The organism is Wolbachia endosymbiont of Cylisticus convexus (assembly GCF_003344345.1).
Map to the genome: position 1 here is coordinate 1 of NZ_QPIP01000003.1, position 48,395 is coordinate 48,395.

A 48,395-nucleotide genomic window follows, 5' to 3' on the forward strand; every position below is an offset into this window, starting at 1 on the left:
CTTTCTTGTCATTCAAGTAGCTGACCACTGGTTCCTTTATGGTGGTGTCATGCCAATGCTCAGACACTGGCATCCAGTTAAATTTACGTAGTATAAAAGTAATCAATGTTTCTGATGAAAGCTGGATTCCAGTGTCAGCTACTTTCATGACAAGATAAAGGCTACTCGGATGACATTATGGAAGCTAGAATGACAAGAAAGGAAGCACTGGCTTTCACATTAGCCACTCCCCTGAACAGATACATGTAATTTTATACGTAATAAAGATGAAATGTGACCTTAGCCAAAAAAAGCGGCAGAAAAGTTAACGCGTTCTAGACGTAACTTTACTAAGTACCACTTCTTTTAATTCTTTAGTAAGTTTGCCACTATCCAAAGTGTCATTATGAGAACCCCACAGATCATCATGAATCTTAATCAGATTACCATTTAATAATGGATCACCTCTTATCGCATTTGCCAACTGTGCAGGCAATGGTATTAAGCGGTCTCCTGCGTGGTTAATAACCACTATTGGCATTTTCTCATTTTGTGACTTTCGCAAATTATCTACTATGTCAAATTCTAAATTGAGGGCCTTTAGAATTCCTTTTAATAGGAATGAAGGCAGTATACTCAAAATTTTCGTCTGAGGCATTGGAAAATGCTTTACTGCTGTATGAAAAGAACTAAAGGCGCTAGTAAAAACAATGCCTCCAAGTTTAACATCTCTATTCGCAAAATGCCTTAACACTTCCGATGCAATTGCTCCTCCAAAAGAATGACCGAAAAGTACAATATTTTCGGATTTTACACCTTTATCTATTAATTGACTAATTTGCTCTATTGAAGACTTAGATAAGCTTTGATTCTTATTTAGAAAAGGAATCATGAGTAGCAACATAGATAAAAAAACACAAGCTAAAGCTGCTAAGACTGCCAACAGGGCTGTTCTAGCTGTTATTCGATTGGTAAGTAGTATTACAGCAGGTAGCAATATGGACGTTCCTAAACATACGAGACTGGCTAAGGCATAAGGTATATAATTTTGAAATGCAGCAGGGTATTTGTGTGCATGAGTGTGAAAATTAGGTTTACCGTGGGGGTGCATGAGCTCAGATTGCATCTCTTCACAGAATGCAGTTGCATTTTCATAATCGTCTCCTAATCCATGAAAGAATATAAGATGTATTTCGTTTCCTTTAGTATTGGGCATCATCCTTTTTATAGAACACTATCAATTATATACTATTATTAAAATTTCGCTAAGCTTTTTTTACATTAACTAGCGAAATGACAATCTTAAAATGCTTGCAAGATCTACTTACATCAAGTTGCATGAAGTTTTCTTCGTACATCCTTTTTGTTTTTCTTGTTCACTACAACTAGGGTCTTTTAAACTCGAAGAAGGCAACTTACTCCAAAACTTATTGTCTTTACGTGCTCCCCATTCTCCAAGAATTTCAACCATTTCACAATATTTAAATTTCTCAGCTACCTCTAATGGTGTTCTTCCAGAATGGCCTTTATAATTCAGATCTGCTCCATTGTCTTTACAAAATTCAGCAATTTTGATATCACGTCTGGCGACAGAACACAAGAGAAGTTCTCCGTATGTTTCCTTAATCCTATATCCTTTGTTTCGCACAAAATCTTCTACTGTCCTTGCTAAATTTTCTTTGCTTAAACCTTTCTTAAAGCACTCAGAGAGTATATTATGACAAAAACCTTCTATTTTACGATAATCTGGCTTTGTTAAATCAGAGGAAGATTTACCACAATACTCATCAGTATCTCCACGTGCGCCCCATTTTTCAAGAGCTTCAACCATTTGATTTTTTCCATTTACTCTAGCAAGCCACAACGATGTTTTCCCACCATAACTTACATAATCAAGATCTGCTCCGTGATTTTTACAGAATTCAGCAACTTGGATCTCACCTTGAGTGGCAGCAATAACCAATAAGCAGCCATATATTTCCTCTTTTTTAGACTCCCATTTATTTCTATTTATAAGATTTTCTATCATTCTCTCTGCACTTTCTCTATCACCCTGTTTAATGTATGAAAATATATCCTGCCAATATAATCCCATCTTATCCCTAATCTCTCCCTTTTGACAGGTGCTTTTTGCCAAAACAGAGAAAGGAGGAGGAATATAATGACTTCTAGAAGGGGAACCAAAAATATCATGAGTGTCCTTTCGTGCTCCCCACTCTTTTAGAGCTTTAACCATTTGATTGTGTTGATATTGCATAGCAAGCCAGAGTGGTGTCCTTCCATGACAGACTTCACAATCAAGGTTTGCACCTTGATCTTTAAAAAATTCGGCAATGTCAACTTCTCCTTGCTCAGCAGCTACAGCTAGCAAGTAACCATAAACTTCTTTAGATTCCCATTTATTTTCCTTTATACAACGCTCTGCAAGTCTTTTTGCACTTTCCTTGTCGCCTTGCTTAATATATGTAAATATTGTCTTCCAATAAAATCTCATTCCTGAAGCTATGGCTTTTTTTTTGCTGATCTCTATTCATAACGTCTCCTTGCAACAAACTAGCTGCAGCTCTTCCTCACGCAAAGAGCTAGCTACTTTTATACTCGCCAAATTCTATTGTCAAGCACACAGCTGTACGAACATTTTGATTCAAGAAGATGTCATTCCAGCGCGTGACGCTGGAATCCAGGAATTTTTTGAGTACGAAAGTTATGCTAAGTTTTTGTTGGTAAGAAAGGCTGGATTCCAGTGTCAAGCACTGGAATGACAGCAGAAGGAAACACTTGGATGACATTTCCTTACGGATAATTTTCGTACAGCTGTGTGTCAGCTACTCGGATGACATCTTCAATTTCTGTACAGCTGTGTGTCAAGTACTGGAGAAGTCTCTTTTATTTTCTCTTGATGAATAAATCTAAGTGGAGTATAGTGAAAGTGCATTTATGTGGCGTTTAATGAGCAATTTAGTTTTAGTCTATATAACTTTTTCAAGCTTGAAAGAGGCTAACTGAAGAATTGTTAAACGAGAAGTTAATTGTATGTGTAAATATATTTCCTGAAGTAAATTCTCTGTATCTATGGGAAAGTAAAATTAATAGTAGTTGTGAAGTAGCGGCAATTATGAAAAGCAGGAATGATCAAACTGATGAGATTGTAGAAAAAATCGAAGCAATGCATTCTTATGATCAACCAGCTATTGCGGTAATACCCGTAGGAAAAGCGAGTAAATCTTTTACTAATTGGGTTAATAATGTTATTGATATAAACAATATTGGGGTGTAGCCAAGTGGTAAGGCAGCGGTTTTTGATACCGCCACGCGAAGGTTCGAATCCTTCCACCCCAGCCATATTGAAGTGTGTGTGAAATGATATCACTTTTTTATAAATTAAGGTTGTTAAATTACATACTGGGCAGCTTGAAAGATATAGTTGTAAAGCTATTTCTTTTCACGATGTATCTTTATACATCCAGCATTATGCTCATGTTTCTCACCAATGGCTTTTGGTATGCTGTAGAATTTAGCTCTTTCAAAAATGCATTTTACCATTTGTATCAATATTTAAAATGGTATTATGAAAATAGAGGTGATTTGGGTTATGGAGTTTCTATTAGAATATTAGTAGCGTTCCTTATTCCGCATTTTCTCTACAAATTATTTCCTAGCACAGGCTGGAAGTCTTTTTTAAAGGAAAAGATATTTCAGATACTTAGCGCAAGAAGAAAAAAGAGTAGTAAACCAAATGGTAGTAGTTATGGTTATAGTAATAAGAACAATTATGGTAACAATAATTTTCAAGAGGCGGAACAGAAAGTGAACATGATAAAGCAGATATTAATCAAAGATATAGAGGAAGCTATAGACAAAAGATTACATGATATTTTTTTTGGTGAAAGGGGTAAACCTCATTAAAAAGGTTTTATCTAGTAAGGCCTTTTAAAATTGGCTGTATTTTGTTTTTTACGTATAACGGATCACAGTCAGCCAGTATACATGTTTCAACAAAATCTTGACTAAAGTCTGATAGCCAGGAAATTGCTTTACGTTTCTCTACCAAGCTTTCTGTTTTTTTACAGTTACTTGCTGCATCAGCCATTGCCTGTGCTATCACTGATTGCCACAGTATACAGTACCGTTGTATATCATCTAAAGTACTATTTGCTTCGTAATGGTGAAAAAATTCTTTAAAATTGAAGTTATTTGACATTATGTACCTCTTTAAGTTGAAAATTAAGATTTGAAATAGGGAATTTGTGCGAACGTTGTCTGCTGAAACGAGTGTCATGCAAGCCTTTATGACAGTCAGTGTCAAATCTGGACGACGCCATTTATTGTTTCATGTAAGCTATAAATATTTAATAAATTGTATCTGTTCAGCAGAGTGGCAAAACAAGGTAGACGAGAAAAGACAACTATAGGAACAAATGGGTGTCATGCCAGTGCGTGACACTGGCATCCAGTCCTTTTGCACAAAAAACGTTGTAAAGTGTTTACCAACTTAGTTGGATCCCAGTGTCAAGCACTGGCATGACAAGAAAGGGAGCACTGGTTTCAGTATTTTTACATTAGCCATGTATCTGAACAGATACAATAAATTTACTAATTAAAAAAAGGCAAAGAATCCCCGGAGTAGCTCACTCTTTATTTTAAAATTTGACGTTAGGTGATGTCTTAAACAGCGTTTTTCAGCTTGTGTAGGGAAAAACCCAAAATTTTTATAAAGACATAGGATGCACATAGTGCAAAAATAGTACGCCAAATACAAATCTTCTTGTCATTTTAATCTGCACAGATTGGGAAGTTAAATAATATAGCTTCACTTTCATGGTAAGAAAAATAGCGAGGTTTGTCAAGTAGCTTCAGCCAACTGCCTATTTAGATGTCCCACACTGCTAAGCAGATACCAAATTTTTTGCAACATCAAGTGCAGCGTAAGTGAATATTGCACTTGCACCCGCACGTTTAAAACCAATCAAAGATTCATAAATCACCTTGTCATAATCTAGCCAGCCATTATTTGCAGCAGCTTTTATCATTGCGTACTCACCGCTTACTTGGTAAGCAAAAATCGGAAAATTAAACTTATCACTTGCTGTTTTGATAATATCCAAATATGGCATGCCTGGTTTAATCATAATAAAATCTGCACCTTCATTTATATCCATTTCAATTTCGCACATTGCTTCGTGCGCATTTTTATAATCCATTTGATAACCACTTTTGTCTATAGAATGTGATAGCCCACATGAACCAACGACTTGCCTGAATGGAGCATAGAAACTAGAGCAATATTTCACCGCATAAGATAATATTAATACGTCTTGAAAGTTATTATCATCTAATGATTTTCTGATTCTTCCTATTCTACCATCCATCATATCAGAAGGAGCAACTATATCACATCCTGCTTTCGCTAGAGCAAGCGCTTGCTTACACAATACTGATACAGTTTCATCATTTTCTACATCCACCTGATTGCCTTTTAAAATGCCGTCATGGCCATGAATAGTGTATGGATCCAATGCAACATCTGCAATAATACCAATTTCAGGTACCTTTAATTTTACAGCACAAATTGCTTTGCAGATTAAGTTGTCAGAATTATATGCTCCCTCAGCGTTTTCAGATTTTAGTTTACTATCAACTACAGGAAAAATTGCAACAGCATTAATTCCTAAATCTTTAGCTTCCTTAACTATAGACACTAATTCATCTATTGAATAACACTTTATGCCTGGTAAGCCAGAAATTGGTTCAGTTATTTCTTCTCTGTCGTGAACAAACAGAGGAAGAACCAGATCGTTTACTGATAAACTATTTTCACTTGTTAAATTGCGAACCCATTTGCTCAAGCGCCTGCGTCTTAATCTTGTATTTGGAAAATTAAACATTGGATCCAGGCAAATTCCCAGTAAAGAGCAACACCCCTGAAATGAGTATCACCCAAAACACTGATATTGGTAGAAATACTTTCCAACCAAGGCGCATTAGCTGATCATATCGATAACGAGGTATTGTTGCTCTAATCCAAATAAATACGAATAAAAGTATAACTATCTTCAAAACGAACCAAATTAAACCTGGAATTTTGTAAAGTAAACTGAACTCCAGCGGCGGATACCATCCTCCTAGAAAGAATATCGTCATCATAGCACTTGCTAGAATCATATTTGCATATTCTCCAAGAAAAAAGAGGGCAAAAGGCATGGATGAATATTCAACGTTATATCCAGAGACAAGCTCTGCTTCAGCTTCTGGTAAATCAAATGGGTGACGATTAGTTTCTGCAAGCAAAGAAATAAAAAATATTGTTCCTATAGGCATTAGTAGTAAATCAACCCAAAATGGCATATTGTGTTTCGCTACCACCATCTCTCCAAGGTTCAACGTACCAGTTGTAACAACAACTGTAGCAACTATTAAGCCTATTGAAACTTCATATGAAATCATCTGAGCAGCTGACCGTATAGCGCCAAGGAATGCATAATTGGAGTTGCTTGACCAGCCTGCAATAATTACGCCGTATACTCCCAGCGACGATATAGCTAGCACATAAAGCACTCCAACATTAATATTTGCTATAACCTGAGGAATCACTACTTGCTGGCCATTTTCTACAATTACTTCAGCACCAAACGGTATAACTGCCCAGGCAATTAATGCCAAGATAAAGGTAAGCATTGGAGCCATAATGAACAGTATGGTGCTCGCTCTAAATGGTATTATCGGCTCTTTAATCAGTAGCTTAATAGCATCTGCAAATGGCTGCAATAGCCCAAAAGGTCCAACTACACTTGGGCCGTGTCTCAGTTGAATTGCACCAATAACCTTACGCTCAAAGTATACCAAGTACGCAACTGAAAGTAGTAGCGGTACTAAAATAAATAAAATATTAACTAGCGTGTTCATAAAAAGCTTTAGTACAATCTGCCATTATTTTTGAAGCGCGACTTATTGAATCCGTCATATAAAAATTACAATTTTTTAGAGTGAAAGGGATATTACTTAATTTGATCTCATCACAGGCAATTGATACCCATTTATTTTTTACTACTTGGTCAGCATTTCTAAATTGTGGGCCAATAGCGTCTAATTTCTTCCTCACAAAAAATAAACTATCGTATAATAAGGAAAGGCCCAAATATTGGGATAAATTTTTAATAATCAACCAATCTTCCTTTGCTTCACCAGGAGGAAAGACAGCTAAATTTGTTCTTTGCGCTCGACCTTCAGTGTTTACATAAGTTGCACATTTTTCTGTATATGCAGCACCAGGCAAGATAACATCTGCTACATGTGCACCCTTATCACCATGATGACCTTGATAAATTACGAATGTATTTTCTAATTTTGATGTATCAATTTCATCTGCACCAAGAAGATAAACAACTTCTATTTCACCACTTTCTGCATATTGCAATATTTGATTAATATCCCTTTCGCCTTTTTTAGGAACAAACCCAATATCTAGCCCACCAACTCTTGCTGCAGCTTTATGCAGCACATTAAAGCCATTCCAGTCATCCCTGACCATGTTAAATTTTTCTGCAATTTTGCCAGCTAGAACTAGAACTGATTCAGAATCGTCTCTTATCAACGCATCTTGACCGATAATTAGCATAGGATTCTGAGCCGCACTCAGTAACTCACAGAATTTATGATTTCCCTCTGCTATCTCGTTTAGAATGTTTGGGTCATCACCTAATCTTTCAACATTATATAGATATTCAATATTAGGACCAACACTTGCAATAGTGAAGCCACTTTGTAAATATCTCTTTCTCAATCTTACATTAATGATCGGTGCTTCTATCCTTGGATTTGTATTTATAAGCAGGCACAAATCTGCATTTTCTATACCTTCAATAGTGGTATTGAACACATATGACCCACGATTACTTGGTATAAGCTTTGCACCATCTTGCCTACAGTCTATATTCCCCGAGCCGAGCTTCTGCATCACTTCTTTGAGTAGAAGCATAGACTCACAATCTGCTAAATCACCTGCAATTGCAGCTATTTTATTTGATTTTGTATTCTTTAATTTCTTTGCAGCAATAGTTAATGCTTCATTCCAATCAACTGGGGCTAATTTACCATCTTTTTTTACATAAGGTCGATCAAGACGCTGAACTTTTAGTCCATCGTAGGCAAAGCGGGTTTTATCTGATATCCATTCTTCGTTTACCTCTTCGCTCAGCCTTGGTAATATTCGCATAACTTCCAGGCCACGATAATCAACTCTAATGCTACTTCCCACAGCATCTAGCACATCTATAGTTTCGCAGTGTGATAGCTCCCATGAACGTGCCGTAAAGGAGTAAGGCTTTGAAGTTAAAGCTCCTACCGGGCAGAGATCTATGATATTTCCGGATAATTCAGAACTAATATGCCTTTTTATGTAAGTGCTAATCTCTACATTTTCTCCCCTTCCGATTCCTCCAAGTTCATTTGTACCTGCAACATCGGACAAAAACCTAACACACCGAGTGCAATGAATGCACCTATTCATCGCAGTTTCAATCAGTGGTCCGAAGTGTTTTTTTTGCACAGCCCTCTTATGCTCATCAAGTCTGCTGTTTCCTTTCCCATAAGTCATCGTGATATCTTGCAAATCGCATTCACCACCTTGATCGCAAATTGGGCAATCAAGCGGGTGGTTAATTAGCAAAAACTCAAGCACACCTTCACGTGCTTTTTTAACCTTAGGGGTATCAGTGTGGATAACCATCCCTTCTGTAACTGGCATTGCACAAGAGGCTACTGGTTTTGGAGGTCCACCCTCGACTTCAACCAAACACATTCTGCAGTTACCAGCAATTGCTAAACGCTCATGATAACAAAAACGTGGAATTTCAACGCCCACGACTTCACAAGCTTGAATTATAGTGAGCCCATACTCTACTTCACATTCCTTAGAATTAATAGTAACTTTAACCACAACTATTATACAGCTTCCCACTTTATAGGATTGCCGCTTATCTCATCTTCAACCAGATTGCCGTTGTCATATTGAGCAGACATATAATTCATGCGCGAGTCACGATCTATATATCTAACAGGTTTTACCGGTTTATCTTTATACATTTTTTGCTCGGCTTTCTTACGCTGAGTAGGGTTATTTTTACTAGCTGTCTTTGCTTTCCCACCTGCTGCCATATAAACTCCTAAAAACTTCTCATTTTATTTTAACACTTAAGTATATAGCGTCAATATTTAATAACTTTAAAATTTCAATAAATCTCTTATTTGTAATTATTGTTTAAATAAAAAGTTACCCCTTGATATCATTCCAGTGCTTGACCAGAAAAAAAGAAATATGTATCAGCTACTTTCATTTGCTGCGCCTCGAAAATAAACGTTCATGTAGCCAAGCCATAAATCCAGTATAAAGACCTTTAATCATTGGCTTCGTAGTACTTTTTAACCAACTTATTAAGTAGCCTTACACCAAAACCTACTGCTCCTCTTGGACAAATGTCAGTACCTTTTTCGTGCCAAGCAGTGCCTGCGATATCTAAATGTGCCCAGCAAGTTTCATTCACAAAACGCTGTAAAAACTGTGCAGCCATTATGCTATCTCCACCAGAGCCTGCAGGAGCAATGTTTTGAACATCAGCAATCGGTGAATCAATAATTTTGTCATAAGTTTCATTCATAGGAAAACGCCATAACTTCTCACTTACTTCATTTCCTGCATCAATCAGACGGTTTGCTAATTCATCATTATTTGAAAAAAGACCAGCATATTCGTTATTTCCAAGTGCAACCACTATAGCACCAGTTAAAGTTGCAAGATCAATCATAAATTTTGGTGAGAATCTGTCTTGCGTATACCATAAAGCATCTGCAAGTATGAGCCTTCCTTCTGCATCGGTGTTCAACACTTCTATCGTCTGTCCAGACATTGAAGTTACTACATCACTTGGTCTTTGAGCATTACCACCCACTGCATTTTCTGCAAGTGCGACCACGCCAATTGCATTTACTTTTGCTTTTCGTCCTGCTAAAGCATGCATCACCCCGACCACAGTAGCAGAGCCTGCCATATCATATTTCATCGACTCCATACCACGTGAAGGTTTGAGCGATACTCCACCAGTGTCAAACGTTATACCTTTACCAACAAAAGCAATTGGCTTTTGTTCTTTAGCAGCTCCATTCCATTTTATCACTACTAATTTTGGTTCTTTACTACTTCCTTGTGCAACTCCAAGCAAGGCTCCCATTTTTTTCTCTTCCATCTGCTTTTTATCAAGCACCTCGATTTTAAGGCCAAGCTTAGTAAGTTCTTTTTTTATATGATCAGCATAGGATTCTGGATATAGAATGTTAGGAGGCTCTGTTATAAAAGAGCGCGCGAGGAATATACTCTCACCTTCTTGTCTTAAGTGCTCAAATGATCTTTCAACATTACTTAATTGCTCATCTTTTACTAATACGGTAATCTCCTCCACCTCTGTAGTTTTCTCATCCTTTTTAGTTTTATACTTATCAAACTTAAAACTACGCAGAAATGCACCATATGCAACATTTGCTACACTACCTTCGATTAAAACCGCTGCTTTCTTAATTTTTAATCTGCTTAGCTCACAATATATTTTACCACCAATATTTAATTCTTTATTTTCATTCCATTCATCCTTCTTCCCAAGTCCAATAACTATGACATTTTTTTCTTCTGGCAAAGTAATAGAGAAAAATTCACCAAAACTTCCATTGAAATCGCTAAATTGCTTTATATTATCTATGATTTGTTTTCCTTGCAAAACCCCGCCATCATTTACGGTTTCGTTGTCCTCAAATAAACCCATTACTATTGTTTTAAAATTGGGCGAAATTTTAGAAATTGTTATTTTCATTGCTGGCATCTCCGTTGCAAATAATTGTAAACTGTACATAAAACATAGCAAAAACATCAGTAAGATATTTTTCATATACATCCTAAGTACAATAACACTCAAGTTTACTATGGACTCCCTTACATGCAAGGGTTTTTATCTTTTATTAGAGAACTTATTATATCCGCCCAAGGTAATGTTAAACGTATAGGTTTTTATGACCTGATCACTGTAAGTAAATGGTGTTATGAGAAGGCTTGCAAGCCCGTTACTAACAAAATCTTCAAGAACAGGATCAGCACAATTATCGCAATTATGGTCAGCAAAAAACATTTGCGTTGTGAATTCTGGAAAATCTGGATGTTGAACTAGAAAGTTAATATGTGGAGCTCTATCACCAATTTTACCAGGTGCTATCGTAATAAAATTATAATAGCCAAGATTATTCACTACAAACCTTCCTGATCCAGCAAAATTCGGATCATCCTCTATATTCTTATCGTAATGGTTCACGCCGCGTGAATTCGCGTGCCATATAGAAACTACAGCATTTTGTATTGGTAAACAGTTTATATCAGTAATTCTACCCACTATGTGTATTAATTCTCCTGTTGCACTATTTGGAGAACCAGGTTTCCTTCTTAAATTGTTTGAAGAGCTAAAATTTTTTGGCCTTGCATCAAGGTCATATATTTCTGGAGTTTCAATGCAGTTGAGCAAAACAGGATCAGCTGCAAATAGCGGCAAACTGAATACCGTTTGTACTAAAAGCGCTAATAAGACATTTTTCACATTCATTTCATTTATAATGCTTTTATTCAGATTGTAGCAGCTTTTTTCTTTTGTTTAAAGATAAGACTTCCTTTGGAACCGCTTTATTTCAGTGCATGAGCTGGTCTTTTTCGGATCTTAGCGCTGTCTGCACGAACGTCTAGCTTAGGGGTAAGAAAAATTAGGGCCCGCAAATTAATCCAAACACATAAGTGTAGTGTTACCACCGAATGCTGTAGTGTTAACACTTACAACTTTTTCTGTAGAAAAACGCTGTAAATAATGAGGACCACCAGCTTTTGGCCCAGTGCCAGATAGTCCCCTACCACCAAATGGTTGTATCCCAACTGCTGCACCTATCTGGTTACGGTTGATGTAGACATTTCCAACTGATATTTTTTTACTTATAGTGTCAATTTGACTTTGTATACGACTCTGCAAAGAAAACGTGAGCCCATATCCTGTATTGTTTATATCACTTATAACTTCATTTAATTGTGACTTGTTAAAACGTATGATATGTAAAATAGGACCAAATACTTCTTGCTTTAATTGCGAAATTTTTTGTATCTCATAAACATATGGAGGAAAGAAATAACCATTATGAGAATTTGTATCCATGGGTACTTTAAATAACAGATTTGAATCTTCGTCCTCTGACATTTTTTGCGTATGTTGAATGAGCATATCGATAGATGCTTTGTCAATTATTGGACCAATATCAGTGCTAAGTTGTATTGGATCACCAATCTTTAGTTCTTGCGCCGCACCGCATATCATTCTTATCTGTTTTTCTGCTATATCTTCTTGAATAAATAGCACTCTAAGTGCAGAACAGCGTTGGCCGGCGCTGCGAAACGCAGAAAGCACAACATCTGTAGTCACTTGCTCTAAGAGAGCAGAACTATCAACAATCATAGTATTTAATCCGCCAGTTTCAGCGATAAGTGGCACAATAGGACCGTCCCTGCCAGCAAGGATTCTATTAATTATTTGAGCGATTTGTGTTGAACCAGTAAAAGCTACACCAGAGATTCTGTTATTTGGCACTAATGTTTTGCCTAAATACCAACCATCCCCTGGAATAAGGTGCAGTACATTTTTTGGTATCCCAGCTTCGTGTAGTATCTTAACAGCTTCATAGGCAATAATCGGCGTTTGTTCTGCTGGCTTTGCCAGCACTGCATTACCTGCTGCAAGTGCAGCTGAAACCTGCCCAATGAAGATAGCGAGCGGAAAATTCCACGGTGATATGCATAAGAAAACTCCTCTGCCTTCAAAAAAGATGAAGTTATCTTCACAAGTTGGACCTGGCAATTTTTTCCAGTCATTCAGTTCATTTTTTGCTATCGTTGCATAATAGCGCAAAAAGTCGATTGCCTCTCTTACTTCTGCTATTGCATCGGATAAAATTTTTCCTGCTTCTACGATTAGAATGTAAACCAACTCTTTCATCCTTTCTTCAAGCAAATCTGCAGCTTTTTCAAGGCATTTAGCGCGCTCTTCTGCTGAAACATTCTGCCACTTAGTAAAAGCACTATGTGCTATTTCAAGAGCGTTTAAAGCCTGATCGCTTGTTGCACTTGACACTTCCCCAATTACATTTTCTAAATGTGCAGGATTTACTACTTCAGTAAATTTGGCATCATCAAAAAGTGACTGTCCGTCAATTATTGGTCCAACTTGCCATTTTTTTTTCATTAAAGCTCTTTATATCATCTGCAAATTGTGAAACTATCACCGAGTCACTAATATCCATTCCCAAGGAATTTTTTCTTTCCTCTCCAAAAATATCTTGTGGCAATGGAATGTTTTGATGAGGTTCATACTCCAACCTTTTAGCTTTTTCTGATGGATCTGAAACTAACTCTTCAGTTTCAACATTAGGATCATTTATTTGATTAACAAATGAACTATTAGCTCCATTTTCAAGAAGACGTCTAATAAGGTATGGTAGTAGGTCACTGTGTTTACCAACTGGTGCATATATACGACAACTGATGCTTGTTGCAAGTTCTGACGTTGCATAATCATATAAATCCTTACCCATTCCGTGTAAGCGCTGAAACTCAAATCCAGGATGATCTTTGTCAGCAAGCTCTATTATAGTAGCAAAAGTATAGGCATTATGAGTTCCAAAGCATGGGTAAAAGTGATTTACTTTGCTTAAAAGCTTCTGTGCACACGCAAGGTAGCATACATCAGTATAGCTTTTTCTTGTAAATATTGAATAACCACTTAACCCTAGCTCTTGTGCACGCTTAATTTCTGAGTCCCAATATATACCCTTCACAAGCCTCACCATAATTTTGTGCTTTGATCGGATAGCAACATCCTCAACAAAATCAAGCACAGATAAAGCACGTTTTTGATACGCTTGCACAGCCAAGCCAAGCCCTTCCCACTGGGAAAGTGACTCATCAAGACGCAATTGCTCGAATAAAACTAGTGACATCTCAAGTCTTTCTGATTCTTCTGCATCTATGCATAATGAAATGTTGTATTTTTTTGCTTCATGACAAAGTTCCAGCAATTTAGCTCTCAACTCTTCAGCTATATTATCGAATTGGCTGAATTCATAACGTGGATGTAACGCAGATAATTTGATTGAAATTCCATGCGATTTAAAACAATCACCTATATCAGTGGATTCACCTATAGCTTTTATTGAATGCATATATGAATTAAAATACTCTTCCGCATCCTCAGCTGTGTGAGCAGCTTCGCCAAGCATATCAAAAGAGCATAAGAATTTGCTATTATCATTTGATTTTACATTTTCCAGTGCTTTCTCTATAGTCTCTCCAATAACAAAATGCTTACCAAGCATTAACATTGCTTGTTTCACTGCTTTGCGAATGATTGGCTCTCCTAAATTTTTCAGCAATCTAGAAATTGCGTAATAGAATTTTGGATCTCTTTCATTACTCCTTAATATACTACTTCCTATCATTAAACTCCACGTGGAAGCATTGACGAACAATGAAGAAGAATGTCCTAAATATCTACTCCATTCTTGATTGGCAATTTTATCTTTGATTAGCTCGTCTATTGTATAATCATCTGGTATTCTAAGTAGTGACTCAGCAAGACACATAAGTGCTATTCCTTCGTCGTTGGAAAGCGAGTATTGCTGCATGAAAGAATCTATGACATCTAATTTGTTGCCTTTAATCTTTTCAATAACTTGTTTTGCTATATTATAAATTCTATTTTTTGAATCAGCCGAAAGCTCTGTGTTTTCTACAAGGCGACGTACATAACTTTTCTCATCAGTACGATAAAATCCTTGTAAACGTTTTCTCAATTCGTTAGGTTCTTGTATAGAGGTAATCATATATAATTATCTGCAAAACACTCTGTTACCGTATGTAAGGTAAAATTATATCATAACTTTGCATAGAGCAAATCATTATTTATGAAGGGACCAGGGCTGGCTAAAAGAAGTCCATGTAATAACTTCACTAAATCAAAAGGATTGTGCAAGTATGTAACTCAACACTCCACCACACATCAAGTATTTAATCTCAGTTGCGGTTTGTACACAGCATTTGAGTTGAATTGATTGCTTTGAATTATCCTTTCTCTTGATGATGCATTCTAGATTTCCACCTGGCACTATTTCACCTTTTATGCTTATTACCTCGCTACCATCAAATATCTTTCTAGTTATTCCATTTTGGAATGTAAGTGGAAGAACACCCATGCCAACTAAGTTGGACCTATGTATACGCTCAAAGCTTTCTGCAATTACAACCTTAATCCCCAACAATAAAGTACCCTTTGCTGCCCAATCCCTACTTGAACCTGTGCCATATTCCTTTCCTGCCACAATGATGAGAGCTTCCTTGTAGCACATCGCTGCATCAAAAATCGACATAATTTCTTGAGAAGGAATATATTTTGTATAGCCGCCTTCGATGCTTACCATTTCATTTTTTATTCTAATGTTAGCAAAAGTGCCACGCATCATTACATTGTGGTTACCACGGCGAGATCCATATGAATTAAAGTCCTGTGGTTCAATTCCAAGCCCCTTTAAATATAGGCCAGCAGGACTATTTGAGGCAATATTTCCTGCAGGGGAAATGTGATCAGTAGTTACGCTATCGCCAAACATCGCCAATACTTGTGCACCCTTTATATCGATTTTATTATTTTTAGGTGATAAATTATCAAAATAAGGCGGATTTTGTATGTAAGTGCTGTTTGCATCCCAATTATAGATTTCACTTTTTTCACACTTTATCTTTTGCCAATGTTCATCACCAGAAAAAACATCCTTATACTTTTGTATGAACATCTCACGTGTTACCACATTTTTAACACAATCTTCGATTTCATTGTTTGTTGGCCATATATCTTTGAGATAGACATTATTTCCATTCTTATCTGTGCATATTGAATCTTTTGTCAGATCAATTTGCACAGTACCAGCAAGCGCATATACAATAACAAGTGGCGGAGATGCCAAGTAATTAGCTTTGACTAATGGATGAATTCTTCCTTCAAAGTTACGATTGCCAGATAAAACTGCAGCAACAGTTAGGTTTTTATTTTTAATATCATCTTCTATATCACTATTAAGTGGACCAGAATTCCCAATGCAAGTTGTGCAGCCATATCCAACTAAATTAAAGCCCAAAGCATTTAGATCTACCTGCAATCCAGACTTTTCTAAATATTCTGTTACAACTTGTGACCCTGGAGCAAGAGAAGTTTTAACCCAAGGCTTTGATTTTAATCCAAGTTTAATTGCATTATGAGCTACAAGGCCAGCAGCAATCATCACGCTTGGGTTTGAAGTATTGGTGCAGCTTGTTATCGCTGCAATAACTACGCTTCCATCTTGGAATTCATCGCTTTCCTTTGACTCATTAACTGGAAACGATTTAGAAAAAGATTCTGCCACTTGTGAAAGAAAAACTTTATCTTGCGGTCTTTTTGGACCAGCCATTACTGGCTTCACACTCAATAAATTAAGTTCCAATGTATCAAAGAATGCTAATTCGTTGTTGCTACGCCACAGCCCTTGCTCTTTTGCATAAATTTCAACCAATTTAACCAACTCTTTTGGCCTTCCGGTTAAGTTTAAATAATCTAGTGTCTTCTGATCAATTGGGAAAAATCCACAAGTTGCACCATATTCTGGGGCCATGTTAGCTATAGTTGCCCTATCTGCCAAAGATAAACAATCTAACCCATCACCATAAAACTCCACAAATCTGCCAACAACGCCTTTTGTTCTTAGGATATTGGTAACCGTCAGCACTAAATCAGTCGCAGTTACTCCTTCCGGCAATCTGCCAATTAATTTAAATCCAACTACTTCTGGAATCACCATACTAATTGGTTGACCAAGCATCACAGACTCAGCTTCTATGCCTCCAACACCCCAACCAAGGACTGATAACCCGTTAATCATTGTAGTGTGACTGTCAGTACCAACTAAAGTATCAGGATATATGACCCCTTCATTATTACACACAACTTGCGCTAAATACTCAAGGTTTACTTGATGGCAAATTCCAGTACCTGGCGGTACTACTCTAAAATTTGTGAAGGATGATTCTCCCCACTTTAAGAATTGATATCTCTCCAAATTTCTTTTTACTTCTAGCTCAACATTCTTACTGAATGCGGAAGTGCTTCCATAACTATCTACTTGAACAGAATGGTCAATCACAAGATCAACCGGTACAGATGGGTTTATGTTACTCGGGCTTCCTCCATTTTGCTTTACATAGCTCCGCATAGAAGCTAAATCGACGACAGCAGGAACCCCTGTAAAATCTTGCATCAACACCCTTGCTGGTTTATAGCTAATTTCGTGATTAGTGTGTTTATTGACGCAGTCTGCTAGTACTCTTATGTCATCCAGCTTTACGTTTACTCCATCTTCATTGCGCAATAAATTTTCAAGCAATACCTTGAGTGAGCAAGGCAATTTGGTTAAATCTATTCCTAAGAATTTACCAGCGCTACTTAGGCTAAAGTAGCTATATGACTTTCTATCAACATTTAAAGTCGTTTTTGCATTTAAAGAATTGTTCATCCTGTACTAGTTAAAATTGGAATTGCTAGCATTACTTTTTTGTTGTTGACTTTGTTGCCGATACATAGTTTCAAAATCTATAGGATCTAGCATAAGTGGAGGAAATCCACCACTACTTGTAGCTCTTGCGATTATTTCTCTTGCAAAAGGGAAAAGAAAAGTAGGTCCGCCAATAAACAAAGCTTGTCTAACCTCTTCCTTACCCAGCTCTTTCAAATTTTCTATTGAAAAAATACCGCAATACTTTACCTCACAAATGAAAGCTATACCATCTTTCACATCTTCATCTTTTATCGTTGCTTTGGCTTCTATATGCAAAGTAATTTCATGAAAAGGCTTTTCTTCATTTATTTCTTTTTTGTTTTCTGTGCCTTCTAATTTTGCTGAATTAATATTAACCATTACATTAATATCGGGAGCTTTACTAGAAGGAAGGAATGGCGAATTTGGATTCTCAAACGAAAAATCTTTGACATACTGACCATGAATTTTCATTTTATGTTGTAACATTTCTTACGTCTCCTTTAATTAAGTTGAGATGTTTAATACTTTCTTATATAATATATTGATTTATAAACGAATAGCAAACTTGACTATAGGTGAATATGAAAAACATATTTTTATCAATAATTAATAATATTCAGATATTTTATATACCAAGGGGTTAAGCTATTATGATAGAGCTTGCAATATATGCTTTACTAGCGGCGTTTATTTTTTCACGTTTGTATAATTCTTTAGGAAGGTCAGCTAACCTCAATCTAAAAAAGCTAACTAGTGTATTGGATGTAAGTCAAAGTGGAGAAAACGTAGTAGAAAATATTGAGAATTACATTTACAGCAACAACAAAAGTTCAATAAAAGCTACTTATGAACAAATATTACAAAAAAATAAGGATTTCTCCATTTCCCATTTCATAGAAGGTTCAAGCATAGCTTTTGAATTAATAATCAAATGTTTTAACCAAGGAAATTTGTCCCAGTTAAAATCTCTTCTGGACAAAGATTTATATAACAACTTTGTGGACAAGATTAAACATCGTCAAGAGATACATGAGTCTATAATTGTTTCTATCGCTTCACAAAAGATCTTAGAAATAAAACTAGTAAAAAACGTAATATTTATTGCAGTATATTTCCTTTCAGAGCAAATTAACTTCGTTAAGAATAATGAAGGAGATGTCATATCAGGCAGTATGTCCACTATTAACAAAGTTGAGGATGTATGGCAATTCAAAAAAAATATTAATTCATCAGATCCAGCTTGGGTGCTTGTTTCTATTAACTACAAGAAGGCAAGTATTGATAAAAATTTAACAACAAACGATAAGTAAGGTTGTTGCATTGATGGGAAGTAAGTTACGCGAAATAGTACTTGATACTGAAACTACAGGTCTTGACACTGGATCTGGCCATCGAATTATTGAGATAGGATGTGTAGAACTAATTAATCGTATTCCAACAGGTAAAACATTTCATCGATATCTTAATCCAGAAAGAGATATACCCTACCATTCATTTAAGATTCACGGTATTAGTGAGGAGTTTTTAGAAGATAAGCCACTATTTTCAGATGTTGCACTTGAATTTCTTGACTTCATATCTAATAACATTTTGGTAATTCATAATGCTGAGTTCGATGTTAAGTTCCTTAATATGGAGTTAGGCAAGTTGAATGCTGGGTTAATTTCTTCAGACAGAGTGCTAGATACATTACCACTTGCAAGAAAAAAATTCATAGGGTCGCCAGCTTCTTTAAATGCATTATGTAAGCGTTTTGATATATCGCTAGAAGGTAGAGAGTTGCACGGAGCATTAGTTGATGCTCAATTGCTTGCAAAGGTCTATGTTGAGCTTACAGGAGGATTGCAAACCTTTTTGTTTAATAGCGAATGTGACCAGGACAATAACTACACGTTTATCCAGCATAAAGTGCGCAATTTAGCTCGCAGAGAACACTCACCAAATAGTGAAGAAATTGATGAGCATAAGAAACTGTTAGACAAAATTAACAATTCACTTTGGAAGGAATATATTGAATAAATCAGCTAATCAAGATATGATTTAATTTTACTGGAGACGCTTTAATGATAAAGTTTATAAGGTTATTATCTAGTTTATTGATAGCATTAGCGGTTGTTTTTTTAGGTTATTGTTATTTCACTAAAAAAGGCATATTTGCCGCAACAGCGATTCACAACGCAGAAGTTGAGATAGGTGGGGATTTTTCCTTGATTAACCAAGATGGACAGATCGTACGCAGTAGTGATTTTAAAGATAAATATATGATGATTTTCTTCGGATTTTCCTCATGTAAAAGAATTTGCCCTATGAACCTTGGAATAATTTCAGAAACACTTGCAAGATTAGATGAAAGAACCAACGGCAAGCTACAAACATTTTTTATCACAGTTGATCCTGAACGCGATAGCACGGAAAAACTTAAAGAATTTCAGCAGCAATTTGACCACAGAATACAAATGTTAACTGGCGAAAGAGAAAAAATAGACGAAGTAATTGCAAAGTATAAAGTATACGCTAGCAAAGTTGGTGGAGAAGAGGAAATTAACCATTCTTCAATAATATACCTTATTGGCCCTGAAGGAAAATATGTCACACATTTCGTAGCTGATTTAAATTCAGATGAAAGTCAATCTGATAAGATTTTGGCTGAGATAAGAAAATATGTAAGCTGAACTAAGAACTATTAGCTTACTTAAAATTTATGTTAATGACTATTTTACTTAAATTAAGTCGTTTTTTCTAATTTTTTCTAGCATCAACTCAGCAGCTTTTTGTTCAGCAATTTTCTTACTATAAGCAGATGCAGAAACTTTGCCATAATTCTCTATGCAAATTGATATAGTAAACTCAGGATTGTGTGCTGGTCCAGTTTGTTTTACAAGCTCATACTCTGGTAAAGGTAGTTTATTTTTTTGAGTCCATTCCTGCAGCGAAGTTTTAGGATCTTGAGGAGGATCGAGGATATCCTTAGCTAGCTTTTCCCAATGTCGGATAATAAATTTTTCAACACTCTCAAATCCACCGTCAATATAAATTGCACCTATTAGTGCTTCAAGCGAATTTTCTAAATTTTTTAAGGTACATCTTCCCCCATTGTATCGTTCACTATTATTCATGATGATGAAGTTACCTAACTCTACTTCTTTAGCAACATTAGCAATGGTACTGCCACAAACTAAATCCGTTTTTCTTTTTGCCAATGCTCCTTCTTTTTCTTTAGGAAACATTTTAAACAACATAGCAGATACAACCATATTCAAAACACTATCGCCCAAAAACTCTAGCCTTTCGTAGCTTACGATCTGGTTTTCGCTATTCCTTTTATTTACGCTTGGGTGAGTTAATGCCTCTTCTAATATTGCATGATCTGTAAATTTATAATTAATAACTTTAGATATTGTATCGTTCAAAATTTTTATATTCATCGTTCAAAAGAAAAGCACTCCCTATCATACCTTTACACTAAAAAATTAGCTCTACTTTATTAAAACAATATCAATAACTTCCAAAATGTACAGCCTAATGTATACAGCCCACTGCTTCAGTAACGTTACTAAATCCATCTCTTCTTACCAATTCCGCAAGCTCCAGGTTGATTTTGTTCACAACTTGATGCCCCTGGTATACGAGAGCAGTGTACAGTTGTACTAAAGAGGCTCCTACCTTTATTTTTTCATATGCGTCAACACCACTTGAAACTCCCCCGCATCCTATCAATAGAATTCTGCTCTTAGTAAGCTTGTACATGTCACTCAATAACTCGGTTGAAAGTTGAAATAGTGGCCTGCCGCTCAACCCACCACTCTCATTATAGTAAGAATCTCTACTTATCGTAGTGTTGCTTACTATTAAGCCGTCAATTTTATATTCTAGTGTAAGCTCAGCGATATTTTCTTTTGTTTGTTGATCTATATCTGGAGATATTTTTAATATTATCGGTATGGATTCAGAGCTATCGATTGATTTCCGGGTTAGAGTGATAGATTTCAACAATTTGGATAATTCTTGTTTATTGTGCAAATTGCGCAAGTTAGGTGTGTTGGGGGATGAGATGTTCAGTACTATATAATTGCTCTTTCCATATACTATCTTTATTAAGTCAACATAATCGCTGATTTGGTCCTTTGATGTACTGTTTTTTCCTATATTGATGCCAAAAATGCAATCACCAAGCTTAGTTTCACTTATCTGTTTAAGAAAATAGTCTACTCCTTTATTATTGAACCCCAATCTATTAATTATTCCTTCATCTTTAATTAACCGAAAAATTCTCGGTTTTTTGTTTCCATATTGAGGATGTTTAGTTACAGTACCAGCCTCAATAAACCCAAAACCAAACGAGAACATGGGTCTTACAACTTCCGCATTTTTATCAAAACCTGCGGCAAGACCTACAGGACTCCTAATTTTATTACCAAAAAAGTTTACATTTAAAGACTTCGGTAGTTCTATAGGTTTCCTACAGGGCATCTTTTTTAACGCTGTGATTACCAAGGAGTGAGCAATTTCAGGCGGCAGTAAAAACAATAAATTACGTAATATCATTTTGTAAAACACTTTGCTTATTTTTAGTTTATTTTTTACCATGCAACAAGAATAACTTAGAAAGCTTGAGGTTTATCGAAATAGTAAGTATATAGTTTCTATGAGTAGTAAAAACTAATTTTTCTGAAGGAAAACCACAACTTGATCAGTATTTTTATCTACTAATTCAAGGTAGCCAAGTTTGTTAATTTGAGATTTTATTAGTATAGGGATCTTATTTCGATTTAAATAAAATCCCTGTTTTGATTGTTTATTAATCCGCAACCTTACATCCTCATTTTTCCAAGCAAGCATCTTATTTATTCCAGATTTTTCTTTACAATTATCTTCATTTACAAATCCTAAATATTCATCTTCTGAAGAATATATTGCAATCTTGCATATTCTATACCCTACCCAATTCCCTAGATATGGATCAGTATCGTTTTTTTCGTGAAGCTCGAACTCCCCTTTAACATATTCCCATGGAGCTTTTGCATTACCTATTTTTTTTAGAAAGAGTACATCCTGATCAAAGTTTATAATGGTTCTTGTATGAAATGTTGTTAAGCTTGTGTCCCATAATAGTTGTTCTGTGATGCCAAAATGCTCTTTATCCTTTTGCATATTTTGAAATGATACAATTATTACATCTGCTCCAACTTCTCTTCCATAGTTAATATATTGACTAGCACGCCCATGTTTGGCTGTGAATGATGACTTACCTATTAACAGAAAGTCATTAAATAATGCATTATACATAGTCTGTGCACTGTAAGCTGTACCGACGTAAATCGGCTGTTTGTTGGATGAAGGGTACTTTTTTGGTACAAGATGAGTATAAGAGCTCTTTAATAAATAGTGGAAAGTGCAACTGGTAAGCAAGAAGGGCAAACCAATCAATAATAAAACCTTCGTTAGTCTCTTTGGCATTTACTGCTTATATTTTGAATATAGTATCTTATTTTTTTAAATATTTCATTAAAAGCCACACCTCTTGCTAAAATTTCAGAAGAAAAAACGATCTAATTGAAATAAGAGGCCGGGACCGGAATTGAACCGGTATAAAAGGATTTGCAGTCCTCCGCATAAGCCATTCTGCCACCCAGCCGTTTTTTATGCGTAGATATCCATTATATCTTTTAGCATAGATAAAGCCTCTTCTCTTTTGCGTTGAAAAGTGTTACGCCCAATGATTGAACCATTACCACCGCCTTGCTTAATCTCTTTCGCTTCATTGCATATGTCATTCACTGATTTCGACTCGCCACCAGAAAAAACTACTATTCTTTTCCCTGCAAAACAAGATCTTTTAACATATTCAATTCTTTTAGATAATGATTCAATACTTTCTGTTTCTACTTTCTCCCTTTCCAAATATTTAGTTGGAAGTTTTACTTTTATTATATTAGCGCCAAGCAAAGCTGCCATATGTGCAGCATAAGAAATAACATCAACTGCTGTTTCACCTTCTTTGGAAATTCCTTCACCGCGTGGATAAGACCATAGCACTACTGCAAGCCCATAAGATCTGGCTTCAGCTACGATTTCACGGGCTTCTTCCATCATATCAAAACACTTAGCAGAACCAGGATATATAGTAAACCCAACAGCTACGCAGCCCAAACGCAGCGCGTCTTTTACAGAAGCAGTTATTGCTTGATCAGGAGTTAAGCTTTTTGAGTGCAAAGAGTTAGCGCTATTAAGCTTCAAAATAAGCGGAAGCATTCCAGCATAAGTTGAAGCACCAGCTTCGATCATACCAAGTGGAGCAGCGTATGCGCTTACTCCTGAATCAACTGCAAGCTGAAAATGATAATGTGGATCGTAAGCATCAGGGTTAACTTCAAAGCTTTTTATTGGTCCATGTTCAAATCCTTGGTCTACAGGAAGAATTACTAACTTGCCAGTGCCACCAAGTTTTCCGTGCATAAGAACGCGAGTAAGATTTGCTTTTACCCCAGGATTTTCACTTTCGTAATAACTTAAGATTTGTTTTACTTCTTCACTCATTAATATCTTCAAATTTACTTAAAGTGTAGCAAAAACTATAGTTGAAGCAAAGACCTTTTTACGCTCTTGTTCCTACACCTATATTTAAAGGTGTAACTTTAGGATCGGTGGTGTGCTGTTGTGGTCTTTCTTGAATTAAATCTTCAAAACATATTTTAACAACAGGAAGAACGAGCGGCATAAGCACTAATTTGTAGTCATACCATGCAAATTTTTCCTTGTAGCTAAATTCTACGTCTTCTTCACATAAACGTTGAATGCAGTGTTCACTATATAATTTAGAAGCTTTCGTAAAAGTTCTAAGTGAAGCAATAAGTAATAGATCCAATACCAAATTAACTATCAGCATCGTTCCATATTGAACAGGCCAGCCATTTTGTGCAATTTCCGATACTAAACTACATACAGCAAACACTGCTGCAATACATATAACACAATTATTAACAGTAATAAGCAGATTGCATCTTCGATTGAACCTGTCCAGATTTTCTTCTTGTAGACCCCTTTGTTTACTTGCTGCATAAAAAATGCCACACAAGGATATAATGAACAACCATGGCCAAATCCCTATGCTGAATGCATAAAATTGAGAAGCGATGTTTTGCACTTTGCCAGTGTTAGCAAGTTGCGATAAGCAATATTTGACTTGAAGCGACGGACCAAGTACCACATTTGCTAATATAAAAAATAAAAGTGCTCTATTTATAGCTTCGCTTCTACGTGATAATATTCCATGAATTTTTGTTTGCCTCCTCCGTTCTTCTTCACTTGATAGCCTTTCATATTGACTAGGAGTTTTCCCTTCTTTTAAAGCGTTGAGATGCTTCTCTAGCTCTTTTTTATCTGCACTAAGTTTTTGAAACTTTTCTGTAGCTATCTTTTTCTTCTCCTCATCTTTTTCTTTGTCAGGGTGGCACTTTAATGAAAGCTTTCTAAAGCGCCGGTCAACTAACCTGAGTATATCGTCAAACTCCTGACTTATTACTTCTTCCGCCTTTATTCCCAATCTTGAAAATAAATTCTGTAAATCTTGATTATTGTAATACTGATTTCTAGTTAAACTTGCCACTGTAGCCTTATTAAAAGAGGTAAGTGTATTATATTTAGAATGCTAAAACAAGAATTTTAAGTTATATCAAAAGCAATTTCTTGCTTATTCATATAAATCCTTAATTTCTTTCCTTTGATTAATCGACGATTCAGTATTTCTTCAGCTAAATGACTTTTTATCTCTTTTTCAATCAGCCTCTCTATTGGGCGCGCTCCCATTTCTTTGCTATAACCTGTTTGTGCAAGGTAAGTCTTTACTTCTTCTTCCACTGAGCAGTTTATGCCCTTTTGCATAAGTTGTTTTTTCAATTCTTGAATAAATTTATCCACAATGTGCAAAATGACATCCGCATTCAAGTCAGAAAAAGAAATAACTGCATCCAGGCGATTACGAAATTCAGGGCTAAAAATCCGTTCTACTGCTTTTTCGCCATCACCAATATTAAAGTCCTTATGCCCAAAGCCAACAGAACTTTTACTACGTTCAAATGCTCCTGCATTAGTTGTCATAATTAAAATTGTATTGGAAAAATTAACTTTACGTCCGTAAGTGTCTGTAACGCATCCATAATCCATGATTTGTAGTAATATATTATAAATATCACTATGAGCTTTCTCAATTTCATCAAGAAGTACGACACTATATTGATTGTTAGATACAACTTCTGTAAGCAATCCACCTTGGTCGTAACCCACATATCCAGGAGGAGAACCGATCATTCTAGATATTGTGTGAGACTCCATATATTCAGACATATCAAATCGTATAAGGTTCATACCCATACTTTGTGCTAGCTGTTTCGCAAGTTCAGTCTTACCTACACCAGTTGGTCCTGCAAAGAGATAATTTGCCAAGGGTTTATTGTAATCTCTCAGACCAGATTTTGCAATTTTAATAGAATTAACAAGAGACTCTATCGCTTGCTCTTGACCAAAAATAACCTTCTCGAGATTTTTTTTCAGAGATTTTACTCTTTGCATATCATCAAGCCCGCAAGGTACGTTTGTAATCCTAGTGATAGTATTCTTAATGTCTCTACTGTTTATAATTTTTCGCCTGTTTTTTTGTAACTTACAATATGCGCCTGCTTCATCTATAACATCAACTGCTTTATCAGGTAATATTCGCCCAGTAATATACTTATGTGAAAGTTCAGCTGCAGATTTAATGGCATGTTTCGTGTAATATACTCCATGGTACCCTTCATAATAATGCTTTATACCATCTAGTATCTTTACTGTATCATTAACGGAAGACTCTTTTACATTAATTTTTTGAAACCTCCTTGCTAATGCTTTATCCTTTTCAAAGCTATTGCTATATTCTCTGTATGTAGTTGCACCTATACAACGCAATGTACCTCTTGCAAGTGCAGGTTTGAGCAGATTGCCGGCATCAAGAAAGCTGCCACTTGTTGAGCCTGCTCCAATAATAGTGTGTATTTCGTCAATAAAAAGAATAGCACCAGGTTTTGTCTCAATTACTTTTATTATAGATTTTATTCTTTCTTCAAAGTCACCTCTATAACGTGTTCCCGCAAGGAGTGATCCTAAATCCAAAGCATAAATTGTGCTGGATCTCAGTGCACTCGGAACACTACCTTCGATAATTTTCAACACCAGACCTTCAACTATTGTTGTTTTACCAACACCTGGTTCTCCGACATATAAAGGGTTATTTTTTCTGCGTCTTAGTAAGATTTCTATAGTGCGATTTAATTCATAATCACGACCAATGATATAATCTATTTTTTTGCTTTTTGCATAATCATTTAAATTTTTACAATAATTTTGTAGAACTTCTTCATCTTTTAATAATTCACTTTTATTTGCTACAGTAGAAATATCGTTATTCTTATCAAGTTTTATCTTGCGATTAGTGATGCATTCTTCTATATCACCTGAATATTTTATATTAGATATATTATAAATCAAATTAGAATCCTTCGCATTCTGTTTGCGCAATAGCTCTTCAATGTATAAATCTTGTTCAGACAGAATCTCTAACAGAACACTTGCTCCATTTATTTCTTCTCTTCCCAAGCGATGAGCCCGCATCATGGCTTTATGTATTATGCATTGAAATAGCGCATCAGGCTTAACTTTATTGACAGTCAATTCGGAGTTGTCTTGTAAAAAAACTTTTATATTATTACCATGATCATTCCTTAATATAATATTATCTATATTTATGATTTCATCAGCTCTGATGTTACATCTTGACAAAACATAATTTACATCCACATCTTTAGTTAATGCTAGCAACAAATGTTCCACTTTTGCATATTTAAGCTTACAATTAGAAGCAATCAGTAACGCTCTATTTAAACTTGCCTCTAAATTTTTAGAAATCATCTATTCTCTTTAAAAGTGTAAATTTATATATAATTAGTAGCACACAATTATTAAAAAAACTGAAATCTAGTAGCTCGTTGTAGCCAAATTAAACCCAATTACAGCCTCACGTTATACTGTTATAATATATCTCAAAATGGATCTTATTTGTAAGCAGTGGAATTACGATTATCAAGTTGTAGCTAACCCTAATTTGGGTTAGCTATATATTCTTTAGCCACTTCACTTTGCAGCAAGCTTATTGGAGTTTTTAAAGAATAGAAGAATAGTTAAGTACATTAATATGCTTTTTCTAGTACTCTACTTGTCTTCTTAAATGCATTGATCTTTTTTCTACCGTATTTAGTCTTTAACGCACTTGGTCTTTTAAAGACCTTTTTGCTGTTACGTTTTTTAAATTGCACACTACAATCAAAATTTGGCTCTCCTTCTTTATCTGCTAATGCAGGCCGTCTTCCCTTATCTTGAGGTGTAACAAAAGATAGCGCATACCCTTCAGCTCCAGCACGTGCAGTTCTACCTATACGATGAATATAGTCAGCTTGCGATTGTGGTGCATCATAATTGATAACATGTTGAATATGGGGAATATCAAGGCCACGAGAAGCAACATCTGTTGCAACCATAATTTGATTACGGCCACGACGAAAAGAATTAATGACCCTTTCGCGCTTGTGCTGCCTTAAATCGCCATGAATTGCTAAAGCGCTATAGTCATCTTTGTACAACTTGTTAGCTAGCTGATCTGCCCCTTGCTTTGTTTTGACAAAGATAATGATTGACCCTTCGCGCTGACATAGTTGTGTAACAAGCTTTTCATATTTTTCTGATTCTGATGCATAAACAATTTCTTGCTTAATTTTTACAGAAGTTTTAGCCTCACAATCAACAGAAATACGTTCTGGTCGATTGAGGTACTTCTCAGTAAGTTTAACTATATCACTAGGAAGAGTTGCAGAAAACATAAGGGTCTGCCGTATTTTTGGCAGATATTTCATGATTCCTTCAATTTGAACTCCAAAGCCCATATCAAACATGCGATCCGTTTCATCAAGCACAAGAATGCTAACATTGCTAGTAATCAAAGTTTTACGCTCAATATGGTCCATAATGCGACCAGGAGTACCTATTACAATTTGTGTTTTTTTCTGAAGCTGATTTAGCTGCCTAAAAATAGGCTCACCTCCAATCAACAAAGCGACCTTTAGTGCGGAATTTTGAAATAAGAGTTTTCTTATCTCATTTGTTACCTGATGAGCAAGCTCTCTGGTCGGCACGATGACTAAAGCTGAACCAATGCTTGGCTCATTCAGCAATTTAGCGACCAATGGAATAGCAAATGCTAAAGTTTTTCCAGTTCCCGTTTGAGCAGACCCAAGAATATCTTTACCCTGGAGAGCTAAAGGAATCGCTTGCATTTGAATCGGAGTTGGAACACAAAGATTATTTTTACTTAGAGCTTGTCTAAGCAAAATCGGGAGGCCCATTTCATGAAAATTACTCACAATACATTACCCTATTACAAAGCTTCATGATAAACTAATCTTCTAATCTTAAATTTATTGCAGATTTTTTATCTTCTCCGTTCCTACCACGCTCCTCTTTAAGCTCATAACTTACTCTTTCCCCTTTCATTCCTCTCTTTTTATCCTCTCCTCGAAGTTCACCAGGACTTATTCCTGAACGTTCTAATGTACTAACATGTACAAAAACGTCCTCACCTTTACCTTCTGGCTTGATGAAACCATAGCCTTTTTCAACATTAAACCATTTTATATTACCAAATTCCATATGAATAACTCTTAAACTATTAACTAATATTATTAATGTGATGAAAAACTTTGAAATTACGATCTAGAATGCTTTAAGCTTAGTTATTGCAACTAAACTTCTATACTCCATAGTCTATTCTTAACATTACATGATTATAATACACAACTATTGTACTTGATGCAACTAAATTTTTTAATCACGAAATGAACCTGCAACTGTCATTTCACTAACTTTAATCGTTGGTGAATTAAATTGCCCACAGAAAGTTAGGTCATTTGCAACAACTAAATTGCTAAACATATCTTTCAAATTGCCGGCAACAGTAATCTCGTGTATTGGATAGGTTATTTTGCCATTCTCTATAAAAAATCCGGATGCACCTTGACTATAATCGCCATTAATTAAATTAACACCAAAACCAAATAAATCAGTTACATATATTCCCTCTCTTACTTCCTCAATTAATTCCTTAAATGATCTATTACCATTTTTGAAATAGAAGTTACTAGCTGAAGGAATAATTGCAGCATTGCTTGCACGAGTTGCATTTGCAGTTGTTTCCAAGTTTAATTTCCTAGCCGAATATAGATCTAAAATCCAGTTTTGTAGTACTCCATTTTTTACAAATTCATTTTGCCTGCTCATCATTCCTTCTCCATCAAATGGTCTTGATGCTATACCTCTTGGTAACAATGGGTCATCGATAATGTTAATCCTATCATTAAAAATTTGAGTATTTAAACTATTTTTCAAAAAAGAGCTATTATTCACAACATTGCTACCATTTATGGCAGAAGCAAAACTTTTCACTAATTCTCTTGCTGCTCTTCTTTCAAAAAGAACTGGAAATTTACCAGTTTTAATTGTACATGAATTTAACTGGTCTATTGCTCTTTTTGCTGCTTCTTTCCCAATTAACTCTGGCGATTTTAAATCACTAAAGTTACATGTTACATCGTAATCGTAGCCAATCTTCATTTCACCCTTTTCTCCAGCAACGACAGAAATCTGATTAATAAAAGTTGACTTACTAAATGAACCAATAAAACCAGAAACTGTTGATAATACCGTATTTACTGAAGTATGTGAAGATGAAGCTCCTTTAGAATTAATAATATTTTTATGTGCAAGAGCTGAGTTTTCTGCAGCTTCAGTAATTTCTTTTAATTTATCAATGGTTATAACATTATTATCTGAGATATTTAAATCTGCAGAAGAGATATAATTACTGCCATCTATAGCAAAACTAATATGAGGATCTTCCTGGGCATTCTTTGCCATTTCTACCACTCGGCTTATCGTATCACTGAGATTATTCAAATCGTTTGTAGAAATATACGCAGCTTTGTTCTTACCTGCTATAGCTCTAATTCCTATAGTACAATTTTTAGATTGTGATATTTGCTCAATTTTTGATAAACGCTGAGAAACTGAAGTCTTATTAGTTTCATATATTACAACTTCCGCATCTTGATTCTGCTTTTTTATTAGTTTAGTGATATCTGCTACAATATTTAATATATTCATTTTTTATTCCTTAGGTCTCTATAAAGATTCTGCACCACCTATAACTTCAATCAAATCAGTTGTAATTGCTGCTTGACGAGAACGATTATAAAGCAGTGCTAGTTTATTCAGCATTTCTTTAGTGTTTCTGTTTGCTGATTCCATAGCAACCATTCTAGCACTATTTTCACTTGTTGCACTTTCAAGTGAGGCGGAGTAAAGAGCAACTGCAATGTAATCTTGAATCAAAGATTTTAAAATAAATTCAACATTTTGTGGTTCATATTCATAGCTATAATCTGTTGTTGAATCAGCTAGAGAGTTATCAATCAAGGATGAGCTTTTACTCCATGGTTTTATTGTTTCCAACATTGGTTTTTGCGTGAAGGTATTATAAAATTTGCTATACAAAACTTTAACCTTATCATATTTACTTAAGTCTATATCACTAACCAAAGCTTCTATATGCTTTAGCGTGATTTCCTTATTACTTTCAACCTTCAAAATACTATTAGAGTCAAATCTACCCTTACCTATCTCAAAAGCTTTTTTACCAAAAAATACAATGTTTACTTTCTTGCCACTTACAATTAATTTATTTATATGCTTCTGGCTAAATCTGATAACAGAAGAGTTAAAGTTACCACACAAGCCACGATCAGACGCAATAATGAATATTAGGTAAGAATCGTCGTCACTGACATTTAGAACTCTTGCCAGTAAATCCTGATCAACTGATAGCATTGATGAAGAAATAATGCTATGCAGCTTAGATATATGCAATTTTGAATTTGATAATTTTTTTTGGCTTTGTAATAATTTTGCTGCAGAAACCATTTGCATTATTTTCGTGGTTTTCTGCACAGACTTAATATTCTTAATTCTTAAGGACAGTTCCTTCAAGCTCTTCATTTTGTATACAACCCCAATTTATTAAAATATATAACTGGTAATGTCTAAAAACAAGTTTTTTTAATATGGAATTGGCCTTTCTTAATAATCAACAAGAGCATTTTACTATAAAGCTTTATTGTATATACAATCAAAACTATTGCAGCTCGAACACTTATAATCCCATTGCTTTAGCTCTCTATTACAACCAGTACATTTCCAACTTGGATCAGGAACAGCTTCTGAGTCCATTTTGTTTAACCAATAAATTGCTTGATCATACTCTTGCAACATAATCTTGAGCCGTATCATAACAAGATAAATTGATATATAGTTAGCTTTTTTCATAGCAGTATCTAAATACTGACTTGCAAGATCATATTTACCTAAGCTAATTGAAGACAAAGCAAGCAAACAATAACTAAAATAATAATCAGGATGTAAGCTGTATAGTCTTTCAGCACCTTTATTATTTAACTTAATGTACATTCTAGCTAATTGAGGAGTAGGATTTACCGTATATTCCTTCTCTAGTACTGCAGAAGCTTTTCTGATTTTTTCAAGTTTAATATATAATTCTGCTTTTAAATAATTGATAGGCCGAAAAGCTGCACAATGATGTTGCGCTTTAAATAAATGCCTTATAGCCCCTTTAAAATTTCCTTTACTTTCATATTGCCTTGCTAAAGCACAATAAAAGACCGCCAACATCTTCTTATGATCAAAGGGAAGAAAAATATTGAACTTGATAGCTTCCTTTAACTTTGAAATTGCATTTATCCAGTCTTCTTGCAATATACAATGCTCTATTTGAAAGGGAATAGACAGAATTTTATCATTAATTGAACTAGAGCAATATTCTATAAATTTTTGAAAGACTGATCTTTCTTGCTTTAGGTAAACAATCAATTTATTGACCAGAAGTAGAGCTAAGTTGCGATTTTTACTTGCAATACTCGTCAAATTATGGCTAAAAAAGCTGTAATTTCCCGTTTTACCTGAATTAAAGAGCTTTACTAAAGATAATTTATCGCTTTCTTCATTTAGATTTTTAATTAGCTTATTGGTGTTCTCTATATTACCTAAGTCTAAGCTAAAGAAAGCTTCAAAGAGAAGCAATTCTTCCCTACTTCTTCTTCTATTTTTTATGTTAGCAAATGTTGATGAAATAGAAGAATAAAAGCGTGCAATTGCAATCAATAAAAATAATAGGACTACACAAGCAAGAATAACGAAATACAGATCAATGCTTATAGTGTAATTACTTAATTCCAATTTTATTACTTCACCACTTACCTTGACCCATATGCCAAATAAAAACGAAAAAGCAAAAATTATAAAATAAATCATGAGATGTATTGCAATAAGTGGTGATATATTGTTGACGTATTCTTGGAAGCTACAATAAAATCATTTAATTTATTAAGCCACGGCTTGAATTCTGGGTGTGTTAAGTCGCCTATTATAGTAGCTATGGTTTGCCAATCATTATCGCTTATTAATTCTTCAATTTCCGCAAGTTTGACCCTGAGTGGATCACTGCGATCATCTATCTTTATCCAATTTGAAATGATTTTTTTAAACAAGTTACTTTTATTGTAGTTAATAACAACCATGTTCTTCTCAAAAGACAATTTCAACCCGCGTAAAGTATCTATCTCTTTTAAATTTTCCAATTCATTTACTGCATTTTCTATCTCTGGATCGTCAAGCTCTGATATCAAAGGCTTTATTGAATTTATATGATTATCAAATTTTGTTTCTTGCAATAATGAATTCTTCATTTTAACCACAAGTAGCAGTAACTTTGCGAGGTTCTTATGCCTTGAGCTACCATCACCTTGCTCACATTGAGTGTGCAAATTTCTCTTTAAGTCAAATATCTTTTTTTCTACCCTAGACTGATTAACTTCAAGCAGCATTCTAAGTTCATCTATCTTTTCTGTGAAAACACTTATACTATCTTCATTTTCTTGCTGATTTATTTTAAAAAATATTGTGTTATTTATTGCAATACAGCTGACAAACAATAACACAATTAAGAACCAACCTATATATTTTTGCTGAGTATCATTCATAACGTAATATCTCCACAGGATCTTGTGCAGCTGCTTGCAACGCAGGAGGAATTGTCGCTAAAAATGATAAGAACAATGCAAGTACGGAAATGTTCACCACATCTTGAGTGGATAGTATTACTGGCAAGCTTGAAAAAAAATGTATCATAGGATCAAGCAATTTGACATTAGTAATGCTTTCTAAAAACACTCTAATATTTTCAATGTTGAGAGAAAAAATAACCCCTATAATAGAGCCAAGACAAGTTCCTGTAAAACCAATTAGTAGTCCACAAGCGCAAAATATGCGCATAATGCTTCCACTTGTTGCACCAAACGTACGCATAATTGCAATTGCAGATTTCTTTTCTCGCACTATCATCATCAAACTTGAAACAATATTAAATGCTGCCACAACTATAATCAAAGTAAGAATTAAAAACATCACATTTCTTTCAGTTTTTAAAGCATTAACATAATGGCTTTGCTGAGATTGCCAACTTTCAGCTTTCATCCCTGTTTCTTTTGCTATAGCATCTGCCAGCTTATTAGCCGCAGCGATATCGTCTACAAATACTTCTATATTTCTTATACTATCTTTATAATTAAAAAAAGCCTGAGCTGATTTCATGGGCATGTACATCAAGGTATTATCATACTCAAACATACCCATATCAAATATGGCTACAACTTTATATTCTTTCATTCTTGGCATTTCATTAAACAATGCATCAAATCCTTCAGGCGATACAAGCATAATATTATTACCATAATCAATCTTCAAAGCTTCTGCTAACCTTGCCCCTATTATTATCCCTTCATCGAATTTTTCCATATTACCCACAATCACATTATTTGTAACAGTAGTATTATTAAATAAGTCTTTAGCTGATACACCCCGGACCACGCTACCTACAATTCCACCATTTGCTGCAACGATCACTTGATCATTGGTCATAGAAATGGCTTTTAATACACCTGGGATTTTCTCAATAGATTTTGACACTGCATGGTAATCTGAACTAATGTTTCTATCAAAGTAAACATTAATATGACCACTAATACCAAGTACAGAGTCAAGCAATCTTGCTCTGAATCCATTCATTACAGACATTACTACTATTAGCATTGCAACTCCAAGAGCAATACCAATAATAGAGAATAAAGTCATTATAGAACAAAATCTGGAGTTCTTTGCTCGCAAATAGCGAGCAGCTATAGTAATTTCAAATGCAATGGACATTATACTAAGATTTAAACATCATATTTTTTAGACTTCATATAATTGTAGACTTTCCTTTACCTAAAATTAGGTTGTCTAAATTTAGCAAGCTTGCAGAGTATATTCAATACCCTATATTAAAACCTTCCATATACATCGTCCAATCTTACTATATCACTATCAGATAAAAACTTCCCCACCTGAAACTCAACTATCTCAAGAGGAAAGCTTGTGCTTTTATTCTCAATTCTATGAAACACTTTCCTTGGAATCTCTATTACATGATTTTTCGTTATAGCATATGTTTTGTCATCTAAACTAACACATCCAACTCCTGATAGTATTATATGGTACTCATCTCTATAGTGGTGAAATTGCTTAGAAGTGCAGCTTAGTGGATTTATAAAAAGATATTTTATAAGAAAATCCTTGCCCATTAAAACTACACTATAAAATCCCCATGGCTTAATCTCTTTCCTTATTGGCTTTGCTTCCTTAACTTTATTAATAAACAACATTAGGCTCTTATTTGGCCGTTTATAAACTCTACTTAGTAAATTTTTTGCATCATTTTCTGTCATCAAAACTGGCTCTCTTCCTTTGATTATAGGCTGAAATGACTCCAAATTCTTACTAAATCTCTTACTTAATTCTAAAACTGAACCCCAAGTACCAACATCCATCCAATCGAAATTGGCTTCTATCATTACAACATTTTCTGCTTTTTCTATCACTAGGTGATCAATAGATATACCTTCAATTCCTGCAAAATCTCGTTGTTTTAAATACAGAAATCTCTCTTGCGGTGTGAAATGTTTCACACTTGCAAAACATAAATTATAGAGATGCGGAGCAATTTTTTTTATCTCATCTATATAGCGCTTTGCTTTAAATACAAATACGCCAGAATTCCAATAATGATCGTTTCTCAACATATGCTTGGGTTTTTCTGTAAAATCTTTCACTATATGATATTTTTCTTTCTGATCATATACTGCATTTATATAACCGTATTCAGAATTGAATTCATGAGGTTTTACTCCAAAAGTAACTATAGAGTTAGTTTCAGAGGCTAGCTTAGATGCTTTCTCAATAGAAGCATAAAAATTATTCAAATCACCTATAAAATGGTCTGAAGGCAGAATTAAGATTGTCTCGTTTTTATTGCAGAGAAGTGCAGCAATTAATATTGCCGCCGCTGTTCCAATTTTCACTGGTTCGAAAATCACTTTACATTCTTGCAGCGCATGCAATTCCTCCATCACTAACGACTCATACTGTATATTTGTAGCAATTATAGGCGGCATATAATCGCTTTTTAGCCTCAACAAAGTGTTGTGAAACATAGTGTTCTGACTAAATATTTTCTGAAATTGCTTTGGCTTAGATAAAGGCCAAAGTCTGCTGCCACTACCACCACATAATATTACAGGGCGCATTTAGTTAAGATATTAATTAAATAATTAATATCTTATACTAAGAGCAAGATACATGCAAGTTTTTGTTGTGGGATAATGAAAGTAGAAAGTAATTTAAAGTAACGGTTAGTTAAATGGAGGCATGTGAGCCTGCTTTTGCTGTGAGTTTCTTTTATTTTGCTCTCTCTCAATGTGAGTATTGCTGCTCTTCTGATTTCCAAACTCAGCTATTTTTTCATTACTTTTGTTTTGCAACTTCTCCTTTAAGCCTTCTTCAACACCTAATTCTCTAGATTTATCTATACTTTCACTACTTTTGCTCAACCCCTTCTCTAAGTTTTTTTCAATATCTGGTTTTCTAGCGTTAAGCTCTTTCCATGTGCCCACTATACTAAGTGACTTATGATTCTTCTGCTCTGGCTTTAGCCTTTTTCCGTTTTCAATAACACTAAAATCACTTTTTGTCTCTTTCCCACATTCTTCTAATTGGTGTTTCCACATAGTGTAGTAAGCATCACCATACTTTTTCTCATCTAGTACTAATAATAAAATTGGAGCCTTAAGTCCGGTAGCTACCACATTTACTAAATTCTTCACTGCTATTGCAGGAATAAATAAAGCATAACCTAAAAACTTTGCAATTGGATTTTGTTTGCCTATCAAATTCCCCCCTAATTTCATAGGAATGAAAGTCAGCATTCTAGCACAAACCTTAGCTAAGCTTGTAACAAAAACAATAGGGACAGATATCAGACTTTTATCTAGCTCTAGATTACCATTCTGATCTCTAATTTCAGAAAAACTAGTGCTTAATTTCTTATAATCACTAGTGTATAATAGCTTGCCGTTTCTCCCTTTCTCATCTCTATGCTCCTCATTAACCTTTCCCGTTTTATCGTTAATAGAGTAACCTTTTTTAGCAAGAAAAGAGGAATTAGTTAGCTCAAACTTACCATCTTTTTTTTGAGCTTCAAAAATTGGAATATGTTTTTCAAGATCAATTTTTGAAAACCCAAACGGTTCATAGTAGCCATTATAGTGCTTAACATCCTTGTTTTTTTCTCGATTAACTAAAAAGTCAATAGTAAAATAAGACCTATCTTCCGTTTCCTTGACAAGAGTTAATTCAAAACTTGACCGCTTTCGATCTTTTTCGCCATATAAAAGTTTATATATAGCCTCACCATTACTATCTATAACTTCTCCAGATTTTACGATCTGATCGTAATTCTTGGGATATTTGCATTTTCTTCCATCTTTAAATGTCATTACCTTTCTTAAGTCTTTGACATAAACTTGAGATTCGGATGAGGTAAATATACCCTTCACTTTTAGTATAAGATCTGTTACTCTTGTTTTTAATACCCCAAACATATTGCTAAACCAAAATCGCTATAGTTCAATAATAAAATTAGTACACTAATAATATATTAACACAGAACTGACAATTTTACAAAAAAATATGCCTGTAAAAGAAAAAGATTGTAAAAGCAAGGGTTATATAAGTAATGCTTGATAAGTACTTTATGCATGTAATTGTGAAAATCCTTAGAGATACGCTGTGTATATAATCTTCACACACTACCTGCATTCCAAGAACTGCGTGCCAAAAAATGCAAAACAACAATATAACAAAAAATAAAAGCTCTAGAGGGTGATTAATAAATTTTTCACTAAAAGACAAAGAGCTATCAGTATAAAATGCGCAAGAAAATGAATAGATAAACCAAGGAAACAGGAGCAGTAAAATTACCGCAGAAACACGCTGGACCCACCAATAATGTACTGAATTTCCAGATTGACTCATATAAGCATAAATAAAAAGGCCATAGTAGAAAGAAGTAGCATTACTGTTAGTAACATAGCACTTTTTGAAACATTAGCAATTTCTAAATTGAGTCCAGCATCCCACAATAAATGACGAATACCATTAAGAAAATGATATAAGAAGCTTATAAAATATAAAACATAAGCTAATTTAGCAATAGGAGTAAATAATAATACATTTAAGTACTTTACTATAAATAACTTGGGAAAATAAACATGTAATATGAAACACCAAGAAAGTATCATTAATAAAAGAAATAGCAAGATACCAGTCAATCTATGCATAATAGAGAAAAAACTAGTAACCTGTACTTTATATATTTGTAAATGTGGAGAAAGAGGCCTATCACTCATAAAATTCCGTTACCGGGGAATTAAAAAAAATAAAGTAGAAGTAAAGACAGCAGCATAGCACATAACAATACCACCATTTAAAATGATAAGCTATGTACAAAGCCTAAGGAGGTAATCCAGCTGCAGATTCCCCTACTGCTACCTTGTTACGACTTCACCCCAGTCACTGATCCCACTTTAAATAACTCCCTCCTTACGGTTAGGTCATTAGCTTCGAGTGAAACCAATTCCCATGGCGTGACGGGCAGTGTGTACAAGACCCGAGAACGTATTCACCGTGGCATGCTGATCCACGATTACTAGCGATTCCAACTTCATGCACTCGAGTTGCAGAGTGCAATCCGAACTGAGATGGCTTTTAAGGGATTAGCTTAGCCTCGCGACTTTGCAGCCCGTTGTAGCCACCATTGTAGCACGTGTGTAGCCCACTCCATAAGGGCCATGATGACTTGACATCATCCCCACCTTCCTCCAGTTTATCACTAGCAGTTTCCTTAAAGTCCCCAGCATTATCTGATGGTAACTAAGGATGAGGGTTGCGCTCGTTGCGGGACTTAACCCAACATCTCACGACACGAGCTGACGACAGCCATGCAACACCTGTGTAAAATCCGGCCGAACCGACCCTATCCCTTCGAATAGGTATGATTTCCATGTCAAGGAGTGGTAAGGTTTTTCGCGTTGCATCGAATTAAACCACATGCTCCACCGCTTGTGCGGGTCCCCGTCAATTCCTTTGAGTTTTAATCTTGCGACCGTAGTCCCCAGGCGGAATGTTTAACGCGTTAGCTGTAATACAGAAAATAAATTTCCCATATTTAACATTCATCGTTTACAGCGTGGACTACCAGGGTATCTAATCCTGTTTGCTCCCCACGCCTTCGCGCCTCAGCGTCAGATTTGAACCAGATAGACGCCTTCGCCACTGGTGTTCCTCCTAATATTTACGAATTTTACCTCTACACTAGGAATTCCTCTATCCTCTTTCAATCTCTAGATTAACAGTTTTAAAAGCAATTCCAAGGTTAAGCCTCGGGATTTCACTTTTAACTTATTAATCAGCCTACGCGCCCTTTACGCCCAATAATTCCGAATAACGCTAGCCCTCTCCGTATTACCGCGGCTGCTGGCACGGAGTTAGCCAGGACTTCTTCTGTGAGTACCGTCATTATCTTCCTCACTAAAAGAGCTTTACAACCCAAAGGCCTTCTTCACTCATGCGGCATAGCTGGATCAGGCTTTCGCCCATTGTCCAATATTCCCCACTGCTGCCTCCCGTAGGAGTCTGGACCGTATCTCAGTTCCAGTGTGGCTGATCATCCTCTCAGATCAGCTATAGATCATTGCCTTGGTAAGCTATTACCCTACCAACAAGCTAATCTAATATAGGCTCATCTAATAGCAATTAAATTTTTCCCCCGTGGGGCGTATACGGTATTAGTTGCCGTTTCCAACAATTATTCCGTACTACTAGGTAGATTCCTATACATTACTCACCCGTCTGCCACTAAATTATACCATAGCAAGCTACAATATAATTCCGTTCGACTTGCATGTGTTAGGCCTGCCGCCAGCGTTCATTCTGAGCCAGGATCAAACTCTCAAATTTAGACTTCAACCTATAAAAGGTTGAGGATACATCGGATAAATCCGATAAAAAATAATTTAGCTTAATACTGCTGTCTTTATTTCTACTTTAGAAATATTTTAATCTCCAACTATTCAAACAACTTTGAAAACATTATTATGTGATATAATCACTATGTCAATATGTTTTTGCAAATCAAAAGGCATTAATGTATAAATATATAATCATTTAGAATATTAACATGAAAAAATACATCTTTCTGCTTGCACTTGCGCCAATGTTAGTTGGCATCACATTATACTTATTGCATAACATTGGTAATACAAAACAATCTATAACTTCAGGTGACAAGTTTTATGAAGGATTATTCTTAAAAAAAGATAATAATCCACTGCTAGAAGAAATAGACTCAAACTGGAAGTATTTAGCAAATTTTGAACGCGCATTTAATTATATCTCAGATTCAACGCCAACAGATACAGCATCTATTTATAGTGATTTAGCAGATAATAAAGATATTCCTGACGTTTTTTGTGAATTAGCACGATACTTAGAAGTAATGAGCTTACTTCACTCTAATGGTAAAAAAATAAATCAAGAAACAATTGATAATTTACAATCAAGTACAGTGTATCCTTATTCAAGCCAAGAAGTAACCGCTATAGTAAAGATACATAATAATGATATTAAAGGTGCAATTGAAATACTGCATTCACTATTAAATGATAGAGAATGCCCTACTCTAATCAAGGCCAATGCACAAGAATTACTTCAGATATACGAAAGCTAAAAAACTGCTTGCATAACAGCAGTGTGTTGGATTCAATGAAAGCAGAAAAAGTTGCTTTACAAATTTCATCAGTCTCCTTATTATGACATTAAGGGCATTCATGACTCAAAACTTGTTTTTGACCTGCAGATTCAATAACAAAATTCAGGGTATTTATTGGTAGATTACATAAAATTATAGCGCCTGTATGTCTTTTAAATTTTTTCTACACTCAGCCAAATCGCACTTAAATTAAGCGTTAGCAGTAGGGTCGAGAGCTGGCGCGCCTACTTTAGGGTTTGATGGCTTATCCATCACTTTCATGATGGTCCTCAATCCAAATTCCCATATTTACGTTTCCAACTCCCGCCTCATCAAACGCAGCATGCAGTTTTCCCGCACTACGCTTCCCTAGTAAATTCTTTACCAAAATTTATAACATATTGTACTGGTGATGCTTTCGGTTTGTAATATCTTACTCTATAGTCTGAATACAGACCCAGCTTATATATCCATTCTCTACTCCGCCTCTTCCAGCCAAACTCTTTTGCTTTTCTGGTTCGCATTAAACTGCATCTAAAAACCTGTTTAAAATCTTTTCAGGAGTAGAGCAGTGAAAGCAAATTTGTAAGCTGGTGTTGAGTTTCCGCTCGCAATTTTTCCATAACCGTCTACACTTCTCCAACCAAGCAAAAAACAGCCCATCTTTTTGGCAATACGGCAAACCTGTGTAATTCGCTTCACCTCAACAGCTGCACCAATAGTATCTTTTATTTGAGTTGCAAAATTTTCTCCAGTGTAGCCGACATCAACCAGTATATTTTGAGAGGTTTTCTCTTGCATTTTCGATCATTTTTACAGCACTGCTACGGTCAGTTATTTCTGCCGTTGTGATATAAATTGCGTGTCTTGAGTATCAACTGCAATATGGCACTGAAATCTTTTTACCCGCATCGTAGCCCTTGTTTTCAGCAGTATCTACATTTTTTACGCTCTGAGCATCAATTATACAGAAACTGTTTCCGACCATTGTTTTGTCGCAACTATAGCCCTACTCATAATAGTCGAAAAAGAGTAAGATATGGATTTATAGTAGTGAAGGTAAGTAGCATATAGTTATGACGTAAGGAAAAAGGTAATGGAAGCGTTGGATGAAGGAGTTGCCAAGAGATTTAAGATCGGAAAAACAACTTTATATGAGTGGAAGAAAAGACGTGAGAAAACGGGAGATTTTCAGTCAAAAAAGCCTGGAAGCGTAGATAAAATTACCGACTGGAATGCATTTGCAAGGTGGCAAAACTCAGTCAGAGATGCTGGGGCAATATCAGTAGACAATCGAGTACTTAAAAATATAGGATTCACAAGACCTACGGATACAAAGAAAGAAATGAGGAAAAGCGAGCTCAATTTGCAAGGGTTATAGCGACAAAAGAACCTAAAGAATTAGTGTAGAGTCTGGCTATGGATATTGCCAGAAAGGACAGCCCTAAAATCTGGAATCAGCATGGTTGCAGCCTTAAGTGGAAGAAAAATAGTTGCTCCGTGAAGGCCACTGCAATATGTTAATAAATGGTTTGAGCAATTTCTGACACCGATCTGGACAAACTTTGATAATGCTACTTTTCATAAGTCTAATAAGATTACCGAACTTGCTAAAGGGGTTGGTGCAGAAATTTCATATCTGCCTCCGTGCATATATTCAGCATACAAAACAATCGTGTTTTCTAACTCTTCTTTTCCTTTTTTGCATGGTAAAATAGTAATTCTAATACGTTTAGCCTTATCTCTCTTTCTCTTGCTTGAGCTATTTGTTTTATGCTATTAATAATATAATTTTTGAGCTCATTATATAGGGGAAGTATTGCAAGAGAAGATGTGTCTGCATAAGAAGAGTATAAAATAGTAAATTTATCACATAAATCTTCATAATTTTGCTGATATTCCTCTGGCTCATATTTTAATTGGTTTATAGTTTTTTTGTCTTTTAAGCTTTCTAGAACGCCCTTTGATTGCTGATTACATTGTGAAACGACTTCATATATTGTTCGAAAATCAGAGGATAATATCTAATCAACTTTTTCATAGACTTTAAAGTGAAAAGATGAGTAGTTGATAAAACCGTTTCCGTTATGCTTTTCAGTATTGTAATTTTTAATAGCATCTTTATCCTCATTACTTAATTTATAATAATGCTTATCTAACAAGTGTTGCTTTAGTAGACTAATCAACCTATTTCTGCTAGCTTATTGAATGTCACATTTTAAGTAATTAAGAATATCTATATACTTAGTAATAGAAAAATCCTTTATGCTAGTTCCATGCTCTAATAATGATTCAATTAATTCTACTTTTTTCACAACTTTTTCTTGCCAATAACTTGTGGCTAAATATGAGCTGACGCACAAGCAGAGATCGGCGTGCAGCTCTTCTATAACTTGATTTATGAGGGTGTTCTGTATTTAATATTAACGTCAACTCCGTTTTTTATGAGAAATTTTATAGCTTGACTGTCAATTTCTTCAAGAAAGGTGAAAAAAGTGTTTCTAATATCATCATCTTCACTTTCATTTATATGTGCTCTCAGCACATCATTACTCAATCTTCCATTTTAACTAGCTCCTTTAGCTCTGCTACTTTCATCTTATAGCGGATATCAGGCTCAACTTCTATACGTTTTTTTCCAAACACAGCTTATTCTTTAAGTAGATGACCAATTATTAATATACCAATTTTTGCCACTAAGGTCAAATTACAGATTTCTTAGCCGTTGTCCTGACAGCACTAAAGATGTAAAATAATTTTACTTAGGAATGAATACCATAAGAAATTTTACAATAATAGCCCATGATGACCATTTAATAGAGGAGTGCAAGAGAAATCAAGTCAATGTATATAGAACGTGAGCGTGGAAAGCACAAACGGTAAGGCTTAATTGTACTGCAAGTTATGGTGAATTATCTGTACGAATTGCCTAAAATAGATGAGAATTATATGATTAATAAAGTGATTTCTCATTCAAAAAAAGTGTCAGCTATGTTAAAGGATTAATAGGTAGGAAAGATGTTGCAAACTTCCTAATGCTTATGTATATGGTATCAGATAGTTTTATGAGGTAAAATGTATGATTTTGAAAAAACTTCAAGATATCAAAAAAGAACTAGAGGAGTCAATACAGAGCAAGTCGATAATAAAGCTGCCTGTGTCTGGTAACTTAGTTAATGATATTAGAGAAAGTCTGGAGCTAATTAAAAAGCATCCTGATCAAGAAAAAAATATAACAGAAGAGCTTATTAATCTCTACGAAAAGCTTATAGCAGCAGGTTTCATTGTTCAACACGATTGTTGGGATAGCTTTAAACGTTCTTCAGCTGACAGTAAGCCTTTGAGTGACAAGTATAATTTTGCAATAGCTTATGGAAACTTAAATATAGTAGTAGAAGGCTTAAGTCTACTTTATAATGATGAGTTGTATAAAACAATCATTGATAGTAGTAGAGATAAACTACTTGATAACTTTATATCACTTCAGAAAGAAATGAAAGAAGCGCTAGAAAAAATGCAACAACAAGATGCAGCAAGGCAAAAAGAATTAGAAAAGAAAATTGAAGAAGAGTTTAGCAAGTGCATAGAAAGCGGCACTATTGATGAGGTATCAATTACAAAGTATGGGGATCAAAATCTTCTTTATGCAATAATTAAGCTAAAAGAAGACAATAAAAGCACAGATATTAAAGTAAGCGAATTTTTAAATAGTGATTTTTGTAAAAAAAACAGTATTGCTGCTTTTTGGGTTTTAAATGGCAGTCAAGAAAGAATTATATATGGTAAGATAGATGAGAAGGGGGTTAGATATTATTATTTAGGTACCACAGATCAATATAGAATAAAGTTTAACTGGTATATAGATGAAAGGAAATGTAGCATTACATTAAGTGCTAATAGCGATGGCACTATTAAAATAGTAAGTGATAAACCAGATAATAAAGATTTAGAAGAAAATAAAGATGTAAAAATTAAAGTTGGTAATACTTACCTAAGCCTTGCTGATGCAGTAAAAACATGTAAGCAGAATAGCCAGCAAAGCGATGAGGTAAGTAGCAAACTTAGTCAATCATCAGCTAATGAGCATTTCCGGCCACTAGTAAAGGCTCCAGCTTCATGTTTTTAGCAAAAAGGGAGATAAGTAATTGCTCTTACAATACTTAAAATGTAAAATAGATCTACTTAAATAAGTAGATCTATGAACAATATAAGAAACTTTGCAATAATAGCACATATAGATCATGGGAAGTCAACTCTTGCTGATCGTTTAATAGAAGAATGTAACGGTCTTGAGACAAGGGAAATGACCAATCAGGTACTTGACTCAATGGATATAGAGCGTGAACGTGGAATCACAATCAAAGCACAAACGGTGAGACTAAGCTATACTGCAAGGAATGGTAATCAATATTGCCTAAATCTCATGGATACTCCAGGTCATGTCGACTTTTCGTATGAAGTCAGCCGAAGCTTAGCCGCATGTGAAGGTTCACTTTTGGTAGTAGATAGCAGCCAAGGAGTGGAAGCTCAGACTTTGGCAAATGTGTACAAGGCAATTGACAATAATCATGAGATAATAGTTGTGCTTAATAAAGTCGACCTTCCTGCTGCAGATCCAGAAAGAGTAAAGTCTCAGATTGAAGAAGTAATTAGTATTGATGCAAGTGAGTCAATTTTGATATCGGCAAAAACTGGGCTTGGGATAAAAGATGTACTTGAAGCTATAGTGACAAAACTTCCAGCTCCTCAAGGTGATATAAATCCTCCACTGCAAGCAATTTTAGTTGATAGTTGGTATGACCCTTACCTAGGGGTAGTAATTTTAGTGCGAGTTAAAAATGGAGTTCTAAAAAAAGGCATGAGAATTGTTATGATGTCTAATAATGCTACATATCAAGTGGATAATATTGGTATTTTCACTCCTAAAAAAGTTATGACTGGTGAACTTTCAGCAGGTGAAGTTGGTTTTATAATTGCTTCAATGAAAGAGATGGCAGATTGCAAAGTAGGGGACACTATTACCGAAGAGAAAAGGCCATGCAGTGAAGCATTACCTGGCTTTAAAGAAGTCCATCCTGTGGTATTTTGCAGTATTTTTCCCAACAACACAGATGATTTTAAATATTTAAGGGAAGCACTGGAAAAACTGCATTTAAATGATGCAAGTTTTACTTTTGAAGCTGAAACATCAAATGCGCTAGGCTATGGATTCCGTTGTGGTTTCTTGGGAATGCTGCATCTAGAAGTTATCCAAGAAAGACTCGAGAGAGAATTTGATTTAGACCTAACAGCAACTGCACCAAGTGTTATATATAGGGTTGCAACACAAAACGGCGAGATTCTGAATATTCATAATCCAAGCGACATGCCAGATCCAGTAAAAATTAAAATGGTGGAAGAGCCGTGGATTACTGCAACTATAATGGTACCTGACCAATATTTAGGAGAAATTCTATCTCTATGTGAAGAGAGGAGAGGAGAACAGCAGGACTTATCTTATATTGGTAATACGACAACGGCACTGCTGAAGTATAAATTACCGCTGTCTGAGGTTGTTTTTGATTTTTACGATAGACTAAAATCAATTTCCAAGGGGTATGCAAGTTTAGATTGGGAAATTTCCAATTACCAGGAAAGTCAAATAGATAAATTGAGTTTTTTAGTTAATGGGGAGCCTGTGGATGCGTTGGCTTGTATCGTTTACAAAAGTAGGGCAGAAAAAAGGGGACGCGAAATATGTGCACGTTTAAAAGACTTGATACCACGTCAGCAATATAAAATCGCGATTCAAGCGGCAGTGGGCAGTAAAATTATTGCGAGAGAAACAATTAACCCGTATAGAAAAGATGTAACAGCCAAACTCTATGGCGGAGACGTCACACGAAGGATGAAGCTGCTTGAAAAGCAGAAGAAAGGTAAGAAAAGATTGCATTCTGTAGGAAACATAAACATTCCACAGAATGCTTTTATTGAGGCTTTGAAAATAAATGATTAATGTATGTCTAAAAACATAATTTTAAAGAACTAAGTGGCTATTTGCTCAATAAATTTATTTGCATTGAAATAGCTATATCATATCTTAAATCAACACTATACAAGATGCCATGCAACAAAAGATTTCTTGCATAACTTAGGAATATGCAAGAACATACCGAAAGCAACATTAGTGAAGGTATGAAATACAAACAAATAAGTAAACTTGATGAAGAGGAGTTACGGAGATTGACAGGAGTAAAAAGAAAAACATTCGAAAAAATAATAGAAATTTTAATAGAGGAAGAGGCTAAAAAAAAGGCAAAAGGAGGCATGGAAGATCGTTTGTTAATGGCACTACCGTACCTATTTAAAGCTATGGAATAAGTGAAAGCGCCTGCATTTGCTGATAAAGCATCAAGATTTTGCATTGCCTGAAAAAAAAGAGCTATTAAATGCAATATGAGATTCTGGTAGTAGACGGAACAGAAACTCCCATAGAGAGAGCAAAAAAAAGCAGAAAAGATTTTTTTCAGGAAAAAAAAGAAACATACAATAAAAACACAAGTATAGCCCTTCTCATAACAGTCCAAAAAGGTCATAAGAAGGAAGAATCAACAGCATGACGAAAAGATGTGAATAGAGTTCCTGATTCTGTTTTTTATAGCAAACCAATGATGCTCAATTTTGTTAAAATCTGGAGAATACGGAGGCAGATATAAAATTTCTGCACCAACCCCTTTAGCAAGTTCGGTAATCTTATTAGACTTATGAAAAGTAGCATTATCAAAGTTTGTCCAGATCGGTGTCAGAAATTGCTCAAACCATTTATTAACATATTGCAGTGGCCTTCAAAGATTAACGGAGCAACTATTTTTCTTCCACTTAAGGCTGCAACCATGCTGATTCCAGATTTTAGGGCTGTCCTTTCTGGCAATATCCATAGGGATAGTCTTCGGTATTATCAATACCAGATTCATCTATATATACTAAGTTTTGAGGTTCTTTTGTCGCTATAACCCTTACAAATTGAGCTCGCTTTTCCTCATTTCTTTCTTTGTATCCGTAAGTCTTGTGAATCCTATATTTTTAAGTGCTCGATTGTCTACTAATATTGCACCAGCATCTCTGACTGAGTTTTGCCACCTTGCAAATGCATTCCAGTCGGTAATTTTATGGTTATAGCCCACGTTTTTGACTGAAAATCTCCCGTTTTCTCACGTCTTTTCTTCCACTCATATAAAGTTGTTTTTCCGATCTTAAATCTCTTGGCAATAGTTTTCTCCTTCATCCAACGCTTCCATTACCTTTTTCCTTACGTCATAACTATTTACCTTCACTACTATAAATCCATATCTTACTCTTTTTC

Annotated in this window: 40 protein-coding genes, 2 tRNA genes, 1 rRNA gene and 6 pseudogenes; 12 read left to right on the plus strand and 37 right to left on the minus strand. The window is 35.1% G+C overall.

Translation table 11 applies throughout. The features are described 5' to 3' along the window. Window positions 1-304 precede the first annotated feature (304 nt). Together Wcon_RS11665 and Wcon_RS00590 are read right to left on the minus strand one after the other, a co-directional pair. Window positions 305-1,195 (minus strand): alpha/beta hydrolase family protein, encoded by an 891-nt coding sequence (locus Wcon_RS11665; RefSeq protein ID WP_237349954.1) that lies wholly within the window; start codon window positions 1,193-1,195, stop codon window positions 305-307. 108 nt (window positions 1,196-1,303) lie between these two features. Further along, window positions 1,304-2,473 carry an ankyrin repeat domain-containing protein gene (locus Wcon_RS00590; protein WP_114516825.1) on the minus strand — a complete coding sequence of 390 codons (1,170 nt, stop codon included), beginning with the start codon at window positions 2,471-2,473 and terminating at the stop codon, window positions 1,304-1,306. A gap of 455 nt (window positions 2,474-2,928) precedes the next feature. Here Wcon_RS00590 and cutA point away from each other — a divergent pair. The 3 genes and pseudogenes from cutA (at window position 2,929) to Wcon_RS00610 (ending at window position 3,885) form a co-directional block, all read left to right on the plus strand. After that, window positions 2,929-3,256, plus strand: a pseudogene (cutA, locus tag Wcon_RS00600) (divalent-cation tolerance protein CutA). Beyond that, window positions 3,247-3,321, plus strand: a tRNA-Gln gene (locus Wcon_RS00605). Before cutA ends, Wcon_RS00605 begins: the two are co-directional and overlap by 10 nt. Before the next feature lie 201 nt (window positions 3,322-3,522). Continuing rightward, entirely contained in the window at window positions 3,523-3,885 is a 363-nt protein-coding gene (locus Wcon_RS00610) for a hypothetical protein (RefSeq protein ID WP_237349955.1), read from the plus strand. A 7-nt stretch (window positions 3,886-3,892) separates the two neighbouring features. Here the strand turns inward: Wcon_RS00610 and Wcon_RS00615 are convergent, their stop codons facing one another. The 10 genes and pseudogenes from Wcon_RS00615 to secB form a co-directional block, all read right to left on the minus strand. Then, a complete protein-coding gene (locus Wcon_RS00615; protein ID WP_114516829.1) occupies window positions 3,893-4,180 on the minus strand; it encodes a hypothetical protein in 288 nt (95 codons plus the stop codon). 685 nt (window positions 4,181-4,865) lie between these two features. After that, window positions 4,866-5,864, minus strand: coding sequence for a porphobilinogen synthase (gene hemB / locus Wcon_RS00620; protein ID WP_114516830.1), 999 nt, complete (start codon window positions 5,862-5,864; stop codon window positions 4,866-4,868). Beyond that, window positions 5,857-6,882, minus strand: a complete 1,026-nt coding sequence (nuoH, locus tag Wcon_RS00625) for an NADH-quinone oxidoreductase subunit NuoH (RefSeq protein WP_114516831.1) — start codon at window positions 6,880-6,882, stop codon at window positions 5,857-5,859. The genes hemB and nuoH overlap by 8 nt, the downstream gene beginning before the upstream one ends. Further along, window positions 6,866-8,914 (minus strand): NADH-quinone oxidoreductase subunit NuoG, encoded by a 2,049-nt coding sequence (gene nuoG / locus Wcon_RS00630; protein ID WP_114516859.1) that lies wholly within the window; start codon window positions 8,912-8,914, stop codon window positions 6,866-6,868. The genes nuoH and nuoG overlap by 17 nt, the downstream gene beginning before the upstream one ends. Window positions 8,915-8,919: 5 nt before the next feature. Continuing rightward, window positions 8,920-9,132: a hypothetical protein gene (locus Wcon_RS00635; RefSeq protein ID WP_017532424.1), complete on the minus strand. Its 213-nt coding sequence runs from the start codon at window positions 9,130-9,132 to the stop codon at window positions 8,920-8,922. Window positions 9,133-9,371: 239 nt separating this feature from the next. Beyond that, window positions 9,372-10,874, minus strand: a complete 1,503-nt coding sequence (locus tag Wcon_RS00640; protein WP_179947445.1) for a leucyl aminopeptidase — start codon at window positions 10,872-10,874, stop codon at window positions 9,372-9,374. Between the two features lie 96 nt (window positions 10,875-10,970). Next, window positions 10,971-11,612, minus strand: coding sequence for a protocatechuate 3,4-dioxygenase (locus Wcon_RS00645; protein ID WP_114516833.1), 642 nt, complete (start codon window positions 11,610-11,612; stop codon window positions 10,971-10,973). Window positions 11,613-11,780: 168 nt separating this feature from the next. Continuing rightward, window positions 11,781-14,922, minus strand: a pseudogene (putA, locus tag Wcon_RS00650) (bifunctional proline dehydrogenase/L-glutamate gamma-semialdehyde dehydrogenase PutA). A gap of 132 nt (window positions 14,923-15,054) precedes the next feature. Further along, complete coding sequence (gene acnA / locus Wcon_RS00655; RefSeq protein WP_114516834.1) at window positions 15,055-17,640, minus strand: aconitate hydratase AcnA; 2,586 nt, start codon at window positions 17,638-17,640, stop codon at window positions 15,055-15,057. A 6-nt stretch (window positions 17,641-17,646) separates the two neighbouring features. Next, window positions 17,647-18,150: a protein-export chaperone SecB gene (secB, locus tag Wcon_RS00660; RefSeq protein WP_047759449.1), complete on the minus strand. Its 504-nt coding sequence runs from the start codon at window positions 18,148-18,150 to the stop codon at window positions 17,647-17,649. 164 nt (window positions 18,151-18,314) lie between these two features. On the opposite strand from secB, the gene Wcon_RS00665 reads away from it, so the two are divergent. From Wcon_RS00665 to Wcon_RS00675, 3 genes are read left to right on the plus strand one after another with little or no spacing between them, the layout of a single operon-like run. Next, window positions 18,315-18,974, plus strand: coding sequence for a Tim44/TimA family putative adaptor protein (locus Wcon_RS00665; RefSeq protein WP_114516835.1), 660 nt, complete (start codon window positions 18,315-18,317; stop codon window positions 18,972-18,974). Between the two features lie 13 nt (window positions 18,975-18,987). Further along, entirely contained in the window at window positions 18,988-19,683 is a 696-nt protein-coding gene (gene dnaQ, locus Wcon_RS00670) for a DNA polymerase III subunit epsilon (protein WP_047759448.1), read from the plus strand. Window positions 19,684-19,727: 44 nt separating this feature from the next. Next, window positions 19,728-20,336 carry an SCO family protein gene (locus Wcon_RS00675; RefSeq protein WP_114516836.1) on the plus strand — a complete coding sequence of 203 codons (609 nt, stop codon included), beginning with the start codon at window positions 19,728-19,730 and terminating at the stop codon, window positions 20,334-20,336. A gap of 48 nt (window positions 20,337-20,384) precedes the next feature. Here Wcon_RS00675 and rnc read toward each other — a convergent pair whose 3' ends face one another. The 19 genes from rnc to Wcon_RS00770 form a co-directional block, all read right to left on the minus strand. After that, window positions 20,385-21,083 (minus strand): ribonuclease III, encoded by a 699-nt coding sequence (rnc, locus tag Wcon_RS00680; protein WP_179947446.1) that lies wholly within the window; start codon window positions 21,081-21,083, stop codon window positions 20,385-20,387. Between the two features lie 100 nt (window positions 21,084-21,183). Further along, window positions 21,184-22,251 (minus strand): quinone-dependent dihydroorotate dehydrogenase, encoded by a 1,068-nt coding sequence (locus tag Wcon_RS00685; protein ID WP_114516838.1) that lies wholly within the window; start codon window positions 22,249-22,251, stop codon window positions 21,184-21,186. Window positions 22,252-22,323: 72 nt separating this feature from the next. Next, the gene (locus Wcon_RS00690) at window positions 22,324-22,950 is read right to left on the minus strand and encodes a hypothetical protein (protein ID WP_237349957.1); all 627 of its coding nucleotides are present in this window, start codon (window positions 22,948-22,950) and stop codon (window positions 22,324-22,326) included. 277 nt (window positions 22,951-23,227) lie between these two features. Beyond that, window positions 23,228-23,299, minus strand: a tRNA-Cys gene (locus Wcon_RS00695). 5 nt (window positions 23,300-23,304) lie between these two features. Continuing rightward, entirely contained in the window at window positions 23,305-24,201 is an 897-nt protein-coding gene (locus Wcon_RS00700) for a class I fructose-bisphosphate aldolase (RefSeq protein WP_114516840.1), read from the minus strand. 58 nt (window positions 24,202-24,259) lie between these two features. Beyond that, a complete protein-coding gene (locus Wcon_RS00705; RefSeq protein ID WP_114516841.1) occupies window positions 24,260-25,270 on the minus strand; it encodes a molecular chaperone DnaJ in 1,011 nt (336 codons plus the stop codon). A gap of 56 nt (window positions 25,271-25,326) precedes the next feature. Then, entirely contained in the window at window positions 25,327-27,606 is a 2,280-nt protein-coding gene (locus Wcon_RS00710) for an AAA family ATPase (RefSeq protein WP_114516842.1), read from the minus strand. A gap of 278 nt (window positions 27,607-27,884) precedes the next feature. Then, the gene (locus Wcon_RS00715) at window positions 27,885-29,111 is read right to left on the minus strand and encodes a DEAD/DEAH box helicase (RefSeq protein WP_114516843.1); all 1,227 of its coding nucleotides are present in this window, start codon (window positions 29,109-29,111) and stop codon (window positions 27,885-27,887) included. Between the two features lie 34 nt (window positions 29,112-29,145). Further along, on the minus strand, window positions 29,146-29,397 hold the full coding sequence (locus Wcon_RS00720) for a cold-shock protein (RefSeq protein ID WP_114516844.1): 252 nt from the start codon (window positions 29,395-29,397) through the stop codon (window positions 29,146-29,148). 174 nt (window positions 29,398-29,571) lie between these two features. Continuing rightward, the gene (locus Wcon_RS00725) at window positions 29,572-30,906 is read right to left on the minus strand and encodes a TldD/PmbA family protein (RefSeq protein ID WP_114516845.1); all 1,335 of its coding nucleotides are present in this window, start codon (window positions 30,904-30,906) and stop codon (window positions 29,572-29,574) included. A gap of 18 nt (window positions 30,907-30,924) precedes the next feature. After that, window positions 30,925-31,797, minus strand: coding sequence for an ATP synthase F1 subunit gamma (gene atpG / locus Wcon_RS00730; RefSeq protein ID WP_114516846.1), 873 nt, complete (start codon window positions 31,795-31,797; stop codon window positions 30,925-30,927). A gap of 105 nt (window positions 31,798-31,902) precedes the next feature. Then, a complete protein-coding gene (locus tag Wcon_RS00735) occupies window positions 31,903-33,126 on the minus strand; it encodes a heme biosynthesis protein HemY (protein ID WP_114516847.1) in 1,224 nt (407 codons plus the stop codon). After that, on the minus strand, window positions 33,123-33,854 hold the full coding sequence (locus Wcon_RS00740) for a hypothetical protein (RefSeq protein ID WP_114516848.1): 732 nt from the start codon (window positions 33,852-33,854) through the stop codon (window positions 33,123-33,125). The genes Wcon_RS00735 and Wcon_RS00740 overlap by 4 nt, the downstream gene beginning before the upstream one ends. Beyond that, on the minus strand, window positions 33,847-35,076 hold the full coding sequence (locus Wcon_RS00745) for a lipoprotein-releasing ABC transporter permease subunit (RefSeq protein WP_114516849.1): 1,230 nt from the start codon (window positions 35,074-35,076) through the stop codon (window positions 33,847-33,849). The genes Wcon_RS00740 and Wcon_RS00745 overlap by 8 nt, the downstream gene beginning before the upstream one ends. Window positions 35,077-35,192: 116 nt before the next feature. Beyond that, the gene (locus Wcon_RS00750; protein WP_114516850.1) at window positions 35,193-36,494 is read right to left on the minus strand and encodes a sugar phosphate nucleotidyltransferase; all 1,302 of its coding nucleotides are present in this window, start codon (window positions 36,492-36,494) and stop codon (window positions 35,193-35,195) included. Between the two features lie 105 nt (window positions 36,495-36,599). Then, the gene (locus tag Wcon_RS00755; protein ID WP_114516851.1) at window positions 36,600-37,847 is read right to left on the minus strand and encodes a hypothetical protein; all 1,248 of its coding nucleotides are present in this window, start codon (window positions 37,845-37,847) and stop codon (window positions 36,600-36,602) included. 76 nt (window positions 37,848-37,923) lie between these two features. Further along, entirely contained in the window at window positions 37,924-38,280 is a 357-nt protein-coding gene (gene sdhD, locus Wcon_RS00760) for a succinate dehydrogenase, hydrophobic membrane anchor protein (protein ID WP_114516852.1), read from the minus strand. Next, window positions 38,277-38,654, minus strand: a complete 378-nt coding sequence (gene sdhC, locus Wcon_RS00765; protein WP_114516853.1) for a succinate dehydrogenase, cytochrome b556 subunit — start codon at window positions 38,652-38,654, stop codon at window positions 38,277-38,279. The genes sdhD and sdhC overlap by 4 nt, the downstream gene beginning before the upstream one ends. 104 nt (window positions 38,655-38,758) lie before the next feature. After that, a 16S ribosomal RNA gene (locus tag Wcon_RS00770) occupies window positions 38,759-40,263 on the minus strand. 220 nt (window positions 40,264-40,483) lie between these two features. On the opposite strand from Wcon_RS00770, the gene Wcon_RS00775 reads away from it, so the two are divergent. Next, window positions 40,484-41,032, plus strand: a complete 549-nt coding sequence (locus Wcon_RS00775) for a hypothetical protein (protein WP_114516854.1) — start codon at window positions 40,484-40,486, stop codon at window positions 41,030-41,032. A 286-nt stretch (window positions 41,033-41,318) separates the two neighbouring features. Here the strand turns inward: Wcon_RS00775 and Wcon_RS12410 are convergent, their stop codons facing one another. Both Wcon_RS12410 and Wcon_RS11670 read right to left on the minus strand, forming a co-directional pair. Further along, on the minus strand, window positions 41,319-41,441 hold the full coding sequence (locus Wcon_RS12410) for a hypothetical protein (RefSeq protein ID WP_255565430.1): 123 nt from the start codon (window positions 41,439-41,441) through the stop codon (window positions 41,319-41,321). Window positions 41,442-41,599: 158 nt separating this feature from the next. Further along, window positions 41,600-42,029: pseudogene (locus Wcon_RS11670) on the minus strand (transposase); the annotation flags it as partial. 90 nt (window positions 42,030-42,119) lie between these two features. Here Wcon_RS11670 and Wcon_RS00790 point away from each other — a divergent pair. After that, a pseudogene (locus tag Wcon_RS00790) lies at window positions 42,120-42,701 on the plus strand (transposase); the annotation flags it as partial. Window positions 42,702-43,077: 376 nt separating this feature from the next. Here the strand turns inward: Wcon_RS00790 and Wcon_RS11325 are convergent. Continuing rightward, on the minus strand, window positions 43,078-43,239 hold the full coding sequence (locus tag Wcon_RS11325) for a hypothetical protein (protein WP_179947443.1): 162 nt from the start codon (window positions 43,237-43,239) through the stop codon (window positions 43,078-43,080). Between the two features lie 212 nt (window positions 43,240-43,451). Next, window positions 43,452-43,598, minus strand: coding sequence for a hypothetical protein (locus Wcon_RS11330; protein WP_179947444.1), 147 nt, complete (start codon window positions 43,596-43,598; stop codon window positions 43,452-43,454). Window positions 43,599-44,132: 534 nt separating this feature from the next. Between Wcon_RS11330 and Wcon_RS00795 the strand changes: the two genes are divergently transcribed. The 4 genes from Wcon_RS00795 to Wcon_RS12970 all read left to right on the plus strand — a co-directional run bounded on the left by Wcon_RS00795 (window position 44,133) and on the right by Wcon_RS12970 (window position 47,652). Next, window positions 44,133-45,179, plus strand: coding sequence for a hypothetical protein (locus Wcon_RS00795; RefSeq protein ID WP_114516856.1), 1,047 nt, complete (start codon window positions 44,133-44,135; stop codon window positions 45,177-45,179). 72 nt (window positions 45,180-45,251) lie between these two features. After that, window positions 45,252-47,048, plus strand: coding sequence for a translation elongation factor 4 (lepA, locus tag Wcon_RS00800; RefSeq protein ID WP_114516857.1), 1,797 nt, complete (start codon window positions 45,252-45,254; stop codon window positions 47,046-47,048). Between the two features lie 179 nt (window positions 47,049-47,227). Next, a complete protein-coding gene (locus Wcon_RS12965; protein ID WP_147269130.1) occupies window positions 47,228-47,413 on the plus strand; it encodes a hypothetical protein in 186 nt (61 codons plus the stop codon). A gap of 68 nt (window positions 47,414-47,481) precedes the next feature. Further along, on the plus strand, window positions 47,482-47,652 hold the full coding sequence (locus Wcon_RS12970; protein ID WP_179947442.1) for a hypothetical protein: 171 nt from the start codon (window positions 47,482-47,484) through the stop codon (window positions 47,650-47,652). Here the strand turns inward: Wcon_RS12970 and Wcon_RS00810 are convergent. Together Wcon_RS00810 and Wcon_RS12975 are read right to left on the minus strand one after the other, a co-directional pair. Continuing rightward, window positions 47,625-48,129 (minus strand): annotated as a pseudogene (locus Wcon_RS00810) (transposase); the annotation flags it as partial. The gene Wcon_RS12970 and the pseudogene Wcon_RS00810 overlap by 28 nt on opposite strands. 54 nt (window positions 48,130-48,183) lie before the next feature. Beyond that, window positions 48,184-48,330: pseudogene (locus Wcon_RS12975) on the minus strand (IS630-like element ISWpi11 family transposase); the annotation flags it as partial. Window positions 48,331-48,395: the final 65 nt, after the last annotated feature.

What these genes read in the sequence shown, in the direction of transcription:
- Wcon_RS00750 (WP_114516850.1), bottom strand. Translation starts at nt 36,494, where the DNA reads ATGCGCCCTGTAATATTATGTGGTGGTAGTGGCAGCAGACTTTGGCCT.
- dnaQ (WP_047759448.1), top strand. Translation starts at nt 18,988, where the DNA reads ATGGGAAGTAAGTTACGCGAAATAGTACTTGATACTGAAACTACAGGT.
- Wcon_RS00745 (WP_114516849.1), bottom strand. Translation starts at nt 35,076, where the DNA reads ATGTCCATTGCATTTGAAATTACTATAGCTGCTCGCTATTTGCGAGCA.
- Wcon_RS12970 (WP_179947442.1), top strand. Translation starts at nt 47,482, where the DNA reads ATGCAATATGAGATTCTGGTAGTAGACGGAACAGAAACTCCCATAGAG.
- sdhD (WP_114516852.1), bottom strand. Translation starts at nt 38,280, where the DNA reads ATGAGTCAATCTGGAAATTCAGTACATTATTGGTGGGTCCAGCGTGTT.
- Wcon_RS11665 (WP_237349954.1), bottom strand. Translation starts at nt 1,195, where the DNA reads ATGCCCAATACTAAAGGAAACGAAATACATCTTATATTCTTTCATGGA.
- sdhC (WP_114516853.1), bottom strand. Translation starts at nt 38,654, where the DNA reads ATGAGTGATAGGCCTCTTTCTCCACATTTACAAATATATAAAGTACAG.
- Wcon_RS00645 (WP_114516833.1), bottom strand. Translation starts at nt 11,612, where the DNA reads ATGAATGTGAAAAATGTCTTATTAGCGCTTTTAGTACAAACGGTATTC.
- Wcon_RS00685 (WP_114516838.1), bottom strand. Translation starts at nt 22,251, where the DNA reads ATGGTAAAAAATAAACTAAAAATAAGCAAAGTGTTTTACAAAATGATA.
- secB (WP_047759449.1), bottom strand. Translation starts at nt 18,150, where the DNA reads ATGTTACAACATAAAATGAAAATTCATGGTCAGTATGTCAAAGATTTT.
- hemB (WP_114516830.1), bottom strand. Translation starts at nt 5,864, where the DNA reads ATGTTTAATTTTCCAAATACAAGATTAAGACGCAGGCGCTTGAGCAAA.
- Wcon_RS00640 (WP_179947445.1), bottom strand. Translation starts at nt 10,874, where the DNA reads ATGTACAGTTTACAATTATTTGCAACGGAGATGCCAGCAATGAAAATA.
- Wcon_RS00735 (WP_114516847.1), bottom strand. Translation starts at nt 33,126, where the DNA reads ATGATTTATTTTATAATTTTTGCTTTTTCGTTTTTATTTGGCATATGG.
- Wcon_RS00590 (WP_114516825.1), bottom strand. Translation starts at nt 2,473, where the DNA reads ATGAGATTTTATTGGAAGACAATATTTACATATATTAAGCAAGGCGAC.
- Wcon_RS00720 (WP_114516844.1), bottom strand. Translation starts at nt 29,397, where the DNA reads ATGGAATTTGGTAATATAAAATGGTTTAATGTTGAAAAAGGCTATGGT.
- Wcon_RS00795 (WP_114516856.1), top strand. Translation starts at nt 44,133, where the DNA reads ATGATTTTGAAAAAACTTCAAGATATCAAAAAAGAACTAGAGGAGTCA.
- lepA (WP_114516857.1), top strand. Translation starts at nt 45,252, where the DNA reads ATGAACAATATAAGAAACTTTGCAATAATAGCACATATAGATCATGGG.
- Wcon_RS00615 (WP_114516829.1), bottom strand. Translation starts at nt 4,180, where the DNA reads ATGTCAAATAACTTCAATTTTAAAGAATTTTTTCACCATTACGAAGCA.
- Wcon_RS00755 (WP_114516851.1), bottom strand. Translation starts at nt 37,847, where the DNA reads ATGTTTGGGGTATTAAAAACAAGAGTAACAGATCTTATACTAAAAGTG.
- atpG (WP_114516846.1), bottom strand. Translation starts at nt 31,797, where the DNA reads ATGAAGAGCTTGAAGGAACTGTCCTTAAGAATTAAGAATATTAAGTCT.
- Wcon_RS00635 (WP_017532424.1), bottom strand. Translation starts at nt 9,132, where the DNA reads ATGGCAGCAGGTGGGAAAGCAAAGACAGCTAGTAAAAATAACCCTACT.
- nuoH (WP_114516831.1), bottom strand. Translation starts at nt 6,882, where the DNA reads ATGAACACGCTAGTTAATATTTTATTTATTTTAGTACCGCTACTACTT.
- Wcon_RS00690 (WP_237349957.1), bottom strand. Translation starts at nt 22,950, where the DNA reads ATGTATAATGCATTATTTAATGACTTTCTGTTAATAGGTAAGTCATCA.
- Wcon_RS00710 (WP_114516842.1), bottom strand. Translation starts at nt 27,606, where the DNA reads ATGATTTCTAAAAATTTAGAGGCAAGTTTAAATAGAGCGTTACTGATT.
- Wcon_RS12965 (WP_147269130.1), top strand. Translation starts at nt 47,228, where the DNA reads ATGAAATACAAACAAATAAGTAAACTTGATGAAGAGGAGTTACGGAGA.
- Wcon_RS00675 (WP_114516836.1), top strand. Translation starts at nt 19,728, where the DNA reads ATGATAAAGTTTATAAGGTTATTATCTAGTTTATTGATAGCATTAGCG.
- Wcon_RS00700 (WP_114516840.1), bottom strand. Translation starts at nt 24,201, where the DNA reads ATGAGTGAAGAAGTAAAACAAATCTTAAGTTATTACGAAAGTGAAAAT.
- Wcon_RS00725 (WP_114516845.1), bottom strand. Translation starts at nt 30,906, where the DNA reads ATGAATATATTAAATATTGTAGCAGATATCACTAAACTAATAAAAAAG.
- Wcon_RS00665 (WP_114516835.1), top strand. Translation starts at nt 18,315, where the DNA reads ATGATAGAGCTTGCAATATATGCTTTACTAGCGGCGTTTATTTTTTCA.
- Wcon_RS00775 (WP_114516854.1), top strand. Translation starts at nt 40,484, where the DNA reads ATGAAAAAATACATCTTTCTGCTTGCACTTGCGCCAATGTTAGTTGGC.
- acnA (WP_114516834.1), bottom strand. Translation starts at nt 17,640, where the DNA reads ATGAACAATTCTTTAAATGCAAAAACGACTTTAAATGTTGATAGAAAG.
- Wcon_RS00740 (WP_114516848.1), bottom strand. Translation starts at nt 33,854, where the DNA reads ATGAATGATACTCAGCAAAAATATATAGGTTGGTTCTTAATTGTGTTA.